At 67.5% G+C, this 57,671-nt stretch carries 43 protein-coding genes and 1 tRNA gene (1 of these 44 running past the window's edge); 25 read left to right on the plus strand and 19 right to left on the minus strand.

Going from position 1 to position 57,671, the window contains the following annotated elements; translation table 11 throughout:
• Positions 1-332: 332 nt before the first annotated feature.
• Genes ACTQ49_RS09310 through ACTQ49_RS09320 form a run of 3 tightly spaced genes read right to left on the minus strand, consistent with a single transcriptional unit; the run spans position 333 to position 2,657 of the window.
• Positions 333-506 carry a hypothetical protein gene (locus ACTQ49_RS09310; RefSeq protein ID WP_441827568.1) on the minus strand — a complete coding sequence of 58 codons (174 nt, stop codon included), beginning with the start codon at positions 504-506 and terminating at the stop codon, positions 333-335.
• A 49-nt stretch (positions 507-555) separates the two neighbouring features.
• On the minus strand, positions 556-1,284 hold the full coding sequence (locus tag ACTQ49_RS09315) for a response regulator (RefSeq protein ID WP_441827569.1): 729 nt from the start codon (positions 1,282-1,284) through the stop codon (positions 556-558).
• Complete coding sequence (locus ACTQ49_RS09320) at positions 1,281-2,657, minus strand: sensor histidine kinase (RefSeq protein WP_441827570.1); 1,377 nt, start codon at positions 2,655-2,657, stop codon at positions 1,281-1,283. The genes ACTQ49_RS09315 and ACTQ49_RS09320 overlap by 4 nt, the downstream gene beginning before the upstream one ends.
• 210 nt (positions 2,658-2,867) lie before the next feature.
• Here ACTQ49_RS09320 and ACTQ49_RS09325 point away from each other — a divergent pair, with 210 nt between their 5' ends.
• Both ACTQ49_RS09325 and ACTQ49_RS09330 read left to right on the plus strand, forming a co-directional pair.
• The gene (locus tag ACTQ49_RS09325) at positions 2,868-3,653 is read left to right on the plus strand and encodes an ABC transporter ATP-binding protein (RefSeq protein WP_441827571.1); all 786 of its coding nucleotides are present in this window, start codon (positions 2,868-2,870) and stop codon (positions 3,651-3,653) included.
• Complete coding sequence (locus tag ACTQ49_RS09330) at positions 3,650-5,038, plus strand: ABC transporter permease (RefSeq protein WP_441827572.1); 1,389 nt, start codon at positions 3,650-3,652, stop codon at positions 5,036-5,038. Before ACTQ49_RS09325 ends, ACTQ49_RS09330 begins: the two co-directional genes overlap by 4 nt.
• Positions 5,039-5,228: 190 nt before the next feature.
• Here ACTQ49_RS09330 and ACTQ49_RS09335 read toward each other — a convergent pair whose 3' ends face one another.
• Positions 5,229-6,602: a glycoside hydrolase family 16 protein gene (locus ACTQ49_RS09335; protein WP_441827573.1), complete on the minus strand. Its 1,374-nt coding sequence runs from the start codon at positions 6,600-6,602 to the stop codon at positions 5,229-5,231.
• 242 nt (positions 6,603-6,844) lie between these two features.
• On the opposite strand from ACTQ49_RS09335, the gene ACTQ49_RS09340 reads away from it, so the two are divergent.
• From ACTQ49_RS09340 to ACTQ49_RS09350, 3 genes are all read left to right on the plus strand, one after another.
• Positions 6,845-8,137 (plus strand): glucose-1-phosphate adenylyltransferase family protein, encoded by a 1,293-nt coding sequence (locus tag ACTQ49_RS09340; protein ID WP_441827574.1) that lies wholly within the window; start codon positions 6,845-6,847, stop codon positions 8,135-8,137.
• Positions 8,138-8,214: 77 nt separating this feature from the next.
• Complete coding sequence (locus ACTQ49_RS09345; protein ID WP_441827575.1) at positions 8,215-9,777, plus strand: alkaline phosphatase D family protein; 1,563 nt, start codon at positions 8,215-8,217, stop codon at positions 9,775-9,777.
• 266 nt (positions 9,778-10,043) lie between these two features.
• Positions 10,044-11,210: a metallophosphoesterase family protein gene (locus ACTQ49_RS09350; RefSeq protein ID WP_441827576.1), complete on the plus strand. Its 1,167-nt coding sequence runs from the start codon at positions 10,044-10,046 to the stop codon at positions 11,208-11,210.
• Between the two features lie 157 nt (positions 11,211-11,367).
• On the opposite strand, the gene ACTQ49_RS09355 is transcribed toward ACTQ49_RS09350, so the two are convergent.
• A complete protein-coding gene (locus ACTQ49_RS09355) occupies positions 11,368-11,652 on the minus strand; it encodes a glutaredoxin domain-containing protein (protein WP_441827577.1) in 285 nt (94 codons plus the stop codon).
• A 121-nt stretch (positions 11,653-11,773) separates the two neighbouring features.
• On the opposite strand from ACTQ49_RS09355, the gene ACTQ49_RS09360 reads away from it, so the two are divergent.
• Positions 11,774-11,849 (plus strand) — tRNA-Ala (locus ACTQ49_RS09360).
• Positions 11,850-11,957: 108 nt separating this feature from the next.
• Here ACTQ49_RS09360 and ACTQ49_RS09365 read toward each other — a convergent pair.
• Complete coding sequence (locus ACTQ49_RS09365) at positions 11,958-12,851, minus strand: aminodeoxychorismate lyase (protein ID WP_441827578.1); 894 nt, start codon at positions 12,849-12,851, stop codon at positions 11,958-11,960.
• Between the two features lie 97 nt (positions 12,852-12,948).
• Here ACTQ49_RS09365 and ACTQ49_RS09370 point away from each other — a divergent pair, with 97 nt between their 5' ends.
• The 5 genes from ACTQ49_RS09370 to ACTQ49_RS09390 all read left to right on the plus strand — a co-directional run bounded on the left by ACTQ49_RS09370 (position 12,949) and on the right by ACTQ49_RS09390 (position 19,936).
• Positions 12,949-13,368: a DUF5318 family protein gene (locus tag ACTQ49_RS09370; protein ID WP_441827579.1), complete on the plus strand. Its 420-nt coding sequence runs from the start codon at positions 12,949-12,951 to the stop codon at positions 13,366-13,368.
• Entirely contained in the window at positions 13,361-15,820 is a 2,460-nt protein-coding gene (locus ACTQ49_RS09375; RefSeq protein ID WP_441827580.1) for a transglycosylase domain-containing protein, read from the plus strand. Before ACTQ49_RS09370 ends, ACTQ49_RS09375 begins: the two co-directional genes overlap by 8 nt.
• Positions 15,821-15,822: 2 nt before the next feature.
• Positions 15,823-17,310, plus strand: a complete 1,488-nt coding sequence (locus ACTQ49_RS09380) for a glycosyltransferase family 87 protein (RefSeq protein WP_441827581.1) — start codon at positions 15,823-15,825, stop codon at positions 17,308-17,310.
• A gap of 96 nt (positions 17,311-17,406) precedes the next feature.
• Positions 17,407-18,513 carry a hypothetical protein gene (locus ACTQ49_RS09385; RefSeq protein ID WP_441827629.1) on the plus strand — a complete coding sequence of 369 codons (1,107 nt, stop codon included), beginning with the start codon at positions 17,407-17,409 and terminating at the stop codon, positions 18,511-18,513.
• Between the two features lie 67 nt (positions 18,514-18,580).
• Positions 18,581-19,936: a hypothetical protein gene (locus ACTQ49_RS09390; protein ID WP_441827582.1), complete on the plus strand. Its 1,356-nt coding sequence runs from the start codon at positions 18,581-18,583 to the stop codon at positions 19,934-19,936.
• 26 nt (positions 19,937-19,962) lie between these two features.
• Here ACTQ49_RS09390 and ACTQ49_RS09395 read toward each other — a convergent pair whose 3' ends face one another.
• The gene (locus ACTQ49_RS09395) at positions 19,963-21,276 is read right to left on the minus strand and encodes a lipopolysaccharide biosynthesis protein (protein WP_441827583.1); all 1,314 of its coding nucleotides are present in this window, start codon (positions 21,274-21,276) and stop codon (positions 19,963-19,965) included.
• Between the two features lie 82 nt (positions 21,277-21,358).
• Between ACTQ49_RS09395 and ACTQ49_RS09400 the strand changes: the two genes are divergently transcribed.
• A complete protein-coding gene (locus tag ACTQ49_RS09400; protein WP_441827584.1) occupies positions 21,359-22,591 on the plus strand; it encodes an O-antigen ligase family protein in 1,233 nt (410 codons plus the stop codon).
• Positions 22,592-22,601: 10 nt separating this feature from the next.
• Here the strand turns inward: ACTQ49_RS09400 and ACTQ49_RS09405 are convergent, their stop codons facing one another.
• Positions 22,602-23,840, minus strand: a complete 1,239-nt coding sequence (locus ACTQ49_RS09405; protein ID WP_441827585.1) for a Wzz/FepE/Etk N-terminal domain-containing protein — start codon at positions 23,838-23,840, stop codon at positions 22,602-22,604.
• A 101-nt stretch (positions 23,841-23,941) separates the two neighbouring features.
• On the opposite strand from ACTQ49_RS09405, the gene ACTQ49_RS09410 reads away from it, so the two are divergent.
• The 12 genes from ACTQ49_RS09410 to ACTQ49_RS09465 all read left to right on the plus strand — a co-directional run bounded on the left by ACTQ49_RS09410 (position 23,942) and on the right by ACTQ49_RS09465 (position 38,346).
• Entirely contained in the window at positions 23,942-25,249 is a 1,308-nt protein-coding gene (locus ACTQ49_RS09410) for a glycosyltransferase (RefSeq protein WP_441827586.1), read from the plus strand.
• Entirely contained in the window at positions 25,246-26,613 is a 1,368-nt protein-coding gene (locus ACTQ49_RS09415; RefSeq protein WP_441827587.1) for an O-antigen ligase family protein, read from the plus strand. Before ACTQ49_RS09410 ends, ACTQ49_RS09415 begins: the two co-directional genes overlap by 4 nt.
• Before the next feature lie 128 nt (positions 26,614-26,741).
• Positions 26,742-27,356, plus strand: a complete 615-nt coding sequence (locus ACTQ49_RS09420; RefSeq protein WP_441827630.1) for an acyltransferase — start codon at positions 26,742-26,744, stop codon at positions 27,354-27,356.
• Entirely contained in the window at positions 27,353-28,444 is a 1,092-nt protein-coding gene (locus ACTQ49_RS09425) for a DegT/DnrJ/EryC1/StrS family aminotransferase (protein WP_441827588.1), read from the plus strand. The genes ACTQ49_RS09420 and ACTQ49_RS09425 overlap by 4 nt, the downstream gene beginning before the upstream one ends.
• A 3-nt stretch (positions 28,445-28,447) precedes the next feature.
• Positions 28,448-29,437: a Gfo/Idh/MocA family protein gene (locus ACTQ49_RS09430; protein ID WP_441827589.1), complete on the plus strand. Its 990-nt coding sequence runs from the start codon at positions 28,448-28,450 to the stop codon at positions 29,435-29,437.
• Positions 29,438-30,261: 824 nt separating this feature from the next.
• Positions 30,262-31,560 carry a nucleotide sugar dehydrogenase gene (locus tag ACTQ49_RS09435; protein WP_441827590.1) on the plus strand — a complete coding sequence of 433 codons (1,299 nt, stop codon included), beginning with the start codon at positions 30,262-30,264 and terminating at the stop codon, positions 31,558-31,560.
• A 185-nt stretch (positions 31,561-31,745) separates the two neighbouring features.
• A complete protein-coding gene (locus ACTQ49_RS09440) occupies positions 31,746-32,843 on the plus strand; it encodes a glycosyltransferase family 4 protein (protein ID WP_441827591.1) in 1,098 nt (365 codons plus the stop codon).
• Positions 32,844-32,992: 149 nt separating this feature from the next.
• Entirely contained in the window at positions 32,993-33,784 is a 792-nt protein-coding gene (locus tag ACTQ49_RS09445) for a VOC family protein (protein ID WP_441827592.1), read from the plus strand.
• A gap of 140 nt (positions 33,785-33,924) precedes the next feature.
• Positions 33,925-35,163 carry an alpha-amylase family protein gene (locus ACTQ49_RS09450; protein ID WP_441827593.1) on the plus strand — a complete coding sequence of 413 codons (1,239 nt, stop codon included), beginning with the start codon at positions 33,925-33,927 and terminating at the stop codon, positions 35,161-35,163.
• A gap of 3 nt (positions 35,164-35,166) precedes the next feature.
• Complete coding sequence (locus tag ACTQ49_RS09455; RefSeq protein ID WP_441827594.1) at positions 35,167-35,748, plus strand: YetF domain-containing protein; 582 nt, start codon at positions 35,167-35,169, stop codon at positions 35,746-35,748.
• Between the two features lie 376 nt (positions 35,749-36,124).
• On the plus strand, positions 36,125-37,219 hold the full coding sequence (wecB, locus tag ACTQ49_RS09460) for a non-hydrolyzing UDP-N-acetylglucosamine 2-epimerase (protein ID WP_441827595.1): 1,095 nt from the start codon (positions 36,125-36,127) through the stop codon (positions 37,217-37,219).
• Complete coding sequence (locus ACTQ49_RS09465; RefSeq protein WP_441827596.1) at positions 37,216-38,346, plus strand: glycosyltransferase family protein; 1,131 nt, start codon at positions 37,216-37,218, stop codon at positions 38,344-38,346. Before wecB ends, ACTQ49_RS09465 begins: the two co-directional genes overlap by 4 nt.
• Positions 38,347-38,353: 7 nt before the next feature.
• On the opposite strand, the gene ACTQ49_RS09470 is transcribed toward ACTQ49_RS09465, so the two are convergent.
• Together ACTQ49_RS09470 and ACTQ49_RS09475 are read right to left on the minus strand one after the other, a co-directional pair.
• Positions 38,354-39,751: a sugar transferase gene (locus ACTQ49_RS09470; RefSeq protein ID WP_441827597.1), complete on the minus strand. Its 1,398-nt coding sequence runs from the start codon at positions 39,749-39,751 to the stop codon at positions 38,354-38,356.
• A 156-nt stretch (positions 39,752-39,907) separates the two neighbouring features.
• The gene (locus ACTQ49_RS09475) at positions 39,908-41,128 is read right to left on the minus strand and encodes a glycosyltransferase family 4 protein (RefSeq protein ID WP_441827598.1); all 1,221 of its coding nucleotides are present in this window, start codon (positions 41,126-41,128) and stop codon (positions 39,908-39,910) included.
• Positions 41,129-41,899: 771 nt separating this feature from the next.
• Here ACTQ49_RS09475 and ACTQ49_RS09480 point away from each other — a divergent pair.
• On the plus strand, positions 41,900-45,577 hold the full coding sequence (locus tag ACTQ49_RS09480) for an ABC transporter permease (RefSeq protein ID WP_441827599.1): 3,678 nt from the start codon (positions 41,900-41,902) through the stop codon (positions 45,575-45,577).
• A gap of 554 nt (positions 45,578-46,131) precedes the next feature.
• On the opposite strand, the gene ACTQ49_RS09485 is transcribed toward ACTQ49_RS09480, so the two are convergent.
• The 9 genes from ACTQ49_RS09485 to ACTQ49_RS09525 form a co-directional block, all read right to left on the minus strand.
• A complete protein-coding gene (locus ACTQ49_RS09485) occupies positions 46,132-47,172 on the minus strand; it encodes an alanine racemase (RefSeq protein WP_441827600.1) in 1,041 nt (346 codons plus the stop codon).
• Entirely contained in the window at positions 47,169-48,416 is a 1,248-nt protein-coding gene (locus ACTQ49_RS09490; protein WP_441827601.1) for a lipid II:glycine glycyltransferase FemX, read from the minus strand. Before ACTQ49_RS09490 ends, ACTQ49_RS09485 begins: the two co-directional genes overlap by 4 nt.
• Before the next feature lie 121 nt (positions 48,417-48,537).
• Complete coding sequence (locus ACTQ49_RS09495) at positions 48,538-50,031, minus strand: N-6 DNA methylase (protein ID WP_441827602.1); 1,494 nt, start codon at positions 50,029-50,031, stop codon at positions 48,538-48,540.
• Complete coding sequence (locus tag ACTQ49_RS09500) at positions 50,028-51,326, minus strand: Fic family protein (RefSeq protein ID WP_441827603.1); 1,299 nt, start codon at positions 51,324-51,326, stop codon at positions 50,028-50,030. Before ACTQ49_RS09500 ends, ACTQ49_RS09495 begins: the two co-directional genes overlap by 4 nt.
• A gap of 91 nt (positions 51,327-51,417) precedes the next feature.
• On the minus strand, positions 51,418-53,130 hold the full coding sequence (locus ACTQ49_RS09505; RefSeq protein WP_441827604.1) for an ATP-binding protein: 1,713 nt from the start codon (positions 53,128-53,130) through the stop codon (positions 51,418-51,420).
• Between the two features lie 87 nt (positions 53,131-53,217).
• Positions 53,218-53,847, minus strand: coding sequence for a hypothetical protein (locus ACTQ49_RS09510; protein WP_441827605.1), 630 nt, complete (start codon positions 53,845-53,847; stop codon positions 53,218-53,220).
• Positions 53,848-53,894: 47 nt separating this feature from the next.
• Positions 53,895-54,455, minus strand: coding sequence for a GIY-YIG nuclease family protein (locus tag ACTQ49_RS09515; protein ID WP_441827606.1), 561 nt, complete (start codon positions 54,453-54,455; stop codon positions 53,895-53,897).
• A complete protein-coding gene (locus ACTQ49_RS09520) occupies positions 54,452-55,681 on the minus strand; it encodes a restriction endonuclease subunit S (RefSeq protein ID WP_441827607.1) in 1,230 nt (409 codons plus the stop codon). The genes ACTQ49_RS09515 and ACTQ49_RS09520 overlap by 4 nt, the downstream gene beginning before the upstream one ends.
• A protein-coding gene (locus ACTQ49_RS09525) for a type I restriction endonuclease subunit R (protein ID WP_441827608.1) crosses the window boundary here: on the minus strand, positions 55,678-57,671 show its 3' portion. The gene runs 763 nt beyond the window's last position; 1,994 of the gene's 2,757 nt are visible here — the last part of the coding sequence; its start codon lies beyond the right edge, outside the window; its stop codon occupies positions 55,678-55,680. The genes ACTQ49_RS09520 and ACTQ49_RS09525 overlap by 4 nt, the downstream gene beginning before the upstream one ends.

Raw genomic sequence — 57,671 nt, forward strand, 5'->3', positions numbered from 1 at the left:
ACCAGGCCCGGTGACAACACCCCCCGGATCATTGGTGAGACAGGGGCACTGAGTCATGCCGGGCCCGGCGACCGTGACCCCTCCCTACGGGGTCACCAGCAAGGTAACGGGGACCTGCTCGGAGAACGAGGAGCGCCCGACACCCGGGTGGTGTCGCGCGCTCCGCTGTTGTTGTGGGGTCAGGTTGTGGGGATCGGTTTGTGGGGGTCGGGTTGTGGCGTGTGCGTCTGGTGCCCTCCCCGTCCTCGTGTGGGAGTGCAGGGGCGGGCGCATCTCGTCGGAGTGGGTGGGCTGGTCTCGAGCCAGCCCCGTGCGCCCCGACGGTCAGCGGATCAGAAGCACCAGAGAATGCGCCAGCCGTCGGTGTCGACGCTCTGGCTGGAGCTGATCTTGACGGTGCTGAGGCCGCGGTCAGCTGCCTGGGCGGGAGCGACGGCCGTGACGCCCGCAAGGGCGATGGCGGTGGCGATGGTGGCGATGAACTTCTTCGGGGTAAAAGGATTCATGGTGCAAATGTAAGGTGTCCGTCATGTGGTTGGACAGAGCCACGCCACATCATGGTTGTGGTTTGACCAATCCGGTGTCGTAGGCGAGCACGACCATCTGGATTCGGTCCCTGAGATCCAACTTGGCCAGGATGTGCCCGATGTGCGTCTTCACGGTCGCCTCGGCCAGGAAGAGCTTCCCAGCGATCTCCGAGTTCGTGAGGCCCAGGCCAACCTCCACCAGGACCTCCCGTTCGCGTTCGGTGAGCGGTGCCAGTCTGTCCTGGCTGTTGCGTCGCTCGTCGGGTCCGGCTGGCAGGCTCGGCAGGAAGCGTTCCAGCAGGCGTCGGGTGGCCGACGGCGCCACGACTGATTCGCCCGAGTGCACGGCGCGGATGGCGGCCAGGAGCTCGGCTGGTCCAGCGTCCTTCAGCAGGAAACCCGAGGCGCCGGCCTTCAAGGCCGCGTAGACGTACTCGTCCAGGTCAAAGGTGGTCAGCACCAGGACGCGGGGTCCCTCGACGGGCGCGGGCATCCCGGGCCCCTCGACAGGTCCGGGAGTCCTGGGTGGATGGCCACCGCAGATCCGCCGGGTGGCCTCCACCCCGTCCATCACGGGCATCCGGATGTCCATCAGCACAACGTCGACGCCCTCACCGGCCGCGGCCACCGCCTCGGCCCCGTTGCCGGCCTCGCCGACGACGGTCATGTCGGGCTGGGCATCCAGCACCATCCGAAAACCCGCGCGGACCATGGACTGGTCGTCGGCCAGCAGCAGCCTGATCGGGGCCTGGCTCATGGGACATTCCTCTCGACGGATTGCAGGGGGGTGGTGAGTCGTGGGGGCGGGCCGGGTTCTCCGGGCGCAGGTGCGACTCCTCGGGTGGCCGGCGGCGGCATGGCGGGCAGGATGGCGTGCACCTCGAAGCCGCCACCCTTGCGAGGTCCCGCATTGAGGTGACCGCCCCAGGCGGCCATCCGTTCTCGCATGCCCACCAGACCGTGGCCAAGACCGTCGCCGTAGTGGCCGTCGGTGCTCGCGCCCGGCCCCGAACCGGTGTCGGCGATCCGCAAGGAGATTCCTCGGGCGTCGTGACTGAGCGTCACGTCGACGCTGGCGCCCGGACCCGCGTGCTTCAGGACATTGGTCAATGACTCCTGCACCACGCGGTAGGCCGCCATCTGGGCTCCCTCGCCCAAGGGCGGATGGGCGGCGGGATCGCCTTCGACGTGGAAGGTCGCGGGCGCTCCGGCTGTCTGCAGCTGGGCCACCAGGTCTGCGATCTGGTCCAGGGTGGCGGCCGGGGCCATCTCGATCTCCTCGCCGTCCTGGCGCAGCACCCCGACCAACCGACGCGTCTCGTCCAGCGCGGTCCGGGCGGTCTGGCCGATGGTGGCGATGGCGCTGTTGACCTGGGCCAGTCGTGCCTCGGCATCACCCAGCTCGTCGTGTCCGGCCAGATAGCCCGCACCGTCTGCCTGCACCACGATGACGCTCAGGGAATGGGCCACGATGTCGTGCATCTCACGGGCGAGCCGGTTGCGCTCCTCCTGGGCCACCAGTGCGACCCCTCGGGCTCGCTCGCGTTCGAGGGCCTCGGCCCGTTCCCGCCAGGACTGGTGCACCAGGTCCTTCTGGCGGGCCCACTGGCCGGCGAACCAGCAGGCGGCCACCACGGCCAGGCAGCCGCCACCGTTGAAGACGGAGCGGATCAGGACGGCATCCCAACTGTTCGTCGGGTAGACATCGGAGGGCTGGCCCCAGTCGATCCCGGCGGCCAGACAGGAGGCCAGCGACATCCACAGGCACCATCGCGCCTGGCGCGGCTCGGCATAGCGGGCAAAGGCGTAGACCATGATGGCCGCGCAGACATTGGCCGGCAGGAAGTTGTCCATCAGCGCCAGTTGCAGCAGGTGCGCCGGGATGATCGCCAGCGTGGCCTCGAAGGGGAAGGTGCGTCGCCAGACCAGGGGCAGGGCGAAAGCCAGGCTCCACAGGTGCATCTCCACATTGGTCAGCTCGGGCGGACCCCAACCGGGTGTGGCGATGGCGCTGTAGGCCAGCGGCCACATCAGCAGGGCCAGCAGCGCGTCGCCCCACCTGGGGCGCAGGAAGCGGTGCAGCCACCCGGCCCGGCCGTCGGCCGTGGCGGCAGTACTGGCGGGTGGCATCGCGCTCCCTTCTGGTGGCTTGGCTCGTTGGTGCCGGTGGCAATTCGTCGATCCCCAGCGACGTCGGTGTGACCAGCGTAGGAGGGGGTGCCGGCGTAGTCCTGCACCCCCGGGATGGAGAGTCTCATCCCGGGGGTGGATTGTCGTGCGCCAGGGATCCAGACACCCGACGGATGCTCGACGAGACGTCCGGCCGGAAGGGTTGGTGCCATGGACACCGCATTCGACCACAGCCAGCCCGAAGCCCGGCAGCTCCCCGGCAGTACCGTCCCCGAGCCTGCACCGAAGCCGGTGCTCGTGGGCCTGGGCATCGTGAAGACCTATGGCACGACCGTCGCCCTGGGCGGCGCCAACCTGGCCATCCGCTCGGGGGAGTCCGTCGCGGTGATGGGCCCCTCGGGCTCCGGGAAGACCACTCTCCTGCACTGCCTCTCGGGCATCCTCGCTCCTGACTCCGGGGAGATCCTGTTGGATGACGCGGTCTCTCGTGTCCGGGTGGACGGCCTCGACGTGGAACAGCGCGCCCAGTTGCGGCGCGAGCGCTTCGGCTTCGTCTTCCAGCAGGGCCTCCTGCTGCCGGAACTCACCGCCCTGGAGAATGCCGCGCTGCCGCTGATGCTGGCGGGGGTTGGCCGTCGGGAGGCCGAGCAGCAGGCCCGCGGCTGGCTGGCGCGGCTCGGCCTGGCGGGCGCGGACGAGCGTCGTCTGGGGCAGATGTCCGGCGGTCAGGTGCAACGGGTGGCCATCGCCCGCAGCCAGGTCACCGGGGCGGGTGTCACGTTCGCCGACGAGCCAACCGGTGCCCTGGACCAGCGGACCTCGGCCGAGGTCCTGGAGGCGCTCCTGGCCTCCACGGTGGGCCGTGGTCACACCCTCGTGATGGTCACGCACGACGAGAAGGTCGCCGCCCGCTGTGCCCGCACGGTGCGCCTGGAGGACGGTCAGGTGGTCTGGGACAGCAATCCGCTGCGGCCCGTGCTGGATGGTGTGGCATGACCAGCCTGCCCATGGGGGAATCCTTCGAGCGCAGGACTCCGTCGAGCACCGCCGTGCTGCGTGAGCTGATGTCCCTGCTGGGCCCGGCGAGTCTCGCCGACCGCTCCAGCTGGGCCCTGCCGGTGGCTGCCCTGGCCGTGGCGAGCGCGCTGAGCCTGTCCGTGGCCGGTGGCGTGCACCACTTCCTCTCGATGACTGGTGAGCTGGCGGGCCTCTACCAATTCCTGTCCGTCGTCGCGCTGGTGCTTCTGCTGGTCCCGCTGATGACACTGGCGGGCTCCGCGGCCCGACTCTCCGCGCGGCGACGAGACACCCGGCTGAGCTCGCTGCGGCTGCTGGGTGCCAGCTCCGCGACGATCCGGCTGCTGACCCTGGCCGAGGCAGCGCTGATGGCCCTGGCGGGTGGTGTCCTGGGCGTGCTGGGCTATGTGGCCCTGATACCGGTCTTCGGGCTGTTGCGCTTTGCCGGCGGGCCGATCGGGGCAGGCAGCCTGTGGATCGGCGTGCTGCCCGTGCTGGGCGCGCTGCTGGTGATCGTCCTGCTGGTGGTGGCCAGCGCATTGGTTGGCCTGCGCAAGGTCGAGGTCACTCCCCTGGGTGTGCGCACCCGCCAGCAGGCCCCGACGTCGTCGAAGGGGCGGTTGGTTGCCGCCGTGCTGGTGGTTCTGGGGTGCTCCGTGCTGGCCAAACTGATCGGCTTTGCCGCCAGCATGGCCGCCGCGGTGGTGATGATGGTCTTCATGTTCGGGGCGCCGCTGCTGGCCGTGAACCTGGCCGGTCCGTTCGTCGTCGCGGCCATCGCCCGGCTCGACCTGAAGCGGGCCAAGGGACCGGTCCAGTTGCTGGCGGCTCGCTCCGTGCTCGAGGACCCCAAGCAGACCTGGCGGCAGGTGGGTGCCCTGGGCGCCACCACTTTCGTCGGCGTGCTGATGGGCGTCGGAATGGCCCTGGTGGGCTCGGCCCAGGGGCAGAATCCCCAGGACCTGATGGTCGCCGCCGACACCCGCACCGGCGTGCTGCTCACGCTGGCCATCAGCTTCGTGACGGTGGCGTGCAGTGTGGGGATCAACCAGACCGCCGCCGTCCTGGACCGTCGCCCGCTCTACGTGGGTCTCGACATGTTGGGCATGCCAGCGGATCTGGTGGATGCGGCACGTCGACGCTCGGTGCTGCGCCCCGTGGTGGCCGTGGTGCTGCTCTCGGCGGCTGCGGCGATGGCCGTGGTGCTCCCGCTGGGACTGGCCAGCGCCAGTGTGGATCCCGCTGCCTTCCTGACGGTCGCGCTGGTGCTGGTGGCCGGCCTGTTCACGGTTGCCGCCTCCCTGACGGCGAGCAGGATGACGCTGCGGCAGGTGCTCGCCGACGGGCTGGTGCGCCAGGAGTAGCCATGATCTGGGTCGGCCCGGTCCGGCCCGGGCACGGCCAGGTCAGCTCCATCGGGCCACCACGCCGGGTCCTTCCAGGTGTCCGGAATACAACAGTGCCCGGCCCCGCGTGCTGCGGGACCGGGCACTGTCCAGTTCTGGCCAGCTCCGGCGGATGCCGGATCACTGGGTCGTGATCACTGGGTCAGGATCACTGGGCGGGGGTGAACTTCGGCTCGGCGACGTCGGCCCAGTGACGGATCCAGTTGATCCGGGTGCGGGTGTCGGTGGCGGGCAGCGGGCCCACCCACTCGCTGTTCTGGGCCCACGAGTTGGTCATCAGGTAGCCCTGCGGCTCGCTGCCGGCACCCAGGTTGGTGGGCAGGTTGTCCCAGGTGTGGGTGTGCTTGCCGTCGGCGTAGAAGCTGATCGAGTTCTGCTTGATCAGGAAGCCATAGGTGTGGAAGCCGTCGGACGGGTCGAAGGGGAGGAAGACCTCCTTGTACTGGTGACCGCCGCCGGCGTAGTGCACGGAGTAGAAGATGCTGTGCCGCTTGCCCGGGCCGTTGTCGGCGCTGCGGATCTCCATGTCCACCTCGGGGAAGCCGTAGTCCTTGGCGATGAAGAACATGCCGGACAGGATTCCGGGGGTGGCCGACATCTGCATGCTGGTCTCGTAGTAGCCGTTGCCGACCAGGTTGGCCGGGTTGGTCTGCATCTCGGCGCCGGACTTCTGGTTGGCGCGGCTGATCATCGTGGCGTGGCCATTGGCCACCTCCACATTGGACCGCATCAGCATGTTGCCGCCGCTGCCCTGCCAGTCGCCGTTGATCCGAAGAGTCTTGTTGGCGTTGTAGTTGGAGCCGGCCGGCCACGAGGAGAACTCCTCGACGAAGGTGGGCTTCTCATCGACGGGGCTGGTGGGGGCCGGTGCGCTGGGCGACGGGGTGGGCGTCGCGGTCGGGGTGCTCGGGGCGGCGCTCGGGCTGGGAGCGATGGTGGGCTGTGCCGTGGGGCTGGGCGCGACGGTCGGCGTGGCAGTAGCCGTGGGGACGGTGGTGGGCTTGCCCGCATTCGGGTTGCCGGTGGCGGTGGCCTTCACGCGCTGGGTGCCGGACTGCTGCTGCACCTCGCCCTCGACGGTCACGTCGGGGCTGCCCTCGGCAGCGGCCCAGCCGTTGAGGAAGACGGTGGCGCCCACCATCGACTCGTCGACGGTGATGGTGTGCTTGGCCTGTTCGCCGTCGCAGGTGGCGGAGGTGGACTTGGTGGCGGACCAGCCGCGGGGACCGGACTGGCCCAGGCTGACCGCCTCGCAGTCCAGGCCGGGGACCTCGGCATTCAGGGTGACCTGCTGGCCCACCTGGGAGCTGCCGATGGACGGTGTGGCCACGTAGAACTGCACGTCGTCCTTCTCGGCATTCCACGGGACGGGAGTGCGGAAGTCGGCCCACGCGGTGGCGGTGGGTTCGGCCTTGGCCTCGGCCGCGGCACCGGGCTGGAGTGCCAGGGCCATGATCAGGGCTGCGGAGGCGGACAGGCCGCGTCGCAGGCGGGAGCGGAGGAGCGGGCGATGAGTGGTCATGTCTGTTCCTGCTGGTGAGAGGTGGGGTGGGTCCCGGGCCGCGACATTCTCGCGGCCGTGCAGCAACCGGTTCGAATCATCGGGGGCCGTTCGAGTCCGGTGGCCTGGGCTCGGTGCCAGCGAGTGGCGCCGTCATCACAGTAGCTGACCTTAGAGATTCCTGAAAACTCTTCAGAGTGTCGCGTTTCCTGCGTCCATAGGGGTGAGGTGGTGCTGGTTGCCGGGCGGATAGCGTGATGCCCATGACCTCGAACAGCGCTTCCCCTGACGTCCGGAGTTCGGAACGCATCCTGGCCATCGTCCTGGCGGGCGGGAAGGGCAGCCGGATGGACGTGCTGACCGAACGTCGCGCCAAGCCGACCCTGCCCTTCGGTGGGGTCTTCTCCCTCCTGGACATCTGCCTGTCCAACCTGGCCAACAGCCGGGTGCGCGATGTCTGGGTGGTGGTGCAGTACCAGGCGTCGAGCCTGGACGACGTGCTCTCGCACGGCCGGCCATGGGACTTGGATCGCAACCGTGGCGGGCTGAGGGTCCTCCCGCCCCAGGAGGGCATCGGGGATGACGAGGAGGGCATGGCGACCGGCAATGCCGATGCGCTCTTCCGGATCCGCAAGCTGGTGCAGCAGCACGACCCGACTCTGGTGATGGTGCTCTCGGCCGACCACGTCTATGCCATCGACCACCGCGAGGTGGTCCGCACCCACCGCGAAGCGGGGGCGGAGTGCACCGTCGTCACCACCACCATGGCCAGGGCAGAGGCGGGCAACCACACCGTCGTCGACGTGGACCGCGACGGGCGCGTGACGCGGGTGCACCACAAGCCCGACGAGCCGCACACCGAGACCGTCGCCTCGGAGGTCTTCCTGTATGAGCCCGACGTGCTGGTGGAGACCCTTGAGGAGCTGCACCGCAAGCTCTCGCCCGGTGCCCCGGACCGCGACTCGGGGCTGGGGGATTTCAGTGAGCACCTGCTGCCGGCCCTCGTGGACCGTGGACAGGTGGTGGCGCACCCCTTGGTGGGTTATTGGCGCGATCTGGGCCGCCCGTCGGCCTATTTCCGCGCCCATCAGGACCTGCTGGCCGGCGAGGTGGACATCCTGCACCGCCGCGACTGGCCGATCTGCACGGCCTCGCCGGTGCGAGCCGCCGCCCGCGTGCACGAGGGGGCCACGGTGCGGGACTCGATGCTCGGCAATGGCGCGGAGATCCACGGCCGTGTGGAGCGCTGCGTCATCGGCCCCGACGTGGTGGTGGAGGCCGGGGCCGTGGTGCACGACGCGATCCTGATGCGTGGTGTGACGGTGCGCTCGGACGCCCGGGTGGGCTGGTCGATCATCGACGCGGAGGCCAAGGTGGGAGCCGGTGCCCGAGTGGGTTCCGAGGAGCCCTTGGGGGTTGAGTCCAGACTGATGTCCGACGAGCTGACGTTGATCGGCATGGCTGCGGAGGTGCCCGACGGTGCGCATCTCCCGGCTGGGGCGCGGCTCGATCCAGGGGACTCGGTGGCAACAGCCGTGCGTTCCGCAGGGCTGTGACCGTGTGTTCCGCAGGGCTGTGACAAAGTTCACCTGAAGCTCAGCTGAAGGTCATTGGGGCTCGTCAGGCTGGAGTCATGACCCAGACCTCTCGTCGCACCCTGCTTGGTGGCGCCCTCGGCGGCGCCGGACTGATTGCCCTCGGCCCGACGGTCGACGCCGCTCATGGCACCCCCGCCCTTGTCCGTTCCCGCAACACCCTGCCCAGCGGTGTCCAGGCCGGTGACGTCACCGCCCGCGGCGCCATGGTGTGGTCGCGCACCTCGCGTCCCGGCCGCATGATGGTGGAGGTCTCCGCCTCCGGCCGACGCGGTTCCTGGCGCACCGTCCCCGGCCCCTGGGCCACCCAGAAGACCGACTTCACCGCCAAGCTGGAGCTGCGCGGACTGCGTCCCGGCCAGGACTACACCTACCGGATCCAGTTCGAGGACATGGATGGCCGCCGGGGTCAGGTGGGCACCGGCCACTTCAGCACCCCCTCGCTGGGCACCGCTCCGCAGACCTTCGTCTGGACGGGTGACACCGCGGGCCAGGGCTACGGCATCAACCCCGATCTGGGTGGGATGGTGGCCTACCGCGCCATGCACGAGCTGCGTCCCGACTTCCTGATCCACTCCGGCGACAACATCTACGCCGACGGCCCGATCCTGCCCGAGGTGGAGGAGCCGGACGGCCAGATCTGGCGCAACATCACCACCCCCGAGGTGGAGAAGGTGGCCGAGACCCTCAACGAGTTCCGCGGCCGCTACCGCTACAACCTGATGGACGACAACCTGCGCGCCATGTACGCCGACGTGCCCGTCATCAGCCAGTGGGATGACCACGAGACCACCAACAACTGGTACCCGGGCGAGGTCCTGACCGACGATCGCTACGCGATCGAGAAGCGCGTCGACGTGCTGGCCGCCCGCGCCCGCCAGGCCTTCTTCGAGTACATGCCGATCTCCGACCGCCACGGCCGGGGTCGTCAGGATCTGGGCCAGCAGCCGCAGCTCTACCGCAAGGTGGCCCGTGGCGCCCATCTGGACGTCTTCTGCCTGGACATGCGCACCTACCGCTCCACCAACGAGGAGGCTGCCGGCGAGGCGCGCAGCGCCTTCCTCGGCAACAAGCAGGTGGAGTGGCTGCTCGACGGCCTGGAAAAGTCGAAGGCCACCTGGAAGGCGATCGCCGCAGACATGCCGATCGGCATCATCGTCCCCGATGGTGACAATGTGGAGGCCATCTCCAATGGTCGTCCGGGCGGCCCGGAGGGACGCGAGCTGGAGTTCGCCTACCTGCTCCGCGAGATCAAGCGTCGCAAGATCCGCAATGTGGTGTGGCTGACCGCTGATGTGCACTACTGCGCCGCGCACCACTACGACCCGGCCAAGGCGGCCTTCCAGGACTTCGACCCCTTCTACGAGTTCGTCGCGGGTCCGATCAGCGCCGGTGGCTTCGGCCCCAACAAGATGGACTCCACCTTCGGTCCGCAGGTGCTCTTCCAGGGACTGCCGGAGTACATCCTGCAGTCGCCCCGCAACCAGAAGGCGATGTTCTTCGGCCACGTCGAGATCGATCGCGCCGGCACCTTCACCGTCAGCCTGCGCAACGGTCTGGGTGAGGTGCTCTACACCAAGGAGCTGCAGCCCCAGCGCTGACCCCAGCTGGCCGGTCCCCAGCGAACCGGTCCGCGCTCGTCGGATCCCGTGTCCTTCCCCGGGCACGGGATCCGACGCGTCCTGGTGGTGTCCCGATGGCATCAGGGGCTGATTCGACAGCGGCTGAAGGGCTGTGCAGGAAGGGAATCCGACGTTCCCCAGATCGTCATCCAACGGTGTGCTGGAGGTCACCGCCGGGCGCAAGGGTGGACGTGTTCGTGCTGCCGCACGCACAGTCATCGTCACCCATCCCCCAGGAGGACTCCATGACCACACCCACCGTCGCACGTCGCGGCGTGCTCGCCCTCGGCGCCGGGATCACCGCTGCCGCTGTCGGCGCCAACCACGCCGAGGCCGCCCCCAAGAAGGGTCGCAAGAAGCACCCCAAGGCCGCGCAGCTGCGCTTCCGCCAGGACGGCACCTTCAAGGTGATCCAGTTCAACGACACCCAGGACACCCACCTGACCGACAAGCGCACCATCGAGCTGATCACCAAGGCCATCGCCCAGGAGAAGCCCGATTTCGTCGTGTTCAACGGTGATGTCATCAACGGCGACCCCGCCTCGGCCCTGCAGGTGAAGCAGGCCTACAACAATGTGATCGCCCCGGTGGAGAATGCCCGCATCCCGTGGGCCCTGACCTTCGGCAACCACGACGAGGACTCCGTCAAGAAGTCCGGCATGACCGAGCAGAAGATCATGAACTTCCTGCTGGGTTACGAGCACAACATGAATGTCCGCGACGACGCCGTGAGCGGCCACGCCAATGTGATGGTTCCCATCGCCGGGCGTCGCTCCAAGCGCACCGCTGCCGCCCTGTGGCTGCTGGACTCGGGCCGTTACGAGGAGGAGACCCTGGACGGCCAGAAGGTGGAGGAGTACACCTACGAGACCCTCCATGCAGACCAGGTGGCCTGGTACCGCGAGCAGAGCATCGAGCTGGCCAAGCAGAACGGCGGCCCCGTGCCCGGCCTGATGTGGATGCACATCCCCGTCTGGGAGACCCGCTTCATGTGGTACGGATCGCCCACGGACTGGACCGACGAAAGCCACGAGAAGGCGCTGGTCAAGCACCAGATCACCGATCCGCAGCGCAATGAGCGCGAGTACGTCAGCCAGTTCAACTCGGGCATCTACAACACCGTGCGTGAGCAGGGCGACGTGATGGGCATCTACTTCGGCCACGACCACATCAACACCTACGAGGGCAACTACTTCGGTGTTCACCTGGGCTACGGCCCCGGTACCGGCTACGGCACCTATGGCCTGGACGGCGCCCAGAAGCACCACCTGCGTGGCTGCCGCGTCTTCGAGCTCAACGAGCGCAAGCCCGGCGAGTTCACCACCCGTAACCTGTACGCCAAGGATCTGGGCATCGACGTCGACACCGTCGAGAACATCCGCATCGCGGAACCCACCCCGCTGCCCTTCTGAGCTTGCGGACCTGTTGGTCTGGATGCCGGTCCCTGGACGGGGATCGGCATCCAGGCCAGAGGTGCCACCCAGTCGAAGGATGCAACCCAGACCAGAGGTGCCACCCATGCGGACATGCAACCCAGGTCAAGGAAGCACCTGAGGGCCGGGACGGACCTCAGGCCAGGGCGTCGATCACCTGTCGGCTGCTGGGGGCAGTGAGCACCTGCTCACCCACCACGACGGTGGGGACCAGCTCGTTGCCGTCCTGAACGCTGCGCACGAAGGCTGCGGCTTCTGCGTCCTCCCAGATGTTCACCAGGCTGATTCGCTCGTCGTCGGGGCTGAGTCCGGCCATCAGGTCCTGGCAGTAGGGGCAGCCCGGACGCCAGTAGACGACGGCATGGCTGGGCCCGCGCAGGGCACTGGCCTCGGCGTGGGTGCGGTCTTGGTCACTGCTCATGGAAGCTGATCCTGCCGCCTCCGCGATGGGCATGACAACCGTGCGACCCGTCTGTGGCAGGGTTGCTTTTGCCGACGGCCGGGCCACCGCGTAGACTTTCTGGGTAGTCCTCACGGACGACGGGGCGTTGGCGCAGTTGGTAGCGCGATTGCTTTGCAAGCAATAGGTCACGGGTTCGAACCCCGTACGCTCCACCACCACGAAGGGCCCGCCGATGGCGGGCCCTTCGCCATGTCTGGGTGGCGCGATGTTCGCCATGTTCGGGTGGCGCGATGTCCGCCATGCCCCGGGGTGCGTGGACCGGCTCAGCGGAAACCGGCGTACTTGTTCACCTTGCGGGTCAGCTTGGCATCCTGCGCCAGCTGCTTGCCGTCAAGCTCCAGCACCGGGGCGGCGCCGCGTCCGGAGCTGACCAGCCAGACGCCGTCGGCCTTGGCGAGTTCCTTGGGCTTCATCAGCTTGTACTCGGTGCGCCAGCCGTCCTTCGCGGCCTTGGCAAAGATCACGGCCTGGGTGATCGAGTCGAGGATGCCGGTGCCCTCGTGGGGCGTCGTGAGCAGTACGCCGTCGCGGGCAACGACGAGCGACGAGGTGGGGCCCTCCAGGCAGTAGCCATCGGTGCTGGTGAACAGCACGTCGTCAACCCCTCGGCGGGCGGCCTCACGCCCGGCCGCCATGTTGGTGGCGTAGCTGAGGGTCTTGACGCCGCCCAGCAGCCAAGGGGCGTCGCGGTGGGCATCGCTGGCGGTGCCACGGCACAGGGTCGTGATGCGCAGGCCATCGCGGGCGGCCAGTGCCGCGGCGCTCATCGGCGTGATGGTCAGCACCATCAGGGGCAATCCGCTGGCACTCTCCGGGCCGCGGGTGTGCATCATCTTGAGCACCGACTCTCCTGGGTGCCGCCAGTTGACGACCGCCTCGTCCACCAGCTGCTGCCACGCGTCGCGATCGATCCGTTCCCCGGCGAGCTTCTGCAGGGAACGGTCCAGACGGTCCAGGTGCAGGCCCAGGTTGTCCACCCGGCTGACCCCGTCCGACGCGGTGACGACGCGGGTGGCGTCGAAGACGCCGTCGCCCCGGGTCAGGCCCAGGTCATCGGCGGTGGCGACGTGCTTCTTGGCCGGGAGGACACCCCGTCCCTGGACGGCCACCAGCTGGGCGGGGGCGCGGCGGTCGGTCTCCTGATCCTTGGATCTCATTGGACAAGGCTATGTGCAGCGTGGGGAAAGCCGGAGCACCGGGGCGGGTGGCAGCCGTCTCAGTGCGGTGTCAGTGGGGCCCACCTATTCTGGGCGCATGTGGTCGCAGCGTCAGGTGGTGAGTCATGCGCTGCAGCGTCGTCGTGCACTGGTGGCGCTGCAGTCGCCAGTGCGTGCCCTGGAGGAGAACGGGCCGTGCGATGCCGATCCGCTGCTGGTGCGCTCCGCCCTGCACCACGGGGAAGCGAGCGACGAGGACTGCCCGGTCTGCGGCGGTGAACGCCTGACCAACCTCAACTACGTCTTTGGTGACCAGTTGGGTCAGTTCAGCGGCCGCATCAAGTCCACCGAGGTACTGGTGGAGATGCAGGACCAGTACGGGGAGTTCAAGGTTCGGGTGGTCGAGGTCTGCCCCGACTGCTTCTGGAACCACCTCGTGACCACCTACACGTTGGGCGACGGGCTCAAGCGTCGAGCTCCGCGCCGTCAAGAAACCGTCGAGGACATCTATGGCTGACAAGATCGCGAAGAATCCCCGCCCCAGGCGGGGCGAGGATCCCCGCGGGACGCAGGGGGCTCGCCCCGCCAAGCGTTCCGGCGGCTCGAAGGACAAGGGCGCCATCGCCAAGCGGATTGCCGGCGTGCTCGCGATCGGCATCCTGGTGATGGCCCTGCTCGTGACGATCGCCGGTCTGGTCTTCTACAACCGCACCTCACTGCCGGACCCGAACAAGGAGTTCACCACCAACACCACCTTCCTGTACTACAACGACGGGAAGACCAAGTTGGGCAGTTTCGCGGTGCAGAACCGGCAGAGCCTGACCTATTCCCAGATCCCGCAGAGCATGAAGGACGCCGTGGTGGCGGCCGAGAACCGCGACTTCTGGAATGACCGTGGCATCTCGCCCAGCGGCATCGTGCGCTCCGCCTGGACCATCGCTCGCGGTGGTGAGGTGCAGGGCGGCTCCACCATCACGCAGCAGTACATCAAGGTGCTCTATCTCAGCCAGGACCGCACCATGGCCCGCAAGCTGCGCGAGCTGGCGCTGGCGGTGAAGATGGGCAAGCAGATGCCCAAGGAGGAGATCCTCCAGGGCTACCTGAACACCATCTACTTCGGCCGCGGCGCCTATGGCGTGCAGGCGGCCAGCAAGAGCTATTTCAACACCGACGCCAAGAACCTCACCGTGCCGCAGGCCGCGGTCCTGTCCAGCGTGTTGAACAACCCGTCGATCTATGACCCGTCGGCAGCCAAGGGCAACAAGGACCGGCTGCTCAAGCGTTACCGCTACGTTCTGTCGGGCATGCTCGAGGCCGGGAACATCACCAAGGCCCAGCACGACCAATGGGCCAAGGCACTGCCGACCTTCCCCGACATCCCGCTCAACCAGCGGTGGGCCGGAACCAATGGCTACCTGCTGAAGATGGTGCAGAACGAGCTGATGGCCAAGGGCTTCACCCAGGGACAGATCGAGGGAGGCGGCCTGACCATCACCACCACCTTCGACAAGGCGATGCAGGACCAGGCCGTCACGGTGGGCAACAAGTACAAGGACCTGGTGGGCCAGAACGGCAGTGGCGGCGCCAAGAAGCTGCATCCGGCCATTGCGTCGGTGAAGGTGGGCACCGGTGAGGTGCTGGCCGTCTACGGCGGCAAGGACTACATCGAGAACACCCGCAACTGGGCCACCACCGATCGTCCGTCGGCCTCGACCTTCAAGGCCTATGCCACCGTCGCTGGCCTGCGCAATGGCATGAGCCTGCGCTCGAGCCTGAATGGCAACACCTACACGCCCCGTGGCGACTCGGTTCCCGTGCGCAACGAGTTCCGTCACCAGTACGGCACCGTCACCCTGCGCAAGGCGCTGGCCGACTCCATCAACACCGCCTTTGTGGACATGACGGAGAAGATCGACAACGGTCCCCAGGAGGTCATCAAGGCCGCCAATGACGCCGGTGTCCCCAAGGGAGAGGGCTGGGACGCCAATGGCCGCGTCGCGCTGGGCATGGCGGAGGTCAGCCCCCTGGAGAATGCCGGGGGTTTCGCCACCCTGGGCAATGACGGCGTCCATGTGGCCAACCATGTGGTGGCCGAGGTGAAGGATTCCAAGGGCAAGGTGGTCTACCAGGCGGACACCGAGGGCAAGCAGAGCATCGAGCAGGACGTCGCCCGTGATGTGACCTCCGCCCTGCGCTCCGTCGTCACCGGCGGTACCGGTGCCCGGGTGGCCAACCTGGGCTTCCAGGTGGCCGGCAAGACCGGTACCAATGGCATCACTCGCAACGGCGAGGACATCATCAACTCCGCCTGGTTCGTCGCCTACACCCCGCAGATCTCCACGGCCGTGATGTTCGTTGCCGGAGACGACGGCAATGGCGCGCTCGACGACTACAAGCGCCCCGGTGACGGCACCTTCTTCGGCGGCACCTATCCGGCCATGGTGTGGCGTGACTTCATGCGCGAGGCGATGGACGGCCAGCCATGGAAGGCCTTCCCGGAGGCGGAGAATGTGAACTACGGTCAGGAGATCGGCAAGGTCTACGTGCCGCCGCCGCCGCCCACGCGCACCGCCCAGCCGAAGCCGTCGCAGACCTCGCAGCCCGCGTCCGGAGGCGAGAGCTCCCAGCCGGCCGGTGCGCCCAGCGCCGAGCAGCCCAGCGGGGCGCCTGGCCAGGAGACACAGCCGAGCACGGCACCCACCGACGGTGGTGCGACCGATCAGCCGGCCCCGCAGCCCACCCAGGACCAGACGCAGGCCCCGCCGCCCGAGATGACGGCCAATCCGGGTCTGGACCAGGCTCCGGCACCCGGCCAGCCCGACCCCGTCACCCAGCCGACCCAGCGCGTCACCCAGCAGGCGCCCGGTCAGGGCGGGGGCCCTGCGCCGGGCAATGGGAATGGCAACGGCGGCGGAAACGGCAACGGCGGCGGCAGCGACGGTGGAACCGGCGGTGACGGGAATGGGTGAGCGTGAGCCCCTCTGACCTGGACCGTCGCCTGGGCGGCCCGATCGGATCCCATGCCGCAGGAGGAGGAGTGTGGCGCAATCCCGCGCCCTGGGCCTTCGGCATCGCCACCCTGCTGTGGCTGCTCGCCCTGCAACGCCATGCGCTGTGCCGCCAGCCGTCGCCGGAGGAGCCGGTGGATGCCTTCATCCGGCTCTGCTATTCCGACATCCCGATCCTGTACCAGACGACATCGGTGGGGTCGGGCGGCTGGCCCTATCTGGATGCGGCGATCGAGCACCCGCCCCTGGTGGGCGCCCTCATCGCGCTGGCCATGCTGGTCTCGCGCGGCCTTGGTGCCGAGCAGGTTCCCGGCCAGTCCGCCGCCCAGCTGCTCTCCGGAGCAGAGCTCTTCTTCCTCACCACGGCAGTGCTGTTGTTCCTCTGCCTGCAGGCGATGGTGGCCTGCCACCTGTTGCTGGGCCGTGGTTCCGCCGCTGGTCTGGCCACCAGGCCCCGTGGCCGTTTCCGCAGTTGGGACGCGCTGCTGGTGGCGGCCTGCCCGCTCGTGTTCACCTCTGGCCTGGTCAGTTGGAGCCTGCTGGGTGCGAGTCTGACCAGCGCTGCACTGCTCGCCTGGGCCCTGCGTCACCAGAGGACCAGCGGAGTGCTCCTCGGCCTGGCCGTCTCGGCGGGGATCTGGCCCGTCCTGGTGCTGCTGAGCCTGTGGCTGCTGTGCCGTCGGGCCGGGCAGGGCCGGGCCTGGCGCAGGGGGGCGGGTGCGGCTGCGCTGACGTGGCTTGCGTGCAACCTGCCCTTGGCGCTCGCGACGCCGGATGCTTGGGCGACGGTGGCCACCACGTGGCGTCGCCAGCAGGCCGACCTGGGGTCGCTCTGGTATGTCCTGGCACAGCTGGGGGTGGCGCTGCCGGCCCTGTCCGTGATCGTTCTGCTCCTGATGGCCTCGTGGACAGCTTGGGTGGCCAATCTGGTCCGACGTGCGCCGCGCCGCCCCCGCGTGGGTCAGGCGGCCTTCCTGCTGGTGGCCGGGTGGCTCCTGGTGGACAAGGGCTACACCCCGCAGCAGGTGCTCTGGCTGGTGCCGCTCGTGGCCCTGGCCCGACCGTGCGTGCGGGACTGGGCCGTGTGGACCGTCGCGGAGATGCTCTACTGGTGGGCCGTGTGGGCCCATCTGGGCGGCGACTCGGCGCCCGGTGACGGTGGGCCGGACGTGGTCTACCTGGCCGCGGTGGTCCTGCGCTGGGGCGTCCTGCTGTGGCTGGTGGGGCAGGTGGCCCGCGATGTCCGACGGCCCTGGCTGGACCCGGTGCGGGGGGCGTCGGTCGACGATCCGGTGGGCGGGGTGCTCGATCACTGCCCCGATGCGTCGACTGCCGTGGGCGGACGGGACACCGGCCGCGCCGCCGCCACCGGCGATGTGAATCGTCATAGTCTGCAGGGGGTGGAGGACGAAGAGCCTCAAGCCCACAACTCCCACCCAGACCACTCCTGACCCGATCCACGAGAGGTGCGCGTGTCGACGATCCTGCGCCGAGAGCCACCGCAGCATGCCACTCCCGGCTCCCTGGAGGCCTGGTGGGTGGCGCGGATGTGGCTGCTGAGCCGTGGCCTGTTGCTGCTGGTGGCCCTGTTGGTGATGGTCACCCAGAACCGTTCAGGGCATGACCTGCTGAGTGCCTGGGATGTCGCGCATTTCGAGGCCATCGCCACGGTGGGCTATGCGAACCCCATCGACCGTGCCTTCTTCCCGGGTCTGCCGCTGCTGTTGCGGCTGGCTGACACCTTCGCCATTCCGATGGGCCTGGCGGGCGTCGGCATTGCGGCGGTCGGGTCGGCGCTGGCGGCCTGGGCGCTGCTGAGGTTGGGTGGTCCAGTGGCGGCCAGCCTGTGGCTCTTCGCCCCGACGACGGTCTTCACCTCCATCGCCTACACCGAGGCGCCCTTCTGCGCAGCGGCCTTCTGGGCTTGGGAACGCGGCACGCGAGGCAAGTGGGGTCAGGCTGCGGTGCTGGCCGGGGTGGCCTGCGCCTTCCGCGTCTCCGGGCTCTTCCTGATTGGTGGCCTGGGCCTGCTGGCCCTCACCCAGGTTTCCCGCAGCTGGCGGCAACGGCTGCTGGACGTCGTCCTCGTCGCCTGCGCCGCCGTCGTGCTGTTCGCCTACATTGCCTACCTGCACCACCTGACCGGATCGTGGAATGCTTGGTTCGAGGCGCAGCAGTCCGGCTGGAACCGCGGTTTCACCAATCCCGTCGACGCCCTGCGCCACACCCTGGACGCCGCTCGGCCGGAGAAGTGGCCGGACCGGCCGATGGTGGGTTGGGTCTTCGCCCTCGAGGTGGTCTCGATGCTGGTGGGCACCGTCACCGCGGCGGTCCTGTTGTGGCGCAGGAGCTGGGCCCAGGCCGGTTTCGTGGGGGTCCAGGTCTTCGCCTTCGCCACCAGCTACTGGTTCATGAGCGTCAATCGCGCCGTGCTGCTGTGGTTCCCGATCTGGCTGCTGATGGGGCTGCTGGCCAGCCACGGCTGGCCCGGATCCTGGACCACCCGGCCCGTCGACGATCCCGGCCGCACTCCTGGATGGCCGTCGTGGAGTGTGCCCGCCGCACGGATTGGGGTGGTGCTGTTCGCTCTGGCGAGCGTCGTCGCCATGCTCTGGTGGGCGTGGCTCTACTTCACCGGCGCCTGGGCGAGCTGACGGGGCCAACCCCGGAGGGGATCACTTGTAGGCCAACCCCGGAGGGGATCACTTGTAGGGTGGTGCAATGGCCACCCCGTCTGCGCAGTTCACCGCGCCCGGGCCGCGCCATGTCATGCCGCGCCATGTCATCCAGTCCCTGTGCGCCTGGGGGCTCGTCCCCCTGTTGGCCACGCTCACCCTGTTCGATCTGCGACGTGACATCCACGGTGAGCACGGGGTGCTGAGTCTGGAACTGTTGCTGTACGGCGCCATCACCTGTCTGACGCTGCCCATCCTGTGGCGTCGCCGACATGATGTCAACGGCCCCGCCCGGGTGCTGTTGGCCAGCTTCGCCCTGTTCATTGCCTGGGGGCTTGGCACCATTGTGCGGCCGTGGACCGACGCAGCGTGGGCCCTCCACGTGGAGCCCCGCTATCGCGCCGTCCCGCTGCTGCAGGCCGCCTTGGTCTGTTCCGCCGCTTGGGGTCTCGTCCTGGCCATGGGGCGAAGACGCAGCATCGAGGCCCTGTGGTGGGGCGCAGTGTCCATCATCGTGTGCACTCCCTTCGCCTGGTGGCGCGCCGTGCGCAATGGTGAGGTGCACCGTCTTTCGACGGCCATGGGTGGGGCTGCGGTCATCCACGTCGGGCTGCTGTTGTGTGCGGGCATCTTCCTCGACGCGATGGTGAACGGACGTCGACGGATGGCCAGCGCCGTCCTCGCGACTGTCTCGGTGGCCTTGGCTGTGGCGTCGGGCTCGCGGGCCGGGCTGTTGACCCTGGGCCTGGCCGTCGCCCTCCTGGTGCTCTGGTCCGCGCGTGCGGGTGATGCCCGCAGGGTGCTGGTCGGCTCGGGTGGTCTGGCGGTCCTCCTGGTACTGGTCAGTCAAGTGGTGCCCACCTCACGGCGGCTGTTCAGCCTGATGGATGAGCGGCGCTGGGAGAACATCGTGGCGTCCAGTCGGATCCTGCGCTCCGGTTTTTCAGAGGTGGTCATCGGCGTGGGGGCAGGCCGGGTGTGGCCGTGGCTTGCCTTCGAGACGGGGCGGCTGCACAAGAACTGGCTGGGTCAGCGGTCCACCTCCGTGGGGCACCTGCTGACCAATCCGCACTCGATCTTCCTGTCGGCCATCGTGGAGTTGGGCCTGGTGGGCCTGATCCTGCTCGTCGTCATGTTCGTCACGCTGGTGCTGACCGTGGTGCGTGGCTGGCAGCAGGCCGGCCGTGTCTCCCAGATGCCTCGCATCGTGTTGGTGGCCACCATCTTGTCCTTCTTCCTGGACACCTACCTGATCAAGAACTTCGCGGTGAGCTTCCTGTGGTGGTTGGTGCTCGCGACCCATCTGGGCACGTCTGACCCGGAGGGACCGTCGTCGACGGGCCGGCGATCGGTCTTGGGTGACGAGGAGGAGCCGGCGCCGCAGTCACCGTCACGCCCCTGAGTTCGAGGCCCCCTGCTGACCGCCGGTCAGTCCCGGTCCCGCTCGCCGACATCGCCGTCGTACTGCTTGGCCACCAGCAGCGCCAACAACAGGAAGATCACCAGCAGTCCTGCCATGCCCCACGAGACATAGCTCATGGTTTGCAGTACGGAGCTGTGGTAGCGCCAGATCAGACCCAACGGCACCGCCATGTAGAAGCAGGCGAAGATGAACATGACGCCCTGGCGACGCACCGCGACGAACAGATTGCTGATCGGCGAGGTTGCGAAGTTCATGTACAGCCACGGCACGAGTGTCTGGGCGATCTGGCCAGCCAGGCCCCATCGGGAGCCCAGGAAGAAGGGGAAGATCCACGGGGAGAGCAGCCAGATCAGACCGAAGGGGATGATGCCGATCGCCAGCGAGCGCACCATCGTCGAGCGGACCAGCTGGAACATCCGTCCTCGCTCAGTGGTGCTCAGCTTCTGGTAGAAGACCTGCCCCAAGGCACCGTTCACGAGTCCAATGGGGGCCTGCAGCAGCCGCCAGGCTATGGCGAACTGGCCGAAGACCGCCGAGCTGAAGACAGCGAACAGCAGTAGGCTGATGCCCTGAAGACGCACCTGGTCCACCACCGCATTCGGGCCGTTCAGCAGCGGCATCTTCTTGTACTCGACGGCCACCTTGCGGGTGGAGTCGCCCGCTTGGGGGGCGGTCTCCTTGTGAGTGAGGCGCCACAGGTTCAGTGCGCTGAACCACTGGCCCACCACGCTGCCCAGCACCAGGCCCAGCACACCCATGCCGGCCACGCCGGCGCCCAGCTGGGTGGTCACCGTACTGGCCTGAAGGCCCATCCGGTTGCGGGCCATCTCCTTGTAGCGGGTGCGACGGTTGAGCCAGTACTGCCGGCTGGAGATCTGCGTCATGGCCAGCACCAGCAGACCGACGAAGGGCAGGTAGGGCGCCACTTCCGGGCGACGCAACAGGTTGGCGATCGGCGTCGCCCAGATCGTCATCACCAGGCACACGGCCAGCGAGACGGCCAGGGCCAGGCGGGTGGACAACCGCACCAGCGCCCGGGCGTCGGAGTCCTCCCGGGGCATCACGACGGCCATGTCATAGCGCAGGGCACCAATGGTCATGATTCCGGTGGCCAGGGAGAAGATGATCGAGTAGGCGCCGTATTCGTGGTCCGTGTACAGACGGCCGATGAAGGGGCTGGCGGCGATCAGCAGCAGCTGCGATCCGGCGGTTCCCGTCATCAAGGTCAGCACGTGCCGCAGGAAGGTGCTGCTGCGCAGCTTCGCCAGACGTCCTGACGCGCTGGCTGGAGTGGTCTCCCCGGCAGGGTTCTGGGTCAACGTGTGCTCCTGGGTCGTGGTGGCGGACCACGCGACGCGCCGCGCCGGGTCTCGACAGAGTGGCAGCCTACACTTGCCCATCATGGGAACAGCTGGCCTGGACAGGATCCGTGGATCATTGGGGTGGCTGCTGCTGCCGATCGTGGCGGTTATGGAGTTCTTCGACCTGCGTCGCGGTCTTGACGGGCAACCCGCTCTGGTCAGCGCCTACCTGGTGGGTTTCTGCCTGCTGACGCTGCTCTGTCTTCCCTGGCTCCCAGGACACCTGCGCCGGATGCGCGCCGAGGTCCGATGGATGGTGGTGGCCTTCCTGGTGATGATGGGCTGGGCGCTGGCGACGGCACTCGTACTCGAACCCCCCGTCGCGCAGCGGATCCAGGTGAGCCGCGGCGTGCTGGTGGTACCGGTGCTCACTGCCGTGCTGACCATGCTGGCCGCACTGTCCTTCTCAGCCGTCATCCGTCGTGTCCACCTGTGGTCCACCGGCTGGGTGGTTCTGGTCTGTTCGGTGGCCAACTGGCCGCGCGCGGTGCGGGTGCACAACTCGTCGCGGATCTCCACGGGGATGGGTGGAGCCGCCATCTATCACGTGGTGCTGCTGACCACCTTGGCGATCTTCCTGGGCTGCGCCGTGGCGGGCTACCGCAGGGTGGCCAGCACCTGCGGTGCGGCGGTGGCTGCGCTGCTCATCGTCGCGGTCGGTTCCCGGGCCGGGCTCGGCTGCCTGGTGCTCTTTGCGGCGCTGCTGGCCGTCTGGGCCCTGCAGCAGGGGCTGGGGAAGTGGGTGGGCCGCGTGGCGGTGGTGGCCGCCGCGGTGCTCGGGCTGCTCGTCGCGTTCGTCCCGTGGCTGCAGCGGTTGATGCTCCTGTCGGAACCGCGTCGCCAACAGAACCTCACGCTGGCGCTGGAGGTGTGGCGGGAGTCCGCACACAATGTGGTGCTGGGCGTCGGATCGGGCCAGCTGTGGCCGTGGTACGCCCTGGACATCAAGATGATCCCCGCCCCGGGTGGCCTGATGATCAAGACACAGTGGGGTCTGGTGCTGAACAGCCCTCACTCCACCTATCTGGCTGTGTTGGTGGAACTGGGGCTGGTGGGATTCGCCGTCCTGTTGGCCTTCCTGGCGATGCTGGTGGTCACCATGCTGCGGCTGTGGAAGGGCGGCAGCGCCCTGGCGCTAATGACGGCCATGGCACTGGTGGCGAGTCTGGGGGCCTTCCTCTTCGACACCTACCTGCTCAAGAACTTCGGGGTCAGCTTCTGGTGGTGGCTGGTGCTCTTCGCCGCGGTGGCAAGCCCGGCAGAGAGCGCGTAACCCCCCCTGATCAGCCCTTCGTCGGCCGGGCCAGTACGAGGCCCAACAGGCGAGCGTCCACCGATTCCAGCACGCCGACGGCTTCTCGCACGGCATCCTCGGAGGTCCTGCCGGTCCCGACCACCAGCACGGTGCCGGCACTGGCCGACGCGCTGAGGGCGCCGTCGCTGTGGTCCACGAGCGAGCCACCGTTTACCAGGACCACATCGTGATCCCGGGCCAGGGCATCCACCAGCTCACCGAGGCGAGCAGAAGCCAGCAGCTCGGCCGGGTTGGGTGCCTGGCCCCCGGCCGGAACCACGGTCAGGCCGTCGCGCTGGTGGATCGCCGAGGTCGGATCCACCTGGCCGGAGAGCAGCTCGGACAGCCCGGCACCCTCAACGCCCAGGGCCCGGCCGATCTCGGGCCGGCGCAGGTTCGCGTCGACGACGGCCACCCGCCCCGGCTTGTCCGCGGCGAGGCGACGTGCCACGCCAGCCACGGCGGCGGAGCAGTCCTCCTTGGCGGTGGCGGTGCTGAACTGGATGCGCGCGGGCCGTCCGGCGTCGAGGTAGTTGATGGACCGGGCCAGGGCTGCCGTGTCCTCGTCGCTGCGCAGCGTCGCGATGACGGAACTGTCGGTCACCTCAGCCAGGTCGTCCACGGTGTGTACCCGGTTGTTGAACAGGATCTTGAAGACCAGGTAGGCCAGCATCGCCATCAGGCCCGCGATCGCGCCCTTCGCCAGCGACGCCACCGGGCTGCTCGCCGTGCCCGGGGTGGGCAGCGTGTTGACCTGCTGCTTCGTGATGTCAACCCGCGGGGCCTTGCCGACGGTGTCGGTGTAGTCCGCCACCACCTGGTCCAGGATCTTGCCGGCCTCGGTGACCACCTGCATGGCCTCCTGCTCGTCGGCGCTGATGTAGGACATCCGCATCGTGAGATTCTGCCGCGGCGGAACCACCAACAGGCCCGCCTCCAAGGTCGCCGGATCCATGTCCAGCTTCTCGCTGAGGGGCTGCAGCACCAGCGGTGAGGTCACCATGGCCGAATAGCTGCTGGCCTGGGTCGTCGCATAGTTCGTCGCGACGCTCGGGTCCGGGATCTCGTCCTGCCCGGCCACCTGGAAGAGCAGGGTGTTGGTGGCCGTGTAGGTCTGGGTGGCCATCGCGAAACTCGCGATCGCTGCCAGGAGCCCCACCACCGCGCCAATCACCAGGGAGGGGAGCCACGAACGTCGGACTGCGTTGACCATGCGGCTCAGCTTCATGCGGCACCTTCTGGGAGTGGGGCAGTTGGGAGTGGGTCATGGGTGGCGGCAGGGCCTCGTGGACCGACCCGCCACCGATGGTCCTTGTAGAATAGTCGCTGTTGGGCACCACCATCGCGAAGGGCGCAGCGCGGGCCTGCGGTCTGCGGGAAGGGTTGGCAACTGTGGAGCGTCGCGTCGTCTGGCTCACGTCGGGCTATCCGCATGGCAGGGGAGAACAGTTCATCACCGACGAGCTCGCGGCGTGGGCACGTTCCGGGGCGGAGGTCATCCTGCTGCCCGTGGACGCCCGGGGCCCGGCCCGCCCACTGCCCGAGAACTTCACCGTGGACGACTCGCTCTCCCGGGCCTGGGCATCGCGCGCGCGTCTCGCCCGTTCCATGGCGCAGGCACTCGTCGACCCGTGGTTCCGCCGCGAAGTGGCAGACCTGGCCCGGCGCGGTCAGCTCAGTCGGGCCCGAGCGCTGCGCGCTCAGCGGGCCGTGGCCCAGGCCCTCATCGTGGCCGACGTGGTGGGGAGCCTGTCCCGTCGGGTGGGCGGCGTGGACGTGCTCTACACCTACTGGCTCAAGGCGCTGACCTGCGGCGGGCTGCGCGCCCGGGAACAGGGAGCCGTCCGCCGCGTCGTCTCCCGGGCCCACGGGACCGATCTCTACGAAGAGGCCCGCCCGGCCACGTACAATCCCTTGATCCGCACCGTCGGCGTACAGCTGGATGCCCTCTACCCGATCAGCGAGCAGGGCAGCGAGTACGTGGTGCAGCGCTACGGCTTTGACGTTGACCGGGTGCGGACTGCCCGCCTCGGCGTGGTGCTGCCGCCCCCGGAGCGGATTGCGCCCCCCGGCATCGGGGACCAGGTGCGGCTGGTGAGCATCAGTTCCCTCACCCCCCTGAAGCGGATGGACCTGCTGGTGGACGCGTTGGCCGAGCTCGCCGTGCTGCAGCCGCAGTGGCGGATCTCGTGGCGCCACTATGGCGACGGGCCACTGCGCGATCAGCTGCAGCAGCGGATCGACGAGCGGCTGCGTCCCGCCGGGGTGCAGCATGAGTGGTGCGGTCAGCTCCCGCACGACGAGCTGCTGGCCGAGCTCTCCCAGCCCGCGGACCTGATGGTCAACACCAGCTCATCGGAGGGTGTGCCGGTCTCGGTGATGGAGGCCGCCGCCCGGGGGATCCCCTGTGTCGCCACCGACGTGGGCGCTACCCGTGAGGTGGTGCTCGAGGACTCCGGTTTCCTGGTTCCCGCCGATGTGACGGCCACGGCCCTGGCCCAGCGCCTGTCCGACGTGCTCCCGGTGGCCCGTTCTGAGGAGCGGCGCAGCGCCGTGCGCGAGCTCGTGGCCCAGCGCTTCGACAGCGGCCGCAATCATGCCGACTTCGTCGCGGATGTCCTGCGGATGGCCCAGTGAGGACGGCACCCGCTCCGCGCTGGCTGGACCTGCTGGCCCGTTTCCTGCTCCTCGTGCTGCCGACGGCGGCCAGCTTTGGTCCGATCATCCGGATCGGCCCCCTGACCGCCGCGCGGCTGGTCTCGGTGCTGCTGGTGGGATGCGCTGGTCTGTACGTGTTGCGCGTGCACAAGGCCATCCCTCGCACGGCCCTGGCGGTGCTGGCCCTCCTGTTTGTCTGGGGATCGTGGGGCTTCGCCCGGCTGCAGGACCCGTCGGGTGGCCGTGAACTCTTCTCCGTCATGATCGGCCTGGCCACCATCGTGGCGGTGCTGTGCGTGGTGGGGCCGGTGGCCTCCGCGGATCGTGATCGGGCGCTGGGCTGGTTGCGAAGCATGACCCGCGGATGGCTGCTGGGGTGGTTCGTCGCCTGCCTGCCCGCGTGCTGGGAGATCGCCACCGGACGACACCTGTGGAACTACCGCGAAGATGCCCCGCTGTGGATCCGGCAGACCGCGGTGGACATTGCCTCCTACATGGTCAACCCCAACTTGTTCGCCTTCTTCCTGGCCGCGGCCATGGGGATGTTGATGATCTCCTTCTGGCTGGAGCGCGGCTGGCGCAGGTGGCTCGGGGCAGCCTGCGTGCTCGTCAGTCCCGTCATCTGCTGGTTCACGGGCTCCCGCCTGATCATCCTGGTGGTCCTCATCTACTGGGCGGCCTTCGTGCTCCAGCTCGGAGGCCGGCAGCTCGCCCGGATCGGGGCGGCGGTAGCGCTGCTCGGCCTGCTCCTGCTCCTGCCTTCCCTCCTGCGGGCCCCCTGGGGAGTACCGACCCCCAATGTCGGATCGAATGCGCAGCGGGCCGCGCTCTACCGCAATGGCTGGTACATGATCTGGCACAGCGGCGGTCTGGGCATCGGCCCCGGGGGCTTCGAGCAGGAGATCAAGACCGCCCGAGCACCTGTTGACACCCTGGGTGGGCCTGCCAACCCGCACTCCATGCTGTTCGAGCTGGCCAGTCAGTACGGCCTCCTGCTCGCCGCCCTCGCCCTGGGGCTGCTGGCCGTCGTGGTGGTCCGCACCACGCCGGCCGCTGTCCGGAGCTGGCCCGCGAAGTGGGTCTGGGGACTGAACGTGAACACGGCGCTGCTCGCCCTGTTCGTGCTTCCCGCCGGTTTCGCCAACTCCAGCTGGCTGGACTCGTCGGTCTCCTTCATCCAACTTGCCGGGCTGGCGATGGTCTTCCAGGTGTTGCTGGGACTGCGCGCCCTTCCCCGGCCGCAGTGGCGCCACGAGACGCCTGCAGGGCTGCTCTCACGGGGCGGGCCACGGCAACTGCTGCGTCGCACCACACGTTCCAAGCAGAGCTCCCGACATGCCTGAGCCCGACGGGAAGACCACCCCTCCTCGTCACAGGTGCCGCGCGGACCACACGACGCGGTAGCCTGTGCAGAGGACCAACAGCCTGCGGAGGCCTAGTGAACAACGTACGAATCCAGCCCACTGCCGACATGGACGAGGGAGTCACCATCGGTGACGGTTCCTCCATCTGGCACCTCGCCCAGGTGCGACACGGTGCCGAACTCGGCGAGAACGTGATCGTCGGTCGCGGCGCCTACATCGGTGAAGGCGTCCACGTCGGCAACAACTGCAAGATCCAGAACTACGCCCTGGTCTACGAGCCGGCGTACTTGGAGGACGGTGTCTTCATCGGCCCCGCGGTGGTGCTGACCAATGACCACTTCCCGCGTGCAGTGAATCCGGACGGCAGCGCCAAGAGCGCCTCGGACTGGGAGCCGGTGGGGGTGACCCTCAAGGAGGGATGCTCGGTGGGTGCCCGTGCCACGTGCGTGGCTCCGGTCACGGTCGGACGCTGGGCCACGGTGGCCGCCGGTTCCGTCGTGGTGAAGGACGTCCCGGACTTCGCCCTGGTGGCGGGGGTCCCCGCCCGTCGCATCAAGTGGGTGGGCCGCTCCGGCTTCCCGCTGGACTCCGACGGTGAGACGGCCGACGGCAAGCTGACCTGGGTGGACACCCGCACTGGCGACAGGTTCGTCGAGGAGAACGAGATTCTGACCCTGGTGGAGGAAGGCTCCGCCACCGCGAACACGGAGGTAAGCAAGTGACCGAGCAGTTCATCCCGCCCGCCAAGCCGCTGATCGGCGAGGAGGAGATCGAGGCCGTCGCGCGTGTCATGCGCACCGGCATGCTGGCCCAGGGCCAGGAGGTTGCCGACTTCGAGACCGAGTTCGCCGCGCAGTTCACGCCCGGCCGCAAGGCGGTTGCCGTGAACTCGGGCACCTCGGCCCTGCACATCGGCCTGCTCGCCTCCGGCATCACGGCCGGCGACGAGGTCATCGTCCCGTCCTTCACCTTCGCGGCGACGGCCAACTCGGTGGCCCTGACCGGCGCCACCCCGGTCTTCGCCGACATCGATCCGGACAGCTTCTGCCTGGATCCCAAGAGTGTCGAGGCGTCCATCACGGACAAGACCAAGGGCATCATGCCGGTGCACCTGTACGGTCACCCGGCCAACATGAAGGCGCTGCAGGAGATTGCCGACAAGCACGGCCTGCAGCTCTTCGAGGATGCCGCCCAGGCCCATGGCGCGTCGCTGGACGGTACCCCGGTGGGCGCCTTCGGCACCTTCGGCGCGTTCAGCCTGTACCCGACCAAGAACATGACCTCGGGTGAGGGCGGCATGATCACCGTCGCCGACGCCGAGGTGGAGCGTCGCTGCCAGCTGTACCGCAACCAGGGAATGTTGAAGCAGTACCACAACGAGGTCGTCGGCCTGAACAACCGCATGACCAACATCCACGCCGCCATCGGCCGCGTGCAGCTGACCAAGGTGGGTGACTGGACCGCCAAGCGGCAGGCCAATGCCGCATTCCTCTCCGAAAACCTGCAGGGGGTCACCCCGCCGCCGGTCGCCGAGGGTGCCGTGCACGTGTACCACCAGTACACGATCCGCGTCCCCGAGGACCGCGACGGCTTCTCGGCCGCGCTGAAGGAGCAGTTCCAGGTGGGTTCGGGCATGTTCTACCCCGTGCCCAACCACCGTCTGGCTCCCTTCCAGAGCCCCGTCGACCTGCCGGAGACGGAGAAGGCGGCCAAGGAGTGCCTGTCGCTGCCGGTTCACCCGTCGCTGACCCAGGCCGATCTGGAGCGGATCGTCAACGCCGTCAACACCCTCGCGAAGGCAGGTGCCTGAGCCATGGCGAATCTTCGTGCAGGCCTGATCGGCCTGGGGATGATGGGCCGCCACCATGCCCGCAACCTGCGCTCCATCGATGGCGTGGATCTGGTGGGCGTGGCCGACGCGATGGGTGATCCCCATGGCGTCGCCGGTGGCCTCGAGGTCAAGAAGACCATCGACGAGCTGATCGAGGTGGGTCTGGACTACTGCGTGGTGGCCGCCCCGACCGTGTACCACGACGAGATCGGCACCAAGCTGGCCGAGGCGGGCGTGCACGCGCTGATCGAGAAGCCGCTGGCCAAGGACACCGAGTCTGCCAAGGGTCTGGCGGAGCTCTTCAAGGCCAAGCGCCTGGTGGGTGCCGTCGGTCACATCGAGCGCTACAACCCTGCGCTGCAGAACCTGCGCAAGCGTCTGGAGGCCGGTGAGCTCGGTGATCTCTACCAGGTGGCCACCCGTCGTCAGGGGCCCTTCCCGAACCGGATCGCCGACGTCGGCGTGATCAAGGATCTGGGTTCGCATGACATCGACCTGACGGCCTGGGTGACCCAGCGTGACTACGAGCTGGTGGCTGCTCGCTCGATGTTCAAGTCCGGCCGTGAGTACGAGGACATGGTCTCGGCCACCTGCCAGCTGTCCGGTGGTCTCATGTCGAACCATCTGGTGAACTGGCTGACCCCCACCAAGGAGCGCCTGTGCATCGTCACCGGTGAGAAGGGCATGTTCATCGCGGACACCCTGACTGCGGACCTGACCTTCTATGGCAATGGCACCGTCCAGCACTCGTGGGATGACATCGCCCAGTTCCGTGGCGTCTCCGAGGGTGACGTGACCCGCTTCGCGATCGCCAAGCCCGAGCCGCTGCGCACCGAGCACGAGAACTTCCGTGATGCGGTGCTGGGCAAGGATGCGGACATCGTGACGCTGGAGCAGGGCGCACGTGTGGTCCAGGTCTGTGAGGCCATGATCGAGAGCTCGAAGTCGAACACCTTCGTCGAGATCAACTGATCCCTCGTGGATCCGGGGCCCGTCGCGTGATCGCGGCGGGCCCTCGTCATGTCCAGGCCGGGGAGCGAGTCCGGAAATGAACTCGGGCCCGGAGGCAGCTGCCTCCGGGCCCATTCTGTTCGCTGGAGCGTGCGATCCCCCGATCTGCTCCAGTGCTCTCGTGGTTCCCCCGAACCCTTCGAGCGGTGATCCCGGCATTCCCCCGAATGTGTGGGATCTGGCCTTCCTGATTCCCCCGAATCATGTCGGCCGGTGCGCATCCGTGGATGCTGTGGGTCGCATCCCCCGATGCTTCCCTGGTCTTTCGAATGCTTCCCCCGAAGCCTTCTTCGACCATGTCCGATTCCCCCGAATCGGCCGCTTGTGGCGCTTCCCCCGAACCGCCCCAAGCGATGTCTCAATTCTGTATTCCCTAGTCAGAGGCGGCAAACTGAACAAGTGATTGAATGCTAAAGAAGTTCAGCTGATCTTTGGATTGGAGCTCCCGCTTGTCCCTTGCTGCGGGGACAAAGCGGACGCTTGTCATGGTTTCAGGGGACAGAATGCGACCTTCCGGTGTCCCCCGAACAGGGGACACAAGTTTTTTTTGCTCGCGTGCGTCGATGGGGCGGTTTCGTCGGTTCCGGGACGATGTCGGCTCCCTCTGGGTTGGTTCGAGGGGCGCGTCGGGGTCTGCGCTGAGGGGGCTCGGCGAGCCGACCGTCCGACCAGATTGTGAGCCAGTCGGCCATCCACGGTGTCAGATGAACGGCTCCTCGGGGTTCAGGTCGGTAGACTCCTTGGGTAGCTTCGGCGCAGGACGTGCGCCACAGGAAAGGACTTCCATGAAGATCGCCGTCATCGGGATGGGCAAGATCGGCCTCCCGCTCGCCGTCCAGTTCGCCTCGAAGGGCCATGAGGTCTTCGGTGTTGACGTGCAGCAGCGAGTCGTGGACATCATCAATGAGGGCAAGGAGCCCTTCCCGGGTGAGGCCCAGCTGGGTGAGAAGCTGGCCGAGCTGGTGCCGGCTGGCAATCTGAAGGCGACGACGGACTACTCCGCCGCCATCCCCGGTGTGGACGCCATCGTGATCGTGGTGCCGCTCTTCGTCAACGACGAGACCTGGGAACCCGACTTCGGCTGGATGGAGGACGCCACGCGCTCCTTCTCCGAGCACCTGACCCCGGGAACCCTGATCTCGTACGAGACCACCCTGCCGGTCGGCACCACCCGCAATCGCTGGAAGCCGCTGATCGAGGAGGTTTCGGGCCTCAAGGCGGGCGAGGACTTCGACCTGGTCTTCAGCCCCGAGCGTGTGCTCACCGGCCGTGTCTTCGCCGACCTGCGCAAGTACCCCAAGCTGGTGGGTGGTCTGGACCAGAAGTCGACCAAGCGTGCCGTGGACTTCTACGAGCAGGTGCTGGACTTCGACGAGCGTCCCGACCTCGACACCCCCAATGGCGTCTGGGATCTGGGCACGGCGGAGGCGGCCGAGATGGCCAAGCTGGCCGAGACCACCTATCGCGATGTCAACATCGGCCTGGCCAACCAGTTCGGCAAGTTCGCCGAGAAGAACGGCATCGACATCTACAAGGTGATCAAGGCCTCCAACTCGCAGCCCTACAGCCACATCCACCTGCCGGGCATCGCCGTGGGTGGCCACTGCATCCCGGTCTATCCGCGCCTGTATCTCTACACCGACCCGGACGCGACCATCGTGCGCACCGCCCGTGAGGCCAACATGACCATGCCCGAGCACGCCGTGACCCTCGTCGAGGGCGCACTGGGCGGCCTCGAGGGCAAGAAGGTGCTGATCCTGGGCGCCTCCTACCGTGGCAAGGTCAAGGAGACCGCCTTCTCCGGTGTCTTCCCGGTCTTCCAGGTGCTGTCCGCCCGTGGTGCCGTGGCCACCGTGAGCGACCCGATGTACACCGCCGACGAGCTGGCAAAGCTGAACCTCAACCCGCACGTCGACGGTGACCAGGTGGACGCCGTCATCGTCCAGGCGAACCATCCCGAGTTCTCCGCGCTGGGCAAGGATGACTTCCCCGGTGTGCAGGTTCTGGTCGATGGTCGCAACTGCACCGACGCCAGCAAGTGGGAGGGCGTCAAGCGCTTCGTGATCGGTGACGGCGAGATCTGACACTCCATTGCGCCCGTGTCCGCGCGGGAATTGAGACTGCAGCAGGGCTGCTCGGGAGGAACCTCCCGGGCAGCCCTGCTGTTGTGCCCACCCTGACTCACGGCGCTGGGGGTGGCGACGGCGTGGGGGGCTTCGATGGTGCTCGATAGGATGGGCTGGTCCACGAACCTGGTGAAAGGCGTCCTATGACCAAGGTGGCGCACCTGTCGACCGTCCATCGTCCGCGAGATCCCCGGATCTTCAACAAGGAGGCCAGCGCTCTGGCGGCTGAGGGCCTGGACGTCACCCTGATCGCACGTGGCACAGGCAGTGATCCGGTCAACGGCGTCACCATGGAGGAGCTGCCGCAGACCCAGGGGCGCCTCCAGCGCATGGTCCAGGGCCAGCTGAACGCCTGGCGGGCCCTGGGGCGGGTGCGGCCGGATGTCGTGCATGCACACGACCCCGAGCTCATCCCGATGGCCATGCTGTGGGCCCGCACCCATGGGGCGGGGTTCATCTTTGACGCCCACGAGGACCTCGTCGGGCAGATCGAAGACAAGGCCTATCTCAAGGGTCCGGTGAAGGCTGCTGCCCGCCTCTATGCTCGGTTGATCCTGGGTCTGGCCGACCGCTTCGCTGACGGAATCGTCGTCGCCACTCCTGTGATCCGGGAGAAGTACCGCAACCCGCACACCACGGTGGTGCGGAACTTCCCGTGGCTGAAGGACTTCCCGCAGGTGGAGCGAGAGCCGGTTTCGGGCCGAGTCGTCTACGTCGGCGGGCTCACGCGCAGCCGCGAGTCCGGCGTGATGCTCGAGACGGTGAAGGCGGTGGAGGGGGCCTCGATGCTGTTGGCCGGCCCGGCCGATGCGCATACCCAGGCACTGCTCGATGCACTCCGCCCGGATGACGGCATCGACTACCGCGGCACCGTCGCGGCCAGCGAAGTTCCGGCCCTGCTGGCCACGGGGGCGGTTGGCTTCGTCTTCCTGCAGCCCCTCCCCAACTACCGGGAGTCTCTGCCCACCAAGCTCTTCGAGTACATGGCGGCGGGCATCCCCTTCATCGCCAGCGATTTTCCCTACTGGCGGGGTTTGTTCGAGAAGTATGACGCAGGAGTCTTCGTCGACACGACGACGCCGGAGGCTCCGATCCGGGCGCTGCGCGAGCTGATCGGCGATCCGCAGCGTTGCCGTGAGATGGGGGAGCGCGGGCGTCGGGCGATCGAGGAACACTTCAACTTCGAGGCCGACGTGCCAGCATTGGTCGAGGTGACCGAACGGGCGGCCGCTGCGCGCTGAGCCGCTGGGCTGCTGGGCCGCTGGGCTGCTGGGGGCTACGAGAGTCCCGTCCGTCGAGTGCGGTGGGGCAGGGCTGGGAGAAATGTCAGTGCCTGCGGCTAGCCTTCCTCCTGACACATGGTGCGTCGCACGACTCCCCTGGAGGAAACATGTCCCAGTCCGGAAACCCCACCTGGATGGACCTCGGCACCGACGACCTGGACGGTGCGCAGACCTTCTACTCCGAGCTCTTTGGATGGAACTTCAATGATCAGGGCCCCGACTTTGGCGGATACCGCATGATCCAGCTTGGCGACGCCTTCGTCGGGGGTGCCATGGACTCCCGGATGACACCTGAGGGCCTGGCCGACGAGCCGCAGTTTCCCACCAGCTGGACGATCTACCTGCGTGTGGACGACATCGATGCCGCGCTGGCCAGGGTGGAGCCCGCCGGCGGCAGCGTCATGATGCCTGCCATGCAGGTGGGGGAGGCCGGATCCATGGCGCTGGTCACGGCTCCCGACGGTGCCGTGGTGGGCATGTGGCAGCCCGCCGAGTTCCCCGGCTACGACTTCACGGGTCAGCCGGGAAGCCCCGTCTGGTTCGAGACGATGAGCAAGGACTACGACGCCGCCAGCGCCTTCTACACCGAGGTCTTCGGTTGGAATCTCGTGCAGATGCCCGGCATCCCAGAGGGCCAGCCCCGCTACGCCACCAATGGCTCCGAGGCTGACGCCGGCTGCGGGATCTGCGAGGCGCACACCTTCCTGCCCGACGAGGTGCCCAGCTACTGGCGGGTCTACCTGCAGGTGGAGGACACCGATGCGGCCGTCGCCAACATCCAACATCTGGGTGGACGCCTGCTCGACGGTCCGATGGACTCGCCCTTCGGTCGCCTGGCCACCGTCGCCGATCCGCAGGGGGGCATGTTCCAGGTCATCACCAGCTCCTACGAGGGCTGAAATCCTGCCGTGCCCGCCGGGGATGGCACACCAGCGGTCCTGGGTGTGCCTTCCCAGCTGGGCCGCTCCGCTCGTGGCACGGTGCCTCGTCCTAGACTGACCAGGATCGAGGACTCGTCCCCACGGAAGAGGAGCACGTCATGCGCTGGTTCGAGCACGCCATCTGGTGGCAGGTCTACCCACTCGGTTTCACGGGTGCTCCGGTGCGGCCGGTATCCGACGGGGAACGTCTGCTCACCCATCGTTTGGGGCATCTGCACAACTGGCTCGACCATGCCCAGCAGCTCGGCACCAACGGTCTACTGCTGGGGCCCGTGTTCACGTCCTCCACCCATGGGTACGACACCCTGGACCACTACACAGTCGATCCACGACTGGGGGAAGACTCCGACTTCGACGCCCTCGTTGCGGCCTGCCGCGAACGCGGGATCGTGGTGCTGCTGGACGGCGTCTTCAACCACGTAGGCGACCAGCACCCCCTCTACCGTGCCGCGCTGGAGAAGGGGCCCGACTCGGAGGAGGCCAAGCTCTTCCGCATCGACTGGAGTCAGAACCCGCCGCGGGCCGCCGTCTTCGAGGGCCACGGCTCGCTGGTGGCGCTGAACCATGACGAGCCCGCCACGGCCGCGCTGGTGGCCGACGTGATGCGGCACTGGCTGCGTCGGGGCATCCACGGCTGGCGACTTGATGCCGCATACGCGATCAAGCCCGAGTTCTGGCGCGCCGTGCTGGCCCAAGTGCGGCCGGACTTCCCCGAGGCCTGGTTCGTCGGCGAGATGATCCACGGCGACTATGCCGACTATGTGCAGCGCTCCGGTCTGGATTCGATCACCCAGTACGAACTCTGGAAGTCGATCTGGAGCTCGTTGAAGGACCAGAACTTCTTCGAGCTGGACTGGACGCTGCAGCGTCACAACGGCTGGCTTGAGCACTTCGTCCCCCAGACCTTCGTCGGCAACCACGACGTGACCCGGATCGCCACGCTGGTGGGGCAGGAGAGGCTCGCGGCCGCGCTCACCGTCCTGTTCACGGTTGGCGGCATCCCCAGCGTCTACTACGGCGACGAGCGCGGCTACACCGGCACCAAGTACGACCGGCTGGGCGGCGACGATGAGGTGCGGCCCATCTTCCCGTCGACACCGGACGAGCTGTCGCCACTCGGCGACGCGGTGCAGCGACTGCACCAGGACCTGATCGGCCTGCGCCGTCGCAATCCGTGGCTGGTGCACGCGCGCACCGAGAAGCTCGAACTGCGCAATGAGTTCTACCGCTACCGGGTGAACGGCCCCAGCGGGGAGCAGCTCCTGGTGCAGCTCGACCTGCCCGCCGGGCGAGTCAGGATCGAGGACGGTCAGGGCCAGCCGCTGCTCGAGGTCTGACCGATGGACGGGGCGAGTGGATTCTGGCAGGCGGTCTGGTGGCAGCTCGGGATCGGGTGGCCCGGGGTCTTCTCCGTCGTCGTCTCGTCGACCGTGCTCTACGTGTGCTTCGCGCTGGTGGTGCACCTGTCCGGCCCCAAGCTGACGGCCCGTCCCAGCGTGCTCAGCTTCTCCGTCATGGCCCTGCTCGGTGCGCTGTGTGCCCGAGGGATGTTGGGCAATTCGCCCACGCTGGCCGGGTCACTGCTGGCCGTCGCCGTCCTGCTGGTGCTGGAGGCCCTGTTGGGTCGGGTTCGGTGGGCAGCCCGTCGCGCCAAGGCCGACGGTGGAAAGGGCCACCGGGCCGTCGTCGTGATGGTGGACGGCATCTTCTGCAGCGACGTCCTGCACGACCGTCGCCTGACCGAGGCCCAGCTGCTCGCCCGGCTGAGGATGGAGGGGCTGCTGAGCCGTCGCGACGCCGCCCTGGTGATCCTGGAGCGTCGCGGCGGGCTCACCGTGGTCAAGCGCGGGCAGCGGATCGAGCGCGCCCTGCTCCACGGAGTACGGGGCGCCGACCGGATCCCGGAGGACCTGGTGCTCTAGCTCCGCGTGGGATTCATGCCCACACGGCATCCCGCGTGGGTTTCAGCAGTCTGCGTGGGTTCCAGTGCCCCCATTCCAGCCCCGCGTGGGTTCCAACTTCCCGCGTGCGGTGTACCCGTCGCGGGGTGATCAATCCCACGCGAACGCGCGCCGCGTGGGTTTCAGCAGCCTGCGTGGGTTCCAGTGCCCCCATTCCAGCCCCGCGTGGGTTTCAACTTCGCGCGTGCGGTGTACCCGTTGCGGGGTGACCAAACCCACGCGGGGACTGGCAGCGCGCGACTGGCCCCCGGGTTGGGCCGCTCCGAGCGGCGTCGACGGGATGTTCGTTGGGGCGCACTAGAGTTGGTCCCGCCGTCCACCCAGAAGGAGACCCAGAATGCGCGTCGTGAGCATCGTCGGTGCCCGCCCCCAGTTCGTGAAGCTGGCGCCCGTGGCCAAGGCCCTTGCCGCCGCGGGGATCGACCACAAGATCGTGCACACCGGGCAGCACTACGACGTGAACATGTCGGACTCCTTCTTCGTGGACCTCGGCATCCCGAATCCCGACGTGCACCTGGGGGTCGGCTCCGGCAGCCACGGAGTGCAGACCGGATCGATGCTGGCGCAGATGGACGCCGCCTTCACCGAGCTGCAGCCCGACTGGGTGCTGGTCTACGGCGACACCAACTCGACGATCGCAGGCATTCTCGCCGCGGTGAAGATGCACATCCCGACGGCCCACCTGGAGGCCGGGCTGCGCTCCTTCAACCGCCGCATGCCGGAGGAGCACAACCGCGTGATGACGGACCACGCGGCCGACATCTGCCTGGCCCCCACCCAGGTGGCCGTCCAGCACCTCACCGACGAGGGGCTCAAGGACCGCGCCGTTCTGGTGGGCGACGTGATGGTGGACGTGTGCTTCCAGGTGCGCGACGCCGTCAAGGACCGTCCCCTGGCCATCGCGGGCATCGAGGACGGCGACCAGTTCATCCTGGCCACCATCCACCGCGCCGACAACACCGACGACCCGGCCCGCCTGAAGACCATCCTGGAGACCCTCGCGGCGCTCCCTGTGAAGACCATCCTGCCGGTGCACCCGCGGCTGCGCGCCAAAGCCGCCGAGTTCGGGCTGGACATCGAGGCCGGCAACCTGGTGGCCGTCGACCCGCTGGCCTACCCGGACATGGTCAATGCCGTCGTGCGTTCCGTCGGCGTGGTGACCGACTCGGGCGGCCTGCAGAAGGAGGCCTACCTGCTGGGCGCTCCGTGCACCACGCTGCGCACCGAGACCGAGTGGGTCGAGACCCTGGCCGATGGCTGGAACATCCTGGACCCCGACCTCACCCAGGTGGCCCAGGTGGCCGTGCGTCCCCGCCCCAGCGCTGAGCGTGGCACCCCGTACGGCACTGGGCACGCCGCTGAGGAGGTCGCCAAGGCACTCCAGGCCTACAGCGTCGACGCAGCCGGGAACCTGGTCGGCCCCTCCGCGTGAGCGCGACCACGACTTCCGTCCGGGGGCGCATCGCGCACCTGAGCACCGTCCACCAGTCCTGGGACAACAGGATCCTGAACAAGGAGTGCCGGGCCCTGTCCGAGGCAGGCTTTGACGTGCACCTGGTGATCCAGGCCGACGAGGACCGGATCACGCACGGAGTGCAGGTGCATGCAATCAAGCCACGTGGCCGGGCGACACGACTGCTGGCCTCGCAGCTGGAGGCCTGGCGGATGCTCGACCGGATTCGGCCCGAACTGCTGCACTTCCACGATCCCGAGCTGATCCCGATGGCCATCGCGTACGGTCGTCGCCGTGGCATCCCCGTCGTCTATGACGCCCATGAGGACCTGGTGAAGCAGATTGCGACCAAGCCCTACCTGCGGGGGATCAAGGGACACCTGGCCAGGGCGGCTGCCCGACGGCTGGTGGCCCGGGCCGATGCCCAGTGCGATGCCGTCGTCACCGTCATCGACGAGATCGCAGCCGGTTTCCGGACGAGCCTCGACGGCCGTCAACGACCCGTGGTGGTGGCGCACAACCTTCCGTGGCTCGCCGACTTCCCCGCCTCACGTCCCCAGGCTGCGGACCGGGTGGCCGTGTACACCGGCGATGTCAGTCTGGAGCGCGGGCTGGAGCGAATGCTGGCAGCGGTCCGGGACGACGATGCACGGCTGGTGGTGGCCGGGCGGTGCTTGGTGGACGATGCCCGGCTGGCCGAGCACCCGCGTCTGGACTACCGCGGGCTGGTACCGCCAGCGGACCTGCCGGGGATCATCGCCGAGGGGCGGGTGGGGCTCGTGCTACTGAGCCGCCTGCCGAACTACGAGCACTCCCTGCCCACCAAGGTCTTTGAATACATGGCCTGCGGGGTCCCCTTCCTGGCCAGCGATTTTGCCTACTGGCGGGAGCTCTTCGGCGGGCTGGAGGCGGGCGTCTTCGTCGACGCGGATGACCCCGTCGCGGTCCGGCGCGAACTCAAGGCCCTGCTGGACGATCCACAGCGCTGCGCTCGGCTGGGTGCCAATGGTCGGCGCGCCGTCGAGGAGCGCTTCTGCTTCGAGAACGAGCAGGCCGTTCTGGTGGACCTGATGGAGCACCTGCTGGATCGCGGCCGCCTGCCCTGAGCACGCCTCAGTGCAGGACGACAGTGCCCTCCGGGAGCACGATCTCGGGGCTGCCCTCCTCTTCGGCGCCTTGGCTGGAGACCTTGTCAAAGAGGATCTTGATGGTCTGCAGGCCAATCTTGAGATCGAGCATGGGGCTGTAGGTCTTGATGTAGAGCAGATCGAAGTTCAACTTGGCCTGGAAGTCGCTGGCGTACTTGCCGTAGACCTGTGCATAGCCCGTGACGCCGGCGCGCACATTGTGGCGCAGCGGGTAGTGGGGATTGATCTCGGTGAACTGCTTCACGAAGAAGGGGCGCTCCGGGCGGGGGCCGATCAGGCTCATGTCCCCGCGCAGCACATTGATCAGCTGGGGCAGCTCGTCGATGCGCATGCTGCGCAGGTACTTGCCCAGCGGGGTGACACGCGCGTCGTTGCTGGTGGCCAGCGTCGGGCCGGACTTGGCCTCGGCATTGGCGGCCATCGAACGGAACTTGAGGATCTCGAACTCTCGGTTGCCCTGGGTGACACGAACCTGCTTGTAGAAGACCGGGCCGGGGGAGGTCAGTTTCACCAGGAGCGCGGTCACCAGCATGATCGGGCTCACCAGCACCAGGCCCACCAGTGCGATGAGGAAGTCTCCAGCTCGCTTGAGCAGGTCGTACTCGCCGGGGATCTTGAAGGGGCTCACGAGCACGATCGACTCGTCCTCGATACTCATGATGTTGGGGTTGATCATCAGCAGCCGCTGGAAGTCAGCGGTGAGGAAGATCTCCTTCTCCTTCTCCAACAGGTAGTCGTAGACCTGGCGACGGGTGGCGTCGTCGATCTGGTCGCTGACGTGCACCGAGTCGTAGTCGTCCAGATACGCGCGCAGATGTTCGACGTAGTGGCCGTCCACCACATGGGTGAGCTGGTGACGAGGGCTGCGGTTGGAGAGGAAATTGCGCACCGCGCGTGATTCCTGGCCGGGGACGGTCAGACACATCACGCGGTTGTCACCGCGAACCCGGCGATAGACGCCGTAGACGATGATCCGTACCACTGCCAGCGCCACGGTGCTGAGCACCAGATTGATCAGGATCACGCCGCGGGGGAAGGCGAACCAGCTCCCGGCGAAGGTGGCGGCCGCAATGATGCCGGTGACGATGATCTGGTCGATCAACGTGATGATGGCCAGGTCCAGGCGGGTCTTGTTGTAGAGGACGTAGACGCCCGAGAAGACGCTGACGATGACGAAACCCACCAGCGCGTAGCCAAAGGTGGACGTCACTGCCGAGAGGTTGCGCTGCGGCATGTGGCCGCCGAAACGCAGCCAGACGGAGAGGAACAGACAGACCGAGAAGACGGCCATGTCCGTCAGCACCATCAGCAGCTTCTCTGCCTTGGCGAAATTGTCCTTGCGGGCCACGTGAGTCCCTTCCATGGTGTGAGTCGTGGAGCCGCCGGCATGTCTGGGCCCCACGGATCGCCCGCCAGTCTAGTGCCGCGTCCCAGCGAGCCCGGGAAATCCCGGGTCCACGGGGATGCGAGGGTCTTCAGGGCTGACGCGGCCCACGTCCGCTGTGATCTTCGGCCGGCCTCAGTTCGCCCCGGTGCGGGCGGCGTACTGGGCAACGGCCCGGTCGAAGGCTGCCTCGAGCGCATCGGCGCTGGCCTGCAGGCTGAAGCGGGTGGTCATCAGCTCCCGGGCTCGGGCGTGCCAGCGGTCAAGCGTCGACTGGTCGGCGTCCCGAACGCAGCGGATGCCCTCCACCAGGTCATGGGGCTCCACGACGGCCCCCACCTCGTCGTCGATGATCACCTTGCGCAGCGGCTGCTTGGCATTGGAGACCACAGCCAGGCCGGAGGCCATGTAGTCGTAGAGCTTGTTGGGGCTCATGCCCTTGTTGAAGACGCTCTGGGGGCTGACGGTGTGCAGGCCGACGTCGCCTGCCTTGAGCAGGGCCACCAGCTCGTTCTTGGGTACTTGGCCGTGGAAGCGGACATTGGTCAGCTTGCGGGCGGCCACCTCGTCGACGGCCCACTGCTTGCGCGATCCGGAGCCGATCAGCAGGAAGTCGACGTCGGGCAGCTGCTCCGCGGCGTCCAGGATCAGGTCCAGCCCGACGTAGTTGGAGTGGTTGCCGCTGAAGACGGCGGTGAATCGGGTCAGGCCCAGACGCTCGCGCACCTGCTCCTTGGTCTCGGGAACGTCGAACTCGTCCAGGTCGGCACCATTGCCGACGACGGTGAGCTTCGCGGGATCGATTCCCAGGCCGCGGAAGTGGTCTTCCCAGCCGTCGGTCACGACGATGATCTGTTCGGCGCGCTGGTAGAGGGTCCGCTCCAGGGCGACCAGGATCTTGTGGACCAGGCTGCCTTCCTTGAGGGAGCCTCCGCTGACCAGGCTCTCCGGCCACAGGTCGCGGACCTCCATCACGAAGGGCTTCTTGCGCACCGCCGCCAACGCGGCTCCGGCCACGGGAGCCAGCAGCTGGGGGGAGGAGGCGAAGATGAGGTCGCAGCGCTTTCCGAGACCGGTGGCGAAGGCTTCGACAGCGAAGACGCCCCAGCCCAGGATGCGCTTGGCGCCGTTGCCGGCGTAGGCCGGGACCGGAACCAGGTTGAAGCGGGGGTCCACGGAACTCATCAGCTCACCGGTCGTGTGGTGGCGGGAGCTGGAAATGATGCGGAAGTCGTAGCCGCGCAGCCGGCTCAACATGTCAAAGGTTCGAGTGATGCCACCGTATTCGCGGGGGAAGGCGTACTGGTTGATAGCCAGGACTCGTCGTGCTGCCGGGGTATTCGCGGGCTGGTTCATCTGCGTCCCTTCTGACGTCGACGCCGTGCGGTCGGGGTGACCCGATGCGGGGGTCACCCAAAGCAGTCTAGTGGTGACAGACGTGTCCACCCAGAGATATATAAGACGGTTGACTAGGTCTTATGTCCAACTATTTCAGCTGAATGCAAGCTGAAGGTCTGATGGTGGGCATCTGGCCTCGAATCCCGTGACTAGGGTTTCGGTGTGGTCAAAAGGGCAATCGTCTGCCAGCTGTCTGAGTGTTGGCTGAAGCCGTTCGGCTTCAAGGCGGAAGGTGCGTCATCGTGGACAGGACAAGAAGGTGCGTCATCGTGGACAGGACAGATGGCCCGCCAGGTGCTCTGGGTGAACTGCCGTCGGGGGCGGCGCAGGCGGCGGGGCGGTTAGTCTTCTCCTGTGGGTGGAGCGCTGTCATCGACAGTCAAACCCCATCCGCACAGTTCGGACAGGAAGCTCGTTGGACAGCACAAGCCCTCGACGTCCCCGCCCAGTGTGGGCAGGTGTCGCCATCGCTCCCGGAGCGCGCGGCCGGCGGGGGTTCGAGTTGCATTCGATTGACTCCCCGAGCTGTCGACGGAATCGTTACCTTTTGTTGCAGGACAATGGTTTTGGCGTGTTGTCTCCTCAATGCGGCAGTCGCTTGGGAGATGCTAGTGGCATCGCCGTCGAGGGTGCGGGGGGGCAGTGTCCCCCATGGTGCGAAATTATTGAGTGTGTGAATGGTCTGGAGTGGGGGGACGCGCAGGAGCGCGCCCAGAACGGAGGGTGCCCATGAGTGGGTTTGACTCTTCGCGCGCCCGCACGCGGACCGGCACCCGTCTGCTCAGCACCCTCGGCATCCTGCTGTTGCCCCTGGTCATCATCTCGGGCTTCCTCTGGGCCACCTCCGGCTCGTCCGGCCGGCTCCGTCAGGCGGAGGCCGCGATCGTGAACCTCGACGAGGGGAGCCTGGTGGCCGGCAAGCCGGTCCGCCTGGGCCAGGAGTATGCCCTGCAGCTCAAGAACCAGAAGGGCCCCAATTTCACCTGGCGCTACGGCGTCTCCCCGACGGAGGCCCAGCAGGGGCTCGCCGCGGGCCGCTATGCGGCAGCCGTGGTGATTCCGCCCACCTTCTCCAAGGTGTTGACGGGAACCAGCCAAGGAGGTGCGGACGAGAAGGCGACGCTCATCGTGGAGCGCTCGCCTGTTTCTGGTGTCAGCGACCAGATGGTCTTCTCGCAGCTCTCGGCGGCCGCCACCCAGTCCGTCTCCAGCTCGGTGACGCGCACCTACCTGGAGAATCTCTTCGTCACCTCCACGGAGGTCGGTACCGCCCTGGGCGAGACCGCCACCGTCGCCCAGGAGGCTGCTGTTGCGGCAGACGCCCTCGAGGGACAGGCCCGTTCTGCCCAGGACGCGTCGGGCAGCGCCGCCGAGCAGGCCGACGAGGCCGGATCACGCACCGGACAGCTCGTCGAGGCGACGGACGAAACGGTCCGCGGCGTCCAAGGGGTGGAGGACTCCACCACTGCTGCCCAGGAGAGTGCCACCGTCGCTGCCGAGGCATCGGCCGAGCAGGGACGTGCTCTGGAGGAGGTTGCCAAGCAGGCCTCCGAGATCTCCGAGGTGGCCACCGAGGCCAACCGGAGCACCGAGGAACAGGCCAAGGGTGCAGCGGGTGCCGCCAAGGACGTCGCCACGGCTGGTGAGACTGCCGATGAGGTGGCTCGGTCGGCCTCGCAGAACCGCACGGCCGCCGAGGACTACACCGGTCAGGTGGGGGAGGCCGCCGCCCAGCAGGCCAAGCTGCAGCAGCAGCTGGGCGATGTCCAGGGTTCCCTGAAGGACTACGTCGAGAATGTGCGCGTCGTCACCACCGCGGTGAAGAAGGCGACGGGAGGCACCGGCGCTGCTGGTGACGCCGGAGCCGAGGTTCGCGAGCCCATGGTGACCCAGCCCACCGAGACCGCGGTGACCCAGCCCACCACGGGTCCGACGACGTCGGGCCAGGCCGGTTCCGAGCAGTCCGGTGCCAGTACGGGCCGAGAGGTGCGCGAGGAGAGCGGCCCCCGCATTCCACAGATCCCCCTGGTTCCTGCCAGGCAGGCACCGGCGCAGGAGGCACGCCCCAAGAGCCTCCCGACGCAGGCCGCTGAGGGGCGTCCCGTCGAGCCCGGTGTGGAATCCTCCCGTAGCGAATCGCCCTCCCCGGTTGCCGAGGCCACTGCAGACGCGACCCCCACGGAGTCCGATGCCGCACGCGCGGCTGCCGCCCCTGATGTCATCGCCGATGCTCGCGACGAGCAGGCGCCGTCCACGCAGGACGCGGCTGGCCAGCAGCCCGAATCCGCACCGGCCCCCGGTCAGTCGGCCCGGGTGCAGGCCTCTCTGCGTCTCGATGTCGTGCGCAGCCAGGCGGCTCCGACGGCTGAGCGCGATGCCATCGTCAAGGAGCTGCGTGCTGCCGCCCGCTCCCTGGAGCAGGCCGAGGCCGATGTGCCGGAGCTCAACAAGCAGGCCGCCGCCAACCAGGCTGCCGCGGACGAACTGCTGGCCAGTTACCGGTCCATGATGGATTCGCTGCCGACCAAGAAGGTCAACGCGAACCAGGGCGTGGGCAACGTGCCGCCCGAATGCACCGAGTACAGCAAGGCCGACAAGGAGGCGCTACGCGCCTGCAAGGCCGGCGCCGCGGCCGGTTACAACCGTGCCGTCGACGAGGTCCTTGCGGCGTCAAAGGACAGTGGCCACGAGCAGAAGATCCTGCAGGTCCAGGCCAGCGCCAAGACCCTGGCCGATGCCCTGGAGTCGCTCGAGTCCAGCCGCGCGAAGACAGTGGCCACGCTCGAGGATCTCGCCGATCGCGTCGCAGGGCTGGACCTGACGACACCGGCCCCCCCCGTGGACCCGTTGCCCAGCACCAAGCCGTCGCCGACTGTGGACCCGACGCCCAGCACGGATCCCAAGCCGACTGACCAGCCCAGCGCCGATCCGAAGCCCAGCGCGGATCCGAAGCCCAGCGCGGATCCGAAGCCGAGTGACAAGCCGAGCGCGGATCCGAAGCCGAGTGACAAGCCGAGCGCGGATCCGAGTTCGAGCACGGAGCCAAGTCCGTCCGCCGATCCGAGCGGCACTCCCGCCCCCTCGCCCAGCGACCAGCCGAGCGCGGATCCCAGTACCCAGCCGACCCCCGCCCCGGGCGTCGAGGTGCTCAAGGACGCCCAGGTGGCGGCCGCCGTGTCCCAGTTGGAAACCGCGTCGACCACGGTGGAGCGCCAGCTCGGCGAGCTGGACACGGCACTCTCCGAGGGCGTCGAGAGCCTGACCAAGGTCACGGCCGAGTCCGACGCGTCCAAGGCGCTGACCACCGGCGCCGACCAGATGGACCAGGTGGCCGCCCAGCAGGTGGAGACCGTGCGCCAGCTACAGGAGAGCCTGGACACCCTGAACCAGGGCATGACCCAGCTCGCCGAGAGCATGACGGGTCTGGAGACCTCCGCCGCCGCTCTCGACGCGGAGACCACGAGGGTCAGTGACAACACCACTGCTGTGGCGGAGCGGATGCAGCTGCTCGACGATCAGATGACCTCTCTCCAGACGGCCACCGCGGAGGCTGCGGTGCGCGTCGCGGAGACCCAGGGCCGGGCGTCGGCCGTCCAGGAGCAGGTCAGCGCCCTGCAGCAGTCCAGCGGCGTCGTGACCACCCGGACCGAGGTGGTCACCCAGTCGGCGGCCCAGCAGACCGAACGCAGCGTCACCGTCGCCAAGCGCATCGACAGTGCCCACGCCCAGGTTCCCAACTACGACGACGCCGAACGCCAGAAGCTGACCGATGTGGTCAGCCAGCCCATCGACGTCTCGCGCTCCAACTCCTTCCGCAATGTCGGGTGGGTCAGCATGCTGATGCTGCTCTCGCTGTGGGCCGGCGCCATGGGGCTGCACAGCTCCCTGGTGCCGATCAGCAGCCGGGCCCGTCGCTCCACGGAGGGCTCGATCGGCCTGCTCGTCGCGGAGATGGTCCCTGCCGCCGGGCTCGCGGTGCTTCAGGGGCTGGCGGTCGGCGCCGTCGGTCGCGTGGCCTTGCCAATGTCGGCTGGTCAATGGGCCGCGGTCACGGGGGCGCTGGTGGTCGCCAGTCTGGCCTTTGCCGCGGTGAACCACAGCCTGGTGGTCTTCCTGCGCGGCTTTGGCCGTCTGGTGGCGGCGGCCTTCGCCCTGGTGGCGGGCGCCGGTCTGCTGACCCAGGCCTATCCCGACGCGATGCTGGCGCTGCGCGGTCTGTCACCGATCACGCCCGCTGTCGACTGGGTGCGCGCGATCCTGACCGGTGCTCCGGGCGCTGGCACCAGCGCCGCGGTGCTGTTTGCCTGGTTGGGGATGGGAGCCCTGTTCAGCGCCCTGGCCATCCTGCGAGCCCGCAGCCCCGAGCCCCGTCGCGTGCCCACCATCCACGACCAGCCGGTGGAGTGAGCTGGGGGTGCCCGCTGTACCGCTGCCGACCCCGAGGTTGGGCCCAGTGCCCACGGATCCCCGCACCGCTTGTGGTGCGGGGATCGTCTGTTCCCGGCGAGCTCCCAAGGAGTGGTCGCGAGCGGCCCGTCCCAGCCCCGCGTGGGTTCGTGTGGCGCGCGTGGGTTTCAGCTCCGCGTGGGTTCGTGTGGCGCGCGTGGGTTTCAACACTTCGCGTGTGCTACAACCGTCGCGAGCCAATCCAACCCACGCGGCGCTGGGGTTGTCGGTTCCCGCGTGGGTTCGTGTGGCGCGCGTGGGTTTCAGCTCCGCGTGGGTTTCAACACCTCGCGTGCGCTACAACCGTCGCGAGCCAACCCAACCCACGCGGGCTCCCAAACCCCTGCCCAAGCCCCTGCGAGAGTGGCCTAACCAATACCACGGGGAGGCCCCTGCGGCGCCTCCCCGTGGCGCTGCCGTCGAGGGCACCGGCTTGCGACGCGGCAGGGGGTGACACAGATCGACCCCGGCCATACAGCCGGGGTCGATGGGTCGGGGTCAGGATCCTGACTAGCTCAGCCGCGGATCTCGTCGACGGTGACCGTGGTCAGACGTACCTGGACGGGCACCTCGTCGCCCACCGCGACCGATCCGGCGCCCGGCAGGAAGACCAGCGAGCTCTGCATGTGCGGGGGCTCGACGAAGAAGCGCTTCTTCCCCGCGATCGTGTAGGGGCTGAGGGCAAGACCCGCCGCCTCCATCGAACCTGACGCCAGGGTGATGGCTCGCTGGCGCATCGTCGAAGCCGCCGTCGGGGCCTCCAGGGCGATGCCGTTGGCGGTGCCGCCGCTGACCACCACCACCCATCCGTCGGTGGGCATCCGCCGCTGCCAGTAGCCAATTCGCTCGCCTCGATGCACCGGATGCATGTCCAGGACGCGCGCCGTGGTGCGACGCGTCTTCGGAGCGCCCAGCCACAGTTTGGTTCCCACGCGCAGGCGAGTGGGGACGGAGACCTCACCCCGCAAAGTGTCGTACTCCTGGGCTGTCAGGTGGCTCAGCCACAGCGGAGCCCGACGGGTGGCCAGTGCCCCCGCAGCCAGGGCACGGGCCTCGCCCAGACGGTCCTGCGCCACCATCGGCAGGTGGATGGTCCAGCCCTCCACCTGCAGATCCCCCAGTCGTTCGGAGATTCGGCCCAGGTCCTCCACGGGGAGGCCATGACGACGCATGGAGGTCATCAGCTCCAGCACCACGCGGGCCCGGGGATTCACGCTCTGGGCGGCGGCAAGGTCGTCGAGGCGGGCGATGGTGCTGATCACACGCTCGTCGTGCAGCACCTCCTCCCCATCGAAGCGGCTCCACGGGGTGAGGACGACGATGTCTCCGTGCCAGCCGCCCGCGCGGACCTGGGCGATCTCGGGCTGAGTGCCCACCGCCAGGGTGTCGATGGCGGGATTTCGCTCGGCCAGCAGTGAGGTCTCCTGCGCCAGCCGGCCGAGGCCATAGCCGTAGCCATTGCCCTTGGCGACGGGGACCAGCCCGGGGGCCTCGTCGGCGAAATTGGCCAGATGGGTACGCCAGGCCTCGGTGTCGATGGTCAGGGCCAGGCTCATCGCTTGGTCACCTTCTTCACAAGCTGCGCGACGGGAGCGGCCTTCTGGGCGACGCTGTCCTTGATCCGGGCCCGGTTCATGTACCCGTCGAAGGCCAGGTAGAGGGGCTTGTTGATGGGCATGTCCCACTCGCCGGGGTAGGCGATCGCCTGTCCGCCGGTGCCCACCTTGAACTGGATCAGGCCGATCTCCGGATCGTCGGCGCCCACACCCTCGGTGATGCCGCGCAGGTCGTAGACGCTCGCGCCGGCCTCCAGCGAATCCTGGATCATCTGCCACTGGATGCGGTTGCTGCCGCGCACCTCTCGCTTGGCATTGCTGCTGGCGCCATAGGAGTACCACGTGTGCTTGCCCACCTGGATCCACGTGGTGGCGGCGACCACGTCGCCCTCGTGCCTGGCCAGATAGACGCGCATCCGGTCGATCCCCTGCGGCTGCTCCAGAGCCTCGCCGTCTTGCTTGCCGTTCAGCGCATCCCACATGGTCTCGAAGTAGCTCAGGGGGCGGGGGTGGAAGTTGTCGCGCTCTGCCGTCACCAGGTAGACCTCGTGGAAGGCGGCCAGGTCCTCGCGGGTGCCGCGGATGATCTCCACGCCAGACTTGTCGGCCTTCTTGATGTTGCGACGCCACAGCTGGTTCATGCCCTTGAGCACCTCGTCGGCGCTCTTCTGGGTGCCATCCTCGTGGGTCAGCGGCAGCTGGAAGTTGAACTTGGGCTGGCCAGCGGCAAAGCCCTCGCCGTCCTTGGGGGCCTTCCATCCGAGCCGACGCAGCGTCGCCGCGACCTTGGCCACGTCAGGGTTGGAGGAGTCGGGGGTGACCTGCCCCAGCATGGTCACCTTCTCGTCGGCGATGGCCTCCTTGATGGTGTCGGGTCCCCAGGCGCGTTCGACGATCGCCGGGCCGATCCGCACGCCGAACGCACCCTTGCGCTTCACATGGGTGGTCAGGGCCGTGAGGATCTCGTCCAGGTCGTCGCGCAGCCAGTCGACGACCGGACCCTCGGGGAGGTAGGCGAGCGACCGCTTCACCTTGGGGAGCTGGCGGTAGAGCACCAGCCCGGCCCCGATGAGCTCGCTGCCGTCGAAGAAGCCCAGCGACTCGTTGCCCCACTCCGGCTTCACCTTGGCCCAGGCGGGCAGCTGCAGGAAGCTGACGGTGGTGGGGAAGTTCTGGTCCGCCGCCTTGGCCTCGACGAAGGCAAGGTGCTCGGCGGCGGTGATCTGGCGCACGGTGATGGTCACCCTTCGAGGCTACCGGACGCTTCCTGAGCTCTTGGGGCGTGTGCGGGAGCACCCGGTCCCCAAACTGAGAGCCCTGGCGGCACTGGACACGTTCAAATCGGGTCCATGGCCGCTGGGGCTCTCAGTTTTGTTCGACGGATCCGAGCTGCGCCTCCAGCGCCGAGGCGACGGCCTCGAACTCGGTGAGCGCGGCGGTGAGGTCCTCGACGATTTCCCGGGCGATCACCTCGGGCGACGGCAGGCTGTCGAGGTCCGTGAGTGAGTCGTCCTTGAGCCAGGTGATGTCCAGGTTCGCCTTGTCCCGGGCGATGATCTCGTCGTAGGTGAAGGCGCGGAAGCGCTCGGATTCGGTGCGGGTGCTGCGGGGCGCTCCCGGCTTGTAGCACGCGACGAATTCGTCGAGGTGGCGGCGTTGCAGCGGGTTCTGCTTGAGCGTGAAGTGCTGGTTGGTGCGCAGGTCGTAGACCCATAGCTTCTCGGTCCAGTGCTGGCCGGGGTTGGCCTTCTTGCGGTCGAAGAAGAGCACATTGGCCTTGACGCCTTGGGCATAGAAGATGCCAGTGGGCAGCCGCAGCATGGTGTGCAGGTCGTAGTCGTCGAGCAGCTTCCTGCGGATGGTCTCGCCCGCGCCTCCTTCGAAGAGCACATTGTCCGGGAGGACGACGGCGGCGCGGCCGTTCACCTCCAGGATGGTCATGATGTGCTGCAGGAAGTTCAGCTGCTTGTTGCTGGTGGTGGCAACGAAATCGGACCGTTCGATGACGGTGTTCTCGCTGGTCTCGCCGTCGTCGCCGTAGAAGGTGGTGACCGATGACTTGCGTCCGAAGGGCGGGTTGGTGAGCACGACGCTCCAGCGGCGGCCGGGGTCGCTGGCCAGTGAGTCGCGCACGTCGATGGGGGAGCGGCCGTCGTAGCTGCCGACGCCGTGCAGCAGCAGGTTCATGGCGGCCAGACGGGCGGTGCCGTCGACGAGTTCGCCACCGTGGATGAAGCCTTCGCGCAGATGCTGCTTCTGCGTGGGGGTGAGGCTTGCGGCGTCCTTTGAGGCGTGTTCGTGGGCCATCAGGAGGAAGCCGCCGGTGCCGCAGGCCGGGTCTGTGACGGTGTCGGCCACCGTCGGATCAATGACGTCGACGATGGCCTGGATCAGGGGACGGGGTGTGAAGTACTGGCCGGCGCCGGACCCCTTGTCGGAGGCGCCCTTGGCCAGCAGAGACTCGTAGGCGTCGCCGTTGATGTCGGTGCCGCTGGCGGACCAGTTCTCCTTGTTGATCAGGTCGTGGATGAGGCGTTGCAGCTTGGCCGGGTCCTGGATGCGGTTCTGGGCCTTGCGGAAGATGGTGCCGATGACGCCGTCGCGGCGGCCCAGCTCGAGGAGCATTCGGGTGTACTCGGCTTCCAGCGCGACGCCCTTCTTGTCGAGCAGCCGCTGCCAGGAGAACTCGTCGGGCAGGATCTGCTCGGGAGCCAGCGGGCGGGTGGCGCGCTCGTGGGCCATCTTGAGGAAGAGCAGGTAGGTGAGCTGCTCGGTGTATTCGAGCACGCCGACGCCGTCGTCGCGCAGCACGTCGCAGAAGGCCCACAGCTTGTCGACGAGGCGTTTGGCGTCGGTCATCGGTTCTCCTGGGGTTGGGGACGGGCAGGAACGTCTCGATTGGGTGCTGACACGCGGGTGTCGAACTTGGTGCTGGCCAGGCGGCGTTCGGTGTGGGTGATCAGGTCGAGCACTTCGGTGGCGACGAAGGCGCGGGTCCGACGGCCGGCCGACTTCTGTTCCAGAATCCCGGCGGCTTCCAACTCGATGAGCGCCTTGTTGGCGGCTGGCGCGGACACCTGGTGGATGCGCTCGACCGTCTGGACCGTGAGCACGGGCGTGCTGGGCAGGTCTGTGAGGATCTGTCCGGTTGAGGAGTCGCTGCGCATGCTGCGCTGGCGTCCAGACTTGGATCGGTGCTCGCCGAGTCGGGCTGCCCATAGGTCCCGTAGCTCGGTGACTTGGGTGCGTAGCTCGTCGGCTTGGGCGGCCGCGCGGAGCACTGCCGTGGTGAACTCCTCAATCCAAGCATTCGTGGCTTGCTCTGCCGCACGGGGATCGTCATGCCGGAACTTCGTGAGGCCGCGAACATAGTCATCACGAAAGGTCGCCAGAACGAGACTTACTGGCAGCACGGCGCTGGGTGTCAGGCCTCGGCGCGAAAGCACGGTGTGGATGAGGGCGCGGCCGACACGGCCGTTTCCGTCAGTGAACGGGTGGATGGTCTCGAACTGTGCGTGGACGAGGGCTGCTTGCACAAGGGGGGAATGGCTCGCCCCGTTCAGGTAGTCGACGAGGTCCTGCATCATGGCGGGAACGTGTTCTGGGGCTGGCGGTACGAAGTCGGCGTCCAGCGGGTGGTGGTTGGATCCACCGATCCAGTTCTGCACGGTCCGAAGGCCGTGGTGGCGCGGTTCGTCGGCAAGGAGCGCGGTGTGGAGTTCCTCGATGTCGGCGACCCTGATGCTGTCGGCTGACGCGAGGCGGGTGGATGCCTCGCGGACGAGTGTCATGTTGCGCGCCACCAGCTGCGCCTGCTCGCTGTATCCGTGGATTTCCTCCTCCTGGGCAAGCTCGGCGAAGGCAACCTGCCGCGCTGCGGGAGCGATGCCCTCGATGCGCGAGGATGCGATCGCCTCGGAACGCAGCAGGAAGCGCGCCAGACCCGCAAGGTCCTCGGCGCCAGGACCATTGTTCAGCTGTCGCACGGCGCGTTCGGCCCGGGCCAGCCGATGGTCCAGCGTGGCGGGCGGGCGGATGGCCAGTCCGCACAAGGGACCGGGCAGGAACCACTGAAATCGGCCGGATCGACGGTCGCGTGCCGGGACGCCAGAGCTGAGGGTGCTGGTCCACTCGGCGTCGTGCCACGTGCCCATCGCTGGCTCCTAAGGTTGGTTTCCTGCTCGGTTGGCGAAACTTTACGCCTCTAAAGTTCTGTTCTGGCTCATCGTGGTGATCGTCTCGGCCTCAGCGGGGCCGGTAGCGCCGATTGCGGCTGCGAGGAGGCGCAGTGGCTTCGACGAGCCCTTGGTCGATCAGGGCATTGAGTTCGTTCACCGCCGTGACGTAGGACACGTCGAGGAGTTCGGCGATTGCGTGCGACGTCAGTTCCCCTTCGCGTTCCAGGGCCGTCAGTGCCACCTCTTGGCGGTCGGTGCGGGCCCTTCGTCGGTGGGGTGCCTCATAGCCGGGGTCGAGCAGGTACTGGGCTCCACGGCGGCCACCAGTTCTGAGGACGAGTCCGCGGCGGACGAGGTCTCCCAGCGCACGTGTGGCATCGGTGGGGTGTGCGCCCCAGTTCTGGAGAGTCTGGTTGCGGACGGGGCGCCCGGCGTGCAGGAGTGCCAGGGCCTGCGTCTGGTGCTGGCTGAGCCCTTCTTGCCCCAGGGACGCGATCCAGCCAAGGACTTCGGGAGTCATCAGGGCATGGTGGGGGACGGTCACCTGGACGCGGGTCAGGCTTCCGTCGAAGTCCGGTGGCAGCATCCCGGCGCGGTTGAGCTGGCGGAAGATCGTGGGAATGCCGGAACCGCGATTCTCGGCGAGCATGCGCCCGTCCGAGGTGGGGCTCTCGGAGAGGAGCCGGGCCAGCACGGTGTTTCGGGACGACGACACATCGGGCTGCCCGAATCGTGCGGGATCGACCGGCCCGTAGAAGCCGCCGGGGCTGCGCACCACGAGCCGGTCTGGGAACAGTTCCACCTGCACCTGCGTGCCGCGGGCTTCTGGGGAGTAGTCACGGTGCATGACCGCGTTGACGAGCAATTCGCGCACCACCCCCAGCGGGTATTCGAGGCGGTCGGTCCGGCCGTGGGCCTCGACGACTGAGGCCCTGGACATGTGGCGGACCAGGATCTGCAGGGCTCGCTCCACCATTTCTGCGAGGGATCCGTCCACGGTCTGATTGTCGGTGAAACGTTCTCCCATGGCGCCCTTGTCGCCGCTGACGACGGTTGGGTGGACCACCACGGACATGCCCAGCTGGGGATGGAACTGCTGGGGGTAGGTTCCGAAGGTCAGGAGCCCAGCGAGCGTGGGGCGGAGAATGCCGTGGTCGAGGCAGACGACGTTGAGGCGGCGCAGACAGCTCTCCGTGTCGAGGCCCGCGAAGGCTCGTGGCTGGCGCTGTTGCATGCGGGTGATCAGTGCGGCCACCGCCGTGGGGTCCAGGTCGTCCATGGTGGCGTCAGGCACGGGTTCGCGGTCATAGGTGGGCTGGGTGCGCTGCTCGGTGAGCCTGTCCACTTCATAGTCGGTGAGCCGACGGTCTCCCTCGTCGACTCGGGTGAATGAACCCCCGTACTTGCCGCGGGTGGTGATGTAGCAGGGCTTCTCTTCCGGGGCGATTTCGGGCACTTCCATCATCACGACGGGATGGTTGCCGTCGACGTGTTTGATGGAGATCTCGCCCCGCACCGGCGGGGTCATGTCATTGGCCGCCATCCCGGCAAGTGCCTCACGGATGCGGGACGCGTCGACCGCCACCGGCTGGAATGTTGCGTCGTCGATGCCGAGGAGGATGGTGCCGCCGCTGGTGTTGGCGAAGGCTGAGAGGGTGTCCCGGACCGACGTGGGACAGCCACCAGTTGCGGCCTTCACCTCGGTCCTGGCCGTCTCGACACCAAGCCGGCGCAGTTCGTCAACGACCGCCTGGGCGTCCATGCCGCTCCTGTCTCTCATGACTACAGCTCATGATTGTAGTCACGTTGTAATGACGGGGCGGGTGATGAAGAGAGGACTTGGCTCGAACCTATCCAGCCGGTCCTCCTAGCGTCGGCCCTTGGTTGTTCGTGGATGAGTGCCATGTACCTGTTCCAAGAGGCCCTTGGCGCGATTCGCTGCCCCGCTGTCGGTAGCCACCTGGAGAGTAAGGATCTCTCGCTGCAGCACCAGTGCAGACAACTCATCGGCAGACACCGTGGTGCCAGGGACCTGCTGGCGGATGAGTGCCGCGAGCAGCTCTGTCAGGGGCGTGCCGATGGCCTCCTTGAAGTTGAACCCCACCAGTTGCAGCATCGTCAGCATTTCGGGGGTCAGCAGGGTCTTGATCACGTCGAGGGATGCCAAGGGTCCCGCGCCAGAGGATTCAGCGCCGACTTCCTCGGAGCTGAGCAGGCTCTCCAGAGCCGGGATCAGCGTATCGGTGATGAAGGTGAGCTCATCTTCGGAGATCTTTTGGGCCACGAGCTGCTCGTCCATTTGCTGCCCCAGCGTGATGAGAAGGGCCTTGTCGGCCAAGAGGTCGTTGATGATCTCGGTGAGCTGATTGATCTGCTCACTCATGTCGCGCGACGTCTTCGCGCTGCGTACGCGATCAGCGACGAGTGTGGCTGTGTTGCGAGCAGCCACATCAGCGAGGGTCAGGCCAGCCTGAATTGCTTCTTGGGTAACGGTCATGTGCTCATGGTGTCGGAAGGGTCTGACAGTTTTGCAGCCATGGCCGGTCAGCAGGTGGGGCCCGCCAGACTGGCCATTGCCTCCCGACGTTGTTGCAGATGCACCCACTTGACGGGGTCCTTCGAGAGGTTCATCGGCGGATGCCAAACGCGGATAATGAGTGTCTCGGTAGCCTCGAGGTTCACGTCAGCAGGAGAGGGCCAGATGGTCAGGGTGAGGTGGGCCCGCATCCATTCGGTCAAACAGGCCTCTTGAGCCTTGTCGGCGAGCCTCCACTTGCTGCGCGGACTCCGTGCGCCCCGGGGGACAGGGGTCAGGTGAAGATCGTCTGCGAGCAGGGCGGCGCAGCTGCGACGGACGGTCGACCCGCCCGTGGCGGTGGACGCGAAGTGCTGGCGGGTATCCCGTTTCCGGAGGCTCTTGGTAGCCAGACCGACGTAGATCGGAGCGCTAGGTTGGTGGCTCGCCAAGCCGAGCTGGGCCAGGCCTTCCGGACAGGCGTGCACCGAGTAGAGACCGGGTACGTCCGGGGTGTTCGCCATTGCATCGGGGATCGCCCGGCCGGGCTGTCGGAGAGCAGCCATGGCAGCGTCGACTGCGGAGGTCATGGGACTACCTCGGCCAGTTCCTTGATCACCTCGGTGTCGGACTTGTGACCGGTGAGGCGGCCCGAGAAAGCGGCAGCGAGAACTGCCCGACCCAAGTTGGTCGATCGCGCCTCGGTTTTGCCAATCTGTGCGCGAAGACGAGTTGCGCCCGTCCGAAGAACATCGGCGCGAGCCAAGATGGCCCGCCGAACTTGAGGTTCCGGCAGCGGGATGGGGATCTGCCTAATCAGCCCCTGGTTCAAGTTTGGCTGGACTCCACCGACAGCGAGTTTCCTCATCGTCGAGTAGTTGGCCTGAAGGATCAGTCTGACCCACGATCGCAATGCGGGATCACTGACCTGTACGGCAGCGCAGGCCTGATTGATGGTGGCTGAGATTTGGAGTTCAGCGACGGTTCCTCGCGTCTTGCCTTCCCCGTACATGGCCACCAGCAGGGTTCCGGATGGGAGCATCCTGAGGGGGGTCGACTCAAGGGCTGCGGAAGTCACCCATTGGCGTGCCTCGGTGATGTCTTCGGCCCAGAGATCGCCGCTGGTGATCCACGGAATCGAGCCGTCCGTCCAGAAGGCCTTATTGCCACGCGAGGGAGTCGTGCCGGAACTGATGCTGGCTAAGTCGCCAAGCATGACGAGCGGACTGTTCTCTGAGCTCTCGCTGACGAGCTGTTCGAGAGCTGCGGAACCAAGGGCTCGCGCCTTGTTCTGTGCGCCCTTCAGAGCGGCGTCGGCGGCGTCGAGGTGGGAGAGGTGCTCCTCGACGAGCTCCACGATCCGGCGCTGCTCGTCCAAGGAGGAGGGGAAGGAGATGGGCCACGCCTTCAGCGTGCCCTGTCCAATGTTCTTCTGGGTGGCTCCCTTGCCTGCAGCAGCAAGGCTCGCTCGCTGGGAGAGGAGGTAGTAGAACAGGAATTTCGGGATCACCCGCCCATTACCCACAGCGGCAGCGATGGCTTGGTTCGTCGTGACAGGAAACTGTGTCAGGCCGAGCTTCCCGATGCTTCCGTACATGGCCACGAGGACTGCGTCCTGAGGAACCCATTTGGCAGAGGAGTTCGCGAGCCCCTCGTCCGTGATGGTCTTTGAGGCGGTGGCAATGGCGCCGTCGTTGAGATCGCCAATGATCAACCAAGGGATATCTCCACCATAGAAAGAAGCCGTGCCAGCTGATGGTGTCCCGCCACTTGACCAAGACGCGATATCGCCAAGCGTCGAACGTTCCCAGGTCACGCGGTCAGCTCCTCGTTCAGGGCGGTCAGGATCTCCCCGGCGCGGGGGCCGAGGTCCCTGACGATCCCATCCACCCCGCCCCGTTCGTCAAACGGGGCCACCTGCAGGTCGTCGGTGGTGACGCCGGCGGAGTTCACCACCACCTCCACCATGTTGTCCAACCACCAGCGCTGCTTCTCGTCGAAGATCGATCCGCGCTGCTCCTGCTGCAGCAGCCACTCTGCATAACGGCGCTCCACCACCTCGCGGTAGGGCACCAGCTCCACGTCCAGCCCCAGGGTGAAGCGCAGCAGGCTCACCAGGTCGGTCAGCGTGTGCCTGGTCGAGTGCTTCACCCGCCCCGCCTCCACCTGCTCGTAGGCGGCCCACAGCTCGTCGGTGGTCCAATTGTGCGGCGGACGCGAAATCCGGTTGGCAAGCTCCTGCACGTCGGCAAAGCGGATCCGCGCCAGATGCCCCTGCGCCTCCTGCAAGACCTGGATCGCGCTGATCTCGTCGCGGTGCTCCTCCAGGAACTGCTGCCAGGACTCCACCGTAGAGCGCGCCCGCTCCGGATCGATCACGCCCTCGGCCAGGGTCAACACATCCACGCTCACCTCGTCGATCACCCGGTCGTGATGCCGACGCAACTCCACGATGCGGGTCCGCAGCTCCGGGTTGGTGGCCAGCGGCTTGATCGCCTCATCCAACAGGTCCTGCAGTGCCCGCTTCGGATCACTGGCGCCGACGAGCTTCTGGGCCTGCAGCGCCGGGTCGACGGCCTCCACCAGCCCCCGCACGATGTCGGTCATCGACTGCTCGGCCACCTCGTCCAGCTCGGCGCGCTCCGCGTCGGTCAGGTCCAGCTCCAGCTTCGCCAGCCGCGAGGCCAGCGTCGCCACCTCGTCCTCGCTGATCTCCAACGTCGCGGCCTTCTTCAACAACCGCTCCAGACTGATCCCCGACACCCGGTTCAACGGCGCATCGCAGAAGGCGTGCTCCGTGACACCCACCGCATCCACCAGCACGAAGCGCGTCTTGGTCTTGGCATCGGGCGTGACCGCCTGGAAATCGGCCGGATTGATCGTCCGGGCGCCCCGGCCCTTCATCTGCTCGAAGTACTGCCCAGAGCGCACGTCGCGCATGAAGAAGACACACTCCAATGGCTTCACGTCGGTGCCGGTGGCAATCATGTCCACCGTCACCGCAATGCGCAGCGAGGGGGAATTGCGGAAGGCCTGCAGATGACCCTTCGGATCACGCGCCTGATAGGTGATCTTCGCCGCAAAGTCATTGCCCCGGCCAAAGACCTCCCGCACCTGCTGCACGATCTCCTCGGCATGCGCATCGTCCTTGGCGAAGATCAGCGTCTTGGGGACCTCCTCGCGCTTCGGGAAGATCTCGGTGAACAGCTTGTCCCGGAAAGTCTCCAGCACCAGCCGGATTTGGCTCTTCGCCGTCACCGAGCGGTCCAACTGTGCCGGGACATAGACCAGGTCATCGTCCAGCGCCTCCAGCCGCTCCTCCCGCGTGCGACGATCCACCTTCGGCACGATCGTCCCGGCGTCAATGGAACTTCCTTGCTCGCTGATCTGAGTGCTGATCCGGAAGATGTCGAAATCCACATTCACCCGGTCCGCCACCGACTGCGCATAGGTGTATTCACTGACCAGGTTCTGCCGGAAGAAGGCGAAGGTCTGCTTGCCCGGCGTCGCCGTCAAGCCAATCACGTGCGCATCGAAGTACTCCAGCACATGCCGCCACACGCCGTAGATGGAACGATGCGCCTCGTCGACGATCACCAGGTCAAAGGCCTCCGGCGGCAGGTCCGGGTTGTACGAGACCGTCACCGGGGAATCCGGGATGAAGGAATCCAGCTGCGGATCGTCGTCCTCGGGAACATCCTTGCCCTGCAGCACTGAGTAGACCCGCTGAATGGTCGAGATGACCACGCTGCTGGAATCCAGCACGTGCGCGCCCTTCAACTTCTGCACCGGCAGCAACTCCGTGA

The sequence above is a fragment of the Luteococcus sp. Sow4_B9 genome, from assembly GCF_052116585.1.
Taxonomy (GTDB): Bacteria; Actinomycetota; Actinomycetes; order Propionibacteriales; family Propionibacteriaceae; genus Luteococcus.

What these genes read in the sequence shown, in the direction of transcription:
- ACTQ49_RS09345 (WP_441827575.1), top strand. Translation starts at nt 8,215, where the DNA reads ATGACCCAGACCTCTCGTCGCACCCTGCTTGGTGGCGCCCTCGGCGGC.
- ACTQ49_RS09330 (WP_441827572.1), top strand. Translation starts at nt 3,650, where the DNA reads ATGACCAGCCTGCCCATGGGGGAATCCTTCGAGCGCAGGACTCCGTCG.
- ACTQ49_RS09335 (WP_441827573.1), bottom strand. Translation starts at nt 6,602, where the DNA reads ATGACCACTCATCGCCCGCTCCTCCGCTCCCGCCTGCGACGCGGCCTG.
- ACTQ49_RS09435 (WP_441827590.1), top strand. Translation starts at nt 30,262, where the DNA reads ATGAAGATCGCCGTCATCGGGATGGGCAAGATCGGCCTCCCGCTCGCC.
- ACTQ49_RS09445 (WP_441827592.1), top strand. Translation starts at nt 32,993, where the DNA reads ATGTCCCAGTCCGGAAACCCCACCTGGATGGACCTCGGCACCGACGAC.
- ACTQ49_RS09370 (WP_441827579.1), top strand. Translation starts at nt 12,949, where the DNA reads ATGTGGTCGCAGCGTCAGGTGGTGAGTCATGCGCTGCAGCGTCGTCGT.
- ACTQ49_RS09375 (WP_441827580.1), top strand. Translation starts at nt 13,361, where the DNA reads ATGGCTGACAAGATCGCGAAGAATCCCCGCCCCAGGCGGGGCGAGGAT.
- ACTQ49_RS09340 (WP_441827574.1), top strand. Translation starts at nt 6,845, where the DNA reads ATGACCTCGAACAGCGCTTCCCCTGACGTCCGGAGTTCGGAACGCATC.
- ACTQ49_RS09500 (WP_441827603.1), bottom strand. Translation starts at nt 51,326, where the DNA reads ATGGGCACGTGGCACGACGCCGAGTGGACCAGCACCCTCAGCTCTGGC.
- ACTQ49_RS09430 (WP_441827589.1), top strand. Translation starts at nt 28,448, where the DNA reads ATGGCGAATCTTCGTGCAGGCCTGATCGGCCTGGGGATGATGGGCCGC.
- wecB (WP_441827595.1), top strand. Translation starts at nt 36,125, where the DNA reads ATGCGCGTCGTGAGCATCGTCGGTGCCCGCCCCCAGTTCGTGAAGCTG.
- ACTQ49_RS09440 (WP_441827591.1), top strand. Translation starts at nt 31,746, where the DNA reads ATGACCAAGGTGGCGCACCTGTCGACCGTCCATCGTCCGCGAGATCCC.
- ACTQ49_RS09420 (WP_441827630.1), top strand. Translation starts at nt 26,742, where the DNA reads ATGGACGAGGGAGTCACCATCGGTGACGGTTCCTCCATCTGGCACCTC.
- ACTQ49_RS09405 (WP_441827585.1), bottom strand. Translation starts at nt 23,840, where the DNA reads ATGAAGCTGAGCCGCATGGTCAACGCAGTCCGACGTTCGTGGCTCCCC.
- ACTQ49_RS09475 (WP_441827598.1), bottom strand. Translation starts at nt 41,128, where the DNA reads ATGAACCAGCCCGCGAATACCCCGGCAGCACGACGAGTCCTGGCTATC.
- ACTQ49_RS09495 (WP_441827602.1), bottom strand. Translation starts at nt 50,031, where the DNA reads ATGACCGACGCCAAACGCCTCGTCGACAAGCTGTGGGCCTTCTGCGAC.
- ACTQ49_RS09505 (WP_441827604.1), bottom strand. Translation starts at nt 53,130, where the DNA reads ATGAGAGACAGGAGCGGCATGGACGCCCAGGCGGTCGTTGACGAACTG.
- ACTQ49_RS09315 (WP_441827569.1), bottom strand. Translation starts at nt 1,284, where the DNA reads ATGAGCCAGGCCCCGATCAGGCTGCTGCTGGCCGACGACCAGTCCATG.
- ACTQ49_RS09510 (WP_441827605.1), bottom strand. Translation starts at nt 53,847, where the DNA reads ATGACCGTTACCCAAGAAGCAATTCAGGCTGGCCTGACCCTCGCTGAT.
- ACTQ49_RS09390 (WP_441827582.1), top strand. Translation starts at nt 18,581, where the DNA reads ATGGCCACCCCGTCTGCGCAGTTCACCGCGCCCGGGCCGCGCCATGTC.
- ACTQ49_RS09450 (WP_441827593.1), top strand. Translation starts at nt 33,925, where the DNA reads ATGCGCTGGTTCGAGCACGCCATCTGGTGGCAGGTCTACCCACTCGGT.
- ACTQ49_RS09400 (WP_441827584.1), top strand. Translation starts at nt 21,359, where the DNA reads ATGGGAACAGCTGGCCTGGACAGGATCCGTGGATCATTGGGGTGGCTG.
- ACTQ49_RS09470 (WP_441827597.1), bottom strand. Translation starts at nt 39,751, where the DNA reads ATGGAAGGGACTCACGTGGCCCGCAAGGACAATTTCGCCAAGGCAGAG.
- ACTQ49_RS09310 (WP_441827568.1), bottom strand. Translation starts at nt 506, where the DNA reads ATGAATCCTTTTACCCCGAAGAAGTTCATCGCCACCATCGCCACCGCC.
- ACTQ49_RS09325 (WP_441827571.1), top strand. Translation starts at nt 2,868, where the DNA reads ATGGACACCGCATTCGACCACAGCCAGCCCGAAGCCCGGCAGCTCCCC.
- ACTQ49_RS09320 (WP_441827570.1), bottom strand. Translation starts at nt 2,657, where the DNA reads ATGCCACCCGCCAGTACTGCCGCCACGGCCGACGGCCGGGCCGGGTGG.
- ACTQ49_RS09350 (WP_441827576.1), top strand. Translation starts at nt 10,044, where the DNA reads ATGACCACACCCACCGTCGCACGTCGCGGCGTGCTCGCCCTCGGCGCC.
- ACTQ49_RS09355 (WP_441827577.1), bottom strand. Translation starts at nt 11,652, where the DNA reads ATGAGCAGTGACCAAGACCGCACCCACGCCGAGGCCAGTGCCCTGCGC.
- ACTQ49_RS09515 (WP_441827606.1), bottom strand. Translation starts at nt 54,455, where the DNA reads ATGACCTCCGCAGTCGACGCTGCCATGGCTGCTCTCCGACAGCCCGGC.
- ACTQ49_RS09455 (WP_441827594.1), top strand. Translation starts at nt 35,167, where the DNA reads ATGGACGGGGCGAGTGGATTCTGGCAGGCGGTCTGGTGGCAGCTCGGG.
- ACTQ49_RS09365 (WP_441827578.1), bottom strand. Translation starts at nt 12,851, where the DNA reads ATGAGATCCAAGGATCAGGAGACCGACCGCCGCGCCCCCGCCCAGCTG.
- ACTQ49_RS09480 (WP_441827599.1), top strand. Translation starts at nt 41,900, where the DNA reads ATGAGTGGGTTTGACTCTTCGCGCGCCCGCACGCGGACCGGCACCCGT.
- ACTQ49_RS09385 (WP_441827629.1), top strand. Translation starts at nt 17,407, where the DNA reads ATGTGGCTGCTGAGCCGTGGCCTGTTGCTGCTGGTGGCCCTGTTGGTG.
- ACTQ49_RS09485 (WP_441827600.1), bottom strand. Translation starts at nt 47,172, where the DNA reads ATGAGCCTGGCCCTGACCATCGACACCGAGGCCTGGCGTACCCATCTG.